Origin of the sequence: Flavobacterium sp. RSP46, from assembly GCF_003984825.1 — a bacterium.
Taxonomy (GTDB): domain Bacteria; phylum Bacteroidota; class Bacteroidia; order Flavobacteriales; family Flavobacteriaceae; genus Flavobacterium.
Genome location: NZ_RYDM01000003.1, coordinates 57,672 through 115,342 on the forward strand (window position 1 = coordinate 57,672; position 57,671 = coordinate 115,342).

58 protein-coding genes and 2 pseudogenes (1 of these 60 only partly in view) are annotated in these 57,671 nt (G+C 35.0%); 34 read left to right on the forward strand and 26 right to left on the reverse strand.

Annotated features, from left to right (window positions below; translation table 11 throughout):
- Both EKM01_RS06495 and EKM01_RS06500 read left to right on the forward strand, forming a co-directional pair.
- Positions 1-547, forward strand: partial view of an ABC transporter ATP-binding protein gene (locus tag EKM01_RS06495; protein ID WP_126454557.1) — the 3' portion only. 116 nt of this gene lie to the left of the window's left edge; the window shows 547 of its 663 coding nt (coding positions 117-663); the start codon falls outside the window, past its left edge; it ends in the stop codon at positions 545-547.
- A 77-nt stretch (positions 548-624) separates the two neighbouring features.
- Positions 625-1,389, forward strand: coding sequence for a TIGR02757 family protein (locus tag EKM01_RS06500; protein WP_126767493.1), 765 nt, complete (start codon positions 625-627; stop codon positions 1,387-1,389).
- Positions 1,390-1,557: 168 nt separating this feature from the next.
- Here the strand turns inward: EKM01_RS06500 and EKM01_RS06505 are convergent.
- Positions 1,558-2,732 (reverse strand): IS3 family transposase gene (locus tag EKM01_RS06505; RefSeq protein ID WP_233584118.1). Its coding sequence is split into 2 segments (ribosomal slippage): positions 1,558-2,465 and positions 2,465-2,732, totalling 1,176 coding nucleotides; the frame shifts between segments, so codons are not numbered across the junction.
- A gap of 340 nt (positions 2,733-3,072) precedes the next feature.
- Between EKM01_RS06505 and EKM01_RS06510 the strand changes: the two are divergent.
- The 31 genes and pseudogenes from EKM01_RS06510 to EKM01_RS06650 form a co-directional block, all read left to right on the forward strand.
- Positions 3,073-3,451 (forward strand): annotated as a pseudogene (locus EKM01_RS06510) (IS1595 family transposase); the annotation flags it as partial.
- 249 nt (positions 3,452-3,700) lie between these two features.
- Entirely contained in the window at positions 3,701-3,829 is a 129-nt protein-coding gene (locus EKM01_RS14915) for a hypothetical protein (RefSeq protein WP_255416239.1), read from the forward strand.
- The gene (locus tag EKM01_RS06515; RefSeq protein ID WP_126462291.1) at positions 3,822-4,190 is read left to right on the forward strand and encodes a response regulator transcription factor; all 369 of its coding nucleotides are present in this window, start codon (positions 3,822-3,824) and stop codon (positions 4,188-4,190) included. The genes EKM01_RS14915 and EKM01_RS06515 overlap by 8 nt, the downstream gene beginning before the upstream one ends.
- 32 nt (positions 4,191-4,222) lie before the next feature.
- Positions 4,223-5,326 (forward strand): hypothetical protein, encoded by a 1,104-nt coding sequence (locus EKM01_RS06520; protein WP_126568580.1) that lies wholly within the window; start codon positions 4,223-4,225, stop codon positions 5,324-5,326.
- Between the two features lie 2 nt (positions 5,327-5,328).
- The gene (locus EKM01_RS06525) at positions 5,329-6,765 is read left to right on the forward strand and encodes a glycosyltransferase family 2 protein (RefSeq protein WP_126462297.1); all 1,437 of its coding nucleotides are present in this window, start codon (positions 5,329-5,331) and stop codon (positions 6,763-6,765) included.
- Positions 6,766-6,771: 6 nt separating this feature from the next.
- A complete protein-coding gene (locus EKM01_RS06530) occupies positions 6,772-9,162 on the forward strand; it encodes an LTA synthase family protein (RefSeq protein ID WP_126767496.1) in 2,391 nt (796 codons plus the stop codon).
- Positions 9,159-10,424, forward strand: a complete 1,266-nt coding sequence (locus EKM01_RS06535; protein WP_126767499.1) for a YaiO family outer membrane beta-barrel protein — start codon at positions 9,159-9,161, stop codon at positions 10,422-10,424. The genes EKM01_RS06530 and EKM01_RS06535 overlap by 4 nt, the downstream gene beginning before the upstream one ends.
- An 810-nt stretch (positions 10,425-11,234) precedes the next feature.
- On the forward strand, positions 11,235-12,716 hold the full coding sequence (locus tag EKM01_RS06540) for a PAS domain S-box protein (RefSeq protein WP_158614852.1): 1,482 nt from the start codon (positions 11,235-11,237) through the stop codon (positions 12,714-12,716).
- A gap of 2 nt (positions 12,717-12,718) precedes the next feature.
- The gene (locus tag EKM01_RS06545; protein ID WP_126554235.1) at positions 12,719-14,110 is read left to right on the forward strand and encodes a sigma-54 dependent transcriptional regulator; all 1,392 of its coding nucleotides are present in this window, start codon (positions 12,719-12,721) and stop codon (positions 14,108-14,110) included.
- A 649-nt stretch (positions 14,111-14,759) separates the two neighbouring features.
- Positions 14,760-14,966, forward strand: a complete 207-nt coding sequence (gvpA, locus tag EKM01_RS06550) for a gas vesicle structural protein GvpA (RefSeq protein WP_126462316.1) — start codon at positions 14,760-14,762, stop codon at positions 14,964-14,966.
- Between the two features lie 130 nt (positions 14,967-15,096).
- Complete coding sequence (locus EKM01_RS06555; RefSeq protein ID WP_126462319.1) at positions 15,097-15,726, forward strand: hypothetical protein; 630 nt, start codon at positions 15,097-15,099, stop codon at positions 15,724-15,726.
- Positions 15,727-15,777: 51 nt separating this feature from the next.
- On the forward strand, positions 15,778-16,845 hold the full coding sequence (locus EKM01_RS06560) for a hypothetical protein (protein WP_126462322.1): 1,068 nt from the start codon (positions 15,778-15,780) through the stop codon (positions 16,843-16,845).
- A gap of 75 nt (positions 16,846-16,920) precedes the next feature.
- The gene (locus EKM01_RS14550; protein ID WP_158614853.1) at positions 16,921-17,238 is read left to right on the forward strand and encodes a hypothetical protein; all 318 of its coding nucleotides are present in this window, start codon (positions 16,921-16,923) and stop codon (positions 17,236-17,238) included.
- A gap of 56 nt (positions 17,239-17,294) precedes the next feature.
- Positions 17,295-17,420: a hypothetical protein gene (locus EKM01_RS14920; protein WP_255416378.1), complete on the forward strand. Its 126-nt coding sequence runs from the start codon at positions 17,295-17,297 to the stop codon at positions 17,418-17,420.
- A gap of 22 nt (positions 17,421-17,442) precedes the next feature.
- Positions 17,443-18,369 carry a gas vesicle protein GvpN gene (gvpN, locus tag EKM01_RS06570; protein WP_233579299.1) on the forward strand — a complete coding sequence of 309 codons (927 nt, stop codon included), beginning with the start codon at positions 17,443-17,445 and terminating at the stop codon, positions 18,367-18,369.
- A gap of 26 nt (positions 18,370-18,395) precedes the next feature.
- Positions 18,396-18,710, forward strand: coding sequence for a hypothetical protein (locus EKM01_RS06575; RefSeq protein WP_126554233.1), 315 nt, complete (start codon positions 18,396-18,398; stop codon positions 18,708-18,710).
- Positions 18,711-18,726: 16 nt separating this feature from the next.
- A complete protein-coding gene (locus tag EKM01_RS06580) occupies positions 18,727-19,032 on the forward strand; it encodes a gas vesicle protein (protein ID WP_126462327.1) in 306 nt (101 codons plus the stop codon).
- 29 nt (positions 19,033-19,061) lie between these two features.
- Positions 19,062-19,580, forward strand: a complete 519-nt coding sequence (locus EKM01_RS06585) for an Hsp20/alpha crystallin family protein (RefSeq protein ID WP_126462330.1) — start codon at positions 19,062-19,064, stop codon at positions 19,578-19,580.
- Between the two features lie 4 nt (positions 19,581-19,584).
- Positions 19,585-20,520 carry an ArsA family ATPase gene (locus EKM01_RS06590; RefSeq protein ID WP_126462333.1) on the forward strand — a complete coding sequence of 312 codons (936 nt, stop codon included), beginning with the start codon at positions 19,585-19,587 and terminating at the stop codon, positions 20,518-20,520.
- A 166-nt stretch (positions 20,521-20,686) separates the two neighbouring features.
- On the forward strand, positions 20,687-22,840 hold the full coding sequence (locus EKM01_RS06595) for a CDC48 family AAA ATPase (RefSeq protein ID WP_126561993.1): 2,154 nt from the start codon (positions 20,687-20,689) through the stop codon (positions 22,838-22,840).
- A gap of 121 nt (positions 22,841-22,961) precedes the next feature.
- Positions 22,962-24,002: a GvpL/GvpF family gas vesicle protein gene (locus EKM01_RS06600; protein WP_126568584.1), complete on the forward strand. Its 1,041-nt coding sequence runs from the start codon at positions 22,962-22,964 to the stop codon at positions 24,000-24,002.
- A gap of 1 nt (position 24,003) precedes the next feature.
- Complete coding sequence (locus tag EKM01_RS06605) at positions 24,004-24,777, forward strand: GvpL/GvpF family gas vesicle protein (RefSeq protein WP_126462343.1); 774 nt, start codon at positions 24,004-24,006, stop codon at positions 24,775-24,777.
- Between the two features lie 67 nt (positions 24,778-24,844).
- Positions 24,845-25,627: a GvpL/GvpF family gas vesicle protein gene (locus EKM01_RS06610; RefSeq protein ID WP_126554227.1), complete on the forward strand. Its 783-nt coding sequence runs from the start codon at positions 24,845-24,847 to the stop codon at positions 25,625-25,627.
- Between the two features lies 1 nt (position 25,628).
- A complete protein-coding gene (locus tag EKM01_RS06615; RefSeq protein ID WP_126462349.1) occupies positions 25,629-25,856 on the forward strand; it encodes a gas vesicle protein GvpG in 228 nt (75 codons plus the stop codon).
- Between the two features lie 12 nt (positions 25,857-25,868).
- The gene (locus tag EKM01_RS06620) at positions 25,869-26,150 is read left to right on the forward strand and encodes a gas vesicle protein GvpO (RefSeq protein WP_126462352.1); all 282 of its coding nucleotides are present in this window, start codon (positions 25,869-25,871) and stop codon (positions 26,148-26,150) included.
- 12 nt (positions 26,151-26,162) lie between these two features.
- Positions 26,163-26,957 (forward strand): GvpL/GvpF family gas vesicle protein, encoded by a 795-nt coding sequence (locus EKM01_RS06625; protein WP_126564007.1) that lies wholly within the window; start codon positions 26,163-26,165, stop codon positions 26,955-26,957.
- Positions 26,957-27,160, forward strand: coding sequence for a gas vesicle protein (locus tag EKM01_RS06630; protein WP_126462357.1), 204 nt, complete (start codon positions 26,957-26,959; stop codon positions 27,158-27,160). The genes EKM01_RS06625 and EKM01_RS06630 overlap by 1 nt, the downstream gene beginning before the upstream one ends.
- A gap of 2 nt (positions 27,161-27,162) precedes the next feature.
- Positions 27,163-27,921, forward strand: coding sequence for a GvpL/GvpF family gas vesicle protein (locus EKM01_RS06635; RefSeq protein WP_126462360.1), 759 nt, complete (start codon positions 27,163-27,165; stop codon positions 27,919-27,921).
- Between the two features lie 5 nt (positions 27,922-27,926).
- Complete coding sequence (locus EKM01_RS06640; RefSeq protein WP_231507434.1) at positions 27,927-28,274, forward strand: gas vesicle protein K; 348 nt, start codon at positions 27,927-27,929, stop codon at positions 28,272-28,274.
- A 4-nt stretch (positions 28,275-28,278) separates the two neighbouring features.
- Positions 28,279-30,084, forward strand: a complete 1,806-nt coding sequence (gene dnaK, locus EKM01_RS06645) for a molecular chaperone DnaK (protein WP_126767502.1) — start codon at positions 28,279-28,281, stop codon at positions 30,082-30,084.
- Between the two features lie 12 nt (positions 30,085-30,096).
- Positions 30,097-30,789: a hypothetical protein gene (locus EKM01_RS06650; RefSeq protein ID WP_233589305.1), complete on the forward strand. Its 693-nt coding sequence runs from the start codon at positions 30,097-30,099 to the stop codon at positions 30,787-30,789.
- Between the two features lie 366 nt (positions 30,790-31,155).
- Here EKM01_RS06650 and EKM01_RS06655 read toward each other — a convergent pair whose 3' ends face one another.
- The 16 genes and pseudogenes from EKM01_RS06655 to sufB all read right to left on the reverse strand — a co-directional run bounded on the left by EKM01_RS06655 (position 31,156) and on the right by sufB (position 43,693).
- Complete coding sequence (locus EKM01_RS06655; protein ID WP_126462366.1) at positions 31,156-31,578, reverse strand: SufE family protein; 423 nt, start codon at positions 31,576-31,578, stop codon at positions 31,156-31,158.
- A gap of 5 nt (positions 31,579-31,583) precedes the next feature.
- Complete coding sequence (locus EKM01_RS06660) at positions 31,584-32,840, reverse strand: aminotransferase class V-fold PLP-dependent enzyme (protein ID WP_126767505.1); 1,257 nt, start codon at positions 32,838-32,840, stop codon at positions 31,584-31,586.
- Entirely contained in the window at positions 32,837-34,015 is a 1,179-nt protein-coding gene (locus EKM01_RS06665) for a stage 0 sporulation family protein (protein WP_126767508.1), read from the reverse strand. The genes EKM01_RS06660 and EKM01_RS06665 overlap by 4 nt, the downstream gene beginning before the upstream one ends.
- A gap of 5 nt (positions 34,016-34,020) precedes the next feature.
- Positions 34,021-34,173 carry a hypothetical protein gene (locus tag EKM01_RS14660; RefSeq protein WP_197037242.1) on the reverse strand — a complete coding sequence of 51 codons (153 nt, stop codon included), beginning with the start codon at positions 34,171-34,173 and terminating at the stop codon, positions 34,021-34,023.
- Positions 34,174-34,194: 21 nt separating this feature from the next.
- Positions 34,195-34,764 (reverse strand): annotated as a pseudogene (locus tag EKM01_RS14925) (protein adenylyltransferase SelO family protein).
- A gap of 196 nt (positions 34,765-34,960) precedes the next feature.
- Entirely contained in the window at positions 34,961-35,182 is a 222-nt protein-coding gene (locus tag EKM01_RS06680) for a CDGSH iron-sulfur domain-containing protein (protein WP_126462374.1), read from the reverse strand.
- 41 nt (positions 35,183-35,223) lie between these two features.
- Positions 35,224-36,093, reverse strand: a complete 870-nt coding sequence (lipA, locus tag EKM01_RS06685; protein WP_126577028.1) for a lipoyl synthase — start codon at positions 36,091-36,093, stop codon at positions 35,224-35,226.
- A 36-nt stretch (positions 36,094-36,129) separates the two neighbouring features.
- Positions 36,130-37,071 (reverse strand): WD40 repeat domain-containing protein, encoded by a 942-nt coding sequence (locus tag EKM01_RS06690; RefSeq protein WP_126554209.1) that lies wholly within the window; start codon positions 37,069-37,071, stop codon positions 36,130-36,132.
- Positions 37,068-37,421 carry a 4Fe-4S dicluster domain-containing protein gene (locus EKM01_RS06695; RefSeq protein WP_126462383.1) on the reverse strand — a complete coding sequence of 118 codons (354 nt, stop codon included), beginning with the start codon at positions 37,419-37,421 and terminating at the stop codon, positions 37,068-37,070. The genes EKM01_RS06690 and EKM01_RS06695 overlap by 4 nt, the downstream gene beginning before the upstream one ends.
- 38 nt (positions 37,422-37,459) lie before the next feature.
- The gene (locus EKM01_RS06700; RefSeq protein WP_126554207.1) at positions 37,460-37,924 is read right to left on the reverse strand and encodes an Rrf2 family transcriptional regulator; all 465 of its coding nucleotides are present in this window, start codon (positions 37,922-37,924) and stop codon (positions 37,460-37,462) included.
- A 127-nt stretch (positions 37,925-38,051) separates the two neighbouring features.
- Positions 38,052-38,603 carry a BrxA/BrxB family bacilliredoxin gene (locus EKM01_RS06705; protein ID WP_126554205.1) on the reverse strand — a complete coding sequence of 184 codons (552 nt, stop codon included), beginning with the start codon at positions 38,601-38,603 and terminating at the stop codon, positions 38,052-38,054.
- A 32-nt stretch (positions 38,604-38,635) separates the two neighbouring features.
- Positions 38,636-38,956 (reverse strand): iron-sulfur cluster assembly protein, encoded by a 321-nt coding sequence (locus tag EKM01_RS06710; RefSeq protein ID WP_126462392.1) that lies wholly within the window; start codon positions 38,954-38,956, stop codon positions 38,636-38,638.
- A gap of 10 nt (positions 38,957-38,966) precedes the next feature.
- Positions 38,967-40,055, reverse strand: coding sequence for an Mrp/NBP35 family ATP-binding protein (locus tag EKM01_RS06715; RefSeq protein WP_126767511.1), 1,089 nt, complete (start codon positions 40,053-40,055; stop codon positions 38,967-38,969).
- A 20-nt stretch (positions 40,056-40,075) separates the two neighbouring features.
- Positions 40,076-41,440 (reverse strand): Fe-S cluster assembly protein SufD, encoded by a 1,365-nt coding sequence (gene sufD / locus EKM01_RS06720; protein WP_126462398.1) that lies wholly within the window; start codon positions 41,438-41,440, stop codon positions 40,076-40,078.
- Positions 41,441-41,450: 10 nt separating this feature from the next.
- On the reverse strand, positions 41,451-42,215 hold the full coding sequence (sufC, locus tag EKM01_RS06725) for a Fe-S cluster assembly ATPase SufC (protein WP_126554198.1): 765 nt from the start codon (positions 42,213-42,215) through the stop codon (positions 41,451-41,453).
- Positions 42,216-42,241: 26 nt separating this feature from the next.
- Positions 42,242-43,693 carry a Fe-S cluster assembly protein SufB gene (gene sufB, locus EKM01_RS06730; RefSeq protein ID WP_126561984.1) on the reverse strand — a complete coding sequence of 484 codons (1,452 nt, stop codon included), beginning with the start codon at positions 43,691-43,693 and terminating at the stop codon, positions 42,242-42,244.
- A 441-nt stretch (positions 43,694-44,134) separates the two neighbouring features.
- On the opposite strand from sufB, the gene EKM01_RS06735 reads away from it, so the two are divergent.
- A complete protein-coding gene (locus tag EKM01_RS06735) occupies positions 44,135-45,109 on the forward strand; it encodes a hypothetical protein (protein WP_126767514.1) in 975 nt (324 codons plus the stop codon).
- Positions 45,110-45,256: 147 nt separating this feature from the next.
- Here EKM01_RS06735 and EKM01_RS06740 read toward each other — a convergent pair whose 3' ends face one another.
- From EKM01_RS06740 to EKM01_RS06780, 9 genes are all read right to left on the reverse strand, one after another.
- Complete coding sequence (locus EKM01_RS06740; RefSeq protein WP_126564013.1) at positions 45,257-47,668, reverse strand: outer membrane beta-barrel protein; 2,412 nt, start codon at positions 47,666-47,668, stop codon at positions 45,257-45,259.
- A gap of 65 nt (positions 47,669-47,733) precedes the next feature.
- Complete coding sequence (locus EKM01_RS06745; protein WP_126767517.1) at positions 47,734-49,026, reverse strand: HAMP domain-containing sensor histidine kinase; 1,293 nt, start codon at positions 49,024-49,026, stop codon at positions 47,734-47,736.
- On the reverse strand, positions 48,995-49,672 hold the full coding sequence (locus EKM01_RS06750; protein WP_126456009.1) for a response regulator transcription factor: 678 nt from the start codon (positions 49,670-49,672) through the stop codon (positions 48,995-48,997). Before EKM01_RS06750 ends, EKM01_RS06745 begins: the two co-directional genes overlap by 32 nt.
- Before the next feature lie 173 nt (positions 49,673-49,845).
- On the reverse strand, positions 49,846-50,973 hold the full coding sequence (locus EKM01_RS06755) for an efflux RND transporter periplasmic adaptor subunit (protein ID WP_126767519.1): 1,128 nt from the start codon (positions 50,971-50,973) through the stop codon (positions 49,846-49,848).
- A 182-nt stretch (positions 50,974-51,155) separates the two neighbouring features.
- Positions 51,156-55,496 carry a CusA/CzcA family heavy metal efflux RND transporter gene (locus EKM01_RS06760; RefSeq protein WP_126767522.1) on the reverse strand — a complete coding sequence of 1,447 codons (4,341 nt, stop codon included), beginning with the start codon at positions 55,494-55,496 and terminating at the stop codon, positions 51,156-51,158.
- Between the two features lie 29 nt (positions 55,497-55,525).
- Positions 55,526-56,149, reverse strand: a complete 624-nt coding sequence (locus EKM01_RS06765) for a hypothetical protein (protein WP_126462425.1) — start codon at positions 56,147-56,149, stop codon at positions 55,526-55,528.
- Positions 56,150-56,159: 10 nt separating this feature from the next.
- A complete protein-coding gene (locus tag EKM01_RS06770) occupies positions 56,160-56,843 on the reverse strand; it encodes a HupE/UreJ family protein (protein ID WP_126462428.1) in 684 nt (227 codons plus the stop codon).
- Between the two features lie 71 nt (positions 56,844-56,914).
- Positions 56,915-57,130, reverse strand: a complete 216-nt coding sequence (locus EKM01_RS06775) for a hypothetical protein (RefSeq protein WP_126456019.1) — start codon at positions 57,128-57,130, stop codon at positions 56,915-56,917.
- Positions 57,131-57,168: 38 nt separating this feature from the next.
- Positions 57,169-57,597 (reverse strand): hypothetical protein, encoded by a 429-nt coding sequence (locus EKM01_RS06780; protein WP_126767525.1) that lies wholly within the window; start codon positions 57,595-57,597, stop codon positions 57,169-57,171.
- Positions 57,598-57,671 lie beyond the last annotated feature (74 nt).

Consider the following 57,671-nt stretch of genomic DNA (forward strand, 5'->3'; position numbering starts at 1 on the left):
AAAAACAACACTTTTACAAATCCTTGGTACTTTAGACAAGCCAAGCCTTGAAAACGGAATTGAATTGCGCATCAACAATGAGGACATTCTGACGATGAATGACAAAAACTTATCCAAATTCAGAAACTTAAATTTAGGTTTTATATTCCAATTTCACCAATTGTTACCAGAATTTAGCGCATTAGAAAATGTGTGCATACCTGCTTTCATTGCTAATAAGCCCAAAGTTGAAACGGAAATTGAAGCTAAAAAACTACTGACTTATCTTGGTCTTTCCCATAGAATGAATCACAAACCCAACGAGCTTTCCGGCGGCGAACAGCAACGTGTGGCGGTGGCCAGAGCGCTTATTAATAAACCTGCTATCATTTTTGCTGATGAGCCTTCCGGGAATCTAGACACGGCTTCTGCTGAAAACCTACATCAATTATTTTTCAAACTGCGTGATGAATTGGGACAAACGTTTGTAATTGTAACACACAACGAGGAATTAGCCAATATGGCCGACAGAAAACTAATAATGGTAGACGGTTTGATTAGTAATTAGGAGCTATTTCCAGCTATACCTTGAAAGAACTAGCTGTACTTCCTAAAACAAAGTAGTATCCAAAGTCATCCTCAATAATGAATCCATCAGAACTTAAAGATTTCCTCGACGAAAAAGTCCTACAATACAACACACTTGATTTCATAGAAAGTGATCCGGTACAAATCCCGCATTTGTTTTCACAAAAAGAAGACATTGAAATTTCCGGTTTTCTCAGCGCTACTATTGCTTGGGGAAACCGTAAGATGATTATCAAAAATTCACATCGCATGATGGATTTAATGGGAAATGCACCGTATGATTTTGTCATGTCACATACAGAAAATGATTTGGAACAATTGGAATTGTTTGTACACCGCACTTTCAACGGACAGGATTTTGCTAGTTTCATCAGAAGTTTACAGCACGTTTATGCCAATCATGGTGGTTTAGAAGCGGTTTTCAGCAAACATCAGGAAACCCATTCGATGCAAAAAAGCATCCATGAATTCAAGAAAATATTTTTTGAAATTCCGCACCCGCACAGGACCCAAAAGCACATCTCCGATCCGCTGAACAATTCAGCAGCAAAGAGAATTAACATGTACCTCAGGTGGATGATTCGTCAAGATAATAAGGGAGTCGATTTAGGAATCTGGAAAAGCATTTCTCCCGCTTCATTATCTTGTCCCTTGGATGTACATTCCGGTAATGTAGCCCGAAAATTAGGTCTCTTGACACGCAAACAAAATGATGGAAAAGCCTTGTCTGAATTAGATACAAACCTTCGTAAATTAGATGGTATAGATCCTGTTAAATATGATTTTGCTTTGTTTGGACTGGGGATTTTCGAGGGATTTTAGCAGGGGTAAAAGTTAATTTAATTTTAGGGGATTTTTTTTCTATGGTGTAAAATAGTTTACATTAAAATAACCCGAAAATTTCATCTGTCATAAATAGCCTTAGAAAAATCGAACTTAAACTTGATGAAAACCTACTTGTGGATATGCAAATAAAAACTGCACATTAAGTTAAGCTACATTTTTGTAATTAATTTGATTGTTAAATTCTTCAATAGTTGCATAATTTAAAGCAGAATGTCTCCTTTTTCTGTTGTACCAAATTTCAATGTATTCAAAGATTTCCAGTTTCATTTGTTCTTTTGAAATCAGTTTGTTTCCATAAATCAATTCCGTTTTCAAGGATTTAAAAAAGCTTTCCGCTACTGCATTATCCCAACAATTTCCTTTGCGACTCATACTGCGGGTTATTTTTTTATAGGAATCAAGAACATTTACAAACTTTTTGCTAGCATATTGAACACCTCTGTCGGAATGAAAAATCAAACCTTCCTCAATATTTCGGTTTTTAACGGCCATTTTCCAAGCTCCAAGCGTAGTTTCATCTGTACTCATTCCATCGCTCAAACTCCAACCTATAATTTTTCGGTCGTATAAATCCATAATAGTTGTCAGGTATACAAATCCCTCTTTAGTTTGAATATAGGTGATATCAGAAACCCAAACTTTTGAAGGCATTTTGACAACAAACTCCCTATTTAATATATTTTCGACGATTAAGTAATTATGATTTGAGTTGGTCGTCACTTTGAATTTCTTGCTTAATTTACTTCGCAAGCCTAACTGTTTCATATATTTTGCTACAGTAATTCTTGAAATTTTATAACCAATACTCAGAAGTTCTAATGTTATTCTAGGACTTCCATATCTTTGCTTGGCTGCAAAATAAATCAATGTTATCTGTTCTTTTATGGTAATTTTTAGTTGTTGTCTTGCTGTGATTGCTTGTTTTTTCCATCGGTAATAACTTCCGCTGCTCACTTGTAGAACTTTGCACATTTTTTCAATCGGGAATAGTTGTTCATTGCTTTTTATGAAACTATAAATCATCGACCGCTCTTGGAAAAAATGCCGATTGCTTTTTTTAATATATCACGTTCTAACTCGGCATCTTTGAGTCTTTTCTCCAGTTCGTGGATTTTTTCTTGCTCGGGAGTGAGTTTTAAATTTCCTTTCCCAGGAAAACTTCCTTCTCCAAATTCCTCAAACTCTTTACGCCATTTATACAACTGTGGTGCTGTGACTCCCAATTCTCTGGCGAGTTCTGATACATTTGTTCTATCATAACTCAATTGAACGGCTTTTTCTTTAAAAGCTTTATCATAAATTTTGCGGACTTGTTTCATAGGCTAAAATTAAGATTATTTCTTAACTTAATGTGATGGCTAAGTTAGCATGTCCACTTGCGTATCTTCGCTTAAAATATTTATCCTTTACAATTGTGTTTTTAAAATTCTATTTATTGGATCTTGAAAGCCACCTATTCTTTTGTCTTCTTTTCGATTAAAATGATGGCTCCAAACCAAAAATTTTGACTTTAAAAAAAACAAAAAATTTGTTTGGATAAAAAAGTATTGAGGTCAGTATTAAATTTCATATATTTAAAGTCTATAAAAGACCGATAAAATGGTAATTCCCAAAGGTCAAAACCTTATAGAGTTTGCTGAACGCTTTAATAGTGATTAAATTTGTAATAATACCTTTTAAAAATAAAATGCTCAGAGAAGTATGTTTGTAGAAACTGTAGTCATACTAAAAGTCAAATTCGCAAAGACTATACAAGAACCTAAAACATTTGTAATGATACTGAATAAACTATGGCTAATACGCTATTCCATAAAGTAAAATTTGGATTAAGAAAAGCATTTTTCATTTGCTTTGAAATGGCTACAACCACAAAAAGTCTTTCTGCATCTCAAATGGGTGTTCAATTTGGAGTTCAAAAAAAAATAGCAAGAATGTTTATGTAAAAAGTTCGAGAAGCAATGAAATCAAGTAAAAATTTTCCATGAAAGGGATTATAAATGTAGATGAATCCGTTGTTGGTGGTTTGGAGAAAGGCAGATAATATTTGTCATAAAGAAATAATATGCGGTTAGATACCGACCTCAAGAAACTAATTCATTAAAAATAAAAACTATTCAATATGCGATTGCGTATATAAGTAATAGGAACGATATATTGTTGCGTATTATAATGTCAAACCTATAATAAAGACTGAGGTTGAGTTAAAAACAAATACAACATTATTTTAATCTCATTACTTAATTAAATATTAATAATAATTTTAATTTAGATTTTCCAAATATAATCCATGAAACAAAAATTTATAACAGTACAAAAACTAAATAAAATGGACGAACTTATACTGTTTTTCCCCTTAAAAATAAAAGACAAAAACCGTACTTTATTCCCAAAATTAAAAGCAGTAGACAATGAGTGATTTGAAAAAAATCGTCTTGGCTGAAGATAATTCTATTTTTTTATTATTATTAAAGTTTCGATTGGAAAAAGAGGGCTATAAAATCCTGACAGCTGTAAATGGAAAAGAAGCACTTGAAATAATAGAAGAACACAATCCTGACTTAATTTTGACTGATATCATGATGCCTTTTATTAGTGGTTTAGAAGTTATCAGCTATGTAAGAAATAAATTGAACCTACAAATCCCAATCATCGTTTTTTCATCGGCGGGACAAGAGGAAATTGTTCTTAAAGCATTTGATTTAGGCGCTACTGATTTTATGAGTAAGCCTTTAAGTCCTAACGAACTAGTGATTAGAGTAAAAAGATTATTGCGCTAACAAGTCCCTATAAAGAACCCTGGGGTTGCTATATGAATACAAATTATTACTTACTTGACTATTTCAATGGGTCACCACTTATCATTCAAGTGGCATGGATGATAAGTGGTCTTTTTATTCTTATTCTTCTTCCTCTAATACTATACTTGAAATATTTGAGAAGCCATCTGAGAAAAAAAGAACGGATTACGGCTGAATATGAAAGCAAATATGAAACGCTTCTAATCCGATATCTATATTCTGGAGATGAAGAACAAGAGATCAGTCCGGAACAGCAAGTGATAATAGATGAATTAAAAGACTCTCTAACGGATCTATTCAAACGAAAAATTTTAATTGCTGTTTTGCTAAAGTTAAAAAATGAGGTTTCAGGAGAAATTGATGAATCTATTCAAAAACTCTATTTTCAAACTGGTCTTATCAACTACACTTTATCGCAATTAAAGCATAAAAAATGGTATATTATTGCCAAAGTAATCCGGGAATTAAAGCAATTTAAGGTAAAGGAAGCACATGATGAAGTGATTGTTCACATAAACCATCCCCGAAGAGAGGTTCGAAAAGAAATGCAATTGTATATGGTCAATTTATTTTATTTTGAAGGACTGAATTTTTTAGACATTTTAGAAACACAACTGTCTGAATGGGATCAGATTCAATTATTAGAAGTCCTACAAAGACTGGAAAATCAGAATATCTCTAATATTAAATCCTGGTTGGGTTCCCCTAATGATTCAGTAGTCATATTTTCTTTGAAACTAGCAAAAACGTACAATCAGTTTGAAGCAAAAGAGGAACTAATCCATTTGTTGTACCACATTAATAAAAAAATAAGACTAGAGTCCATTCAAGTATTGAGTTATTTAAATGCCTCAGAAGCCAAAGAAATTTTGAAAATCAATATAGAGCAACGCAGTCCGGAGGAACAAATTGCTTTTTTTAAAATGATGGAAAATTTATATGAAACCAGTGACGAATTGTTTCTGATGCAATACATACATTATACAATTTTTGAAATTAAGGTTTCCTCATTAAAAATTTTAAAAATCCTTAATACCGAAAAATTCAATCTGCTTAAATTAGAATCTTCTGATCCACAATTTTTGAAAATTGTTAATTTTATTGAAAACAATTAAGTATGGGAAACAGTACTGAACAAATTATATTTGAAACAATCCATTATTTGTTTTTTATTTATAGCATGACGGCTATAGTGTCTTATCTCATACTTGCCGCCATTTCTGCTGTAGAAACAATAGAATACAAACGAAAAAACAGTTTTGTGAATTACATAGAAATATTATCTTCAAATAGCTCCCCTTCCATTTCAATTATAGCTCCAGCCTATAATGAAAGTTTAAATATCGTTGAAAACGTACGCTCTTTATTGTCAAACCACTACGTAAATTATGATGTAATTATAGTAAATGACGGTAGCAAAGATGACAGTTTAGAAAAACTCATTCTGGTGTATGAACTAGTGCCCGTATCCTTGCTTATTAACGAACAAATCCCAACCAGACCGCTCAGAAAAGGAATTTACAAATCAACAAATCCTGCATTTGAAAAATTAATTGTTGTTGACAAAGAAAACGGAGGAAAAGCAGATGCTTTGAATATGGGCCTTAATATAAGCAACAGTAAGTATGTTGCCTGCATAGACGTCGATTGTTTATTGCTTGAAGATTCACTCCAAAAAATGATTAAACCCTTTCTTGAAACTACTGACAGAAGAGTTATTGCTGCTGGAGGAGTCATTAGAATTTCGAATTCATGCATTGTCAAAGAAGGCAAGTTGCAAGATATCAATTTTCCTAAAAAATTACTAGAGCAAGGCCAGATCCTAGAATACATTCGTGCTTTTTTATTAGGAAGAATGGCCTGGAGCAGACTTAATGGGTTGTTAGTGATTTCCGGCGCTTTTGGCTTGTTTGACAAAAAAATTGCGATCAGGGTAGGCGGTTATGACATCCGTACGGTAGGAGAAGACATGGAACTTGTAGTACGAATGAGAGGCTACATGGAAGAACAGAAAAAAAAATACAAAGTTGCCTATATTCCTGATCCGCTGTGTTGGACGGAAGCACCTGATAATTATAAAACATTTATTTCACAAAGAAACAGATGGACTCGCGGAACTATTGAAACTTTGAGAAGACATCGAAAAGTTGGATTTAATCCAAAATACAAGGCGCTGGGAATGCTGAGTTATCCCTATTGGTTTTTTTTCGAAAGAATGGCTCCTATCATAGAAGTGGCAGGTCTGCTCTATTTTGGAATTCTTATTGTGTTTAATCAAGTACGCTGGGATTATTCACTTGCCTTTTTACTTTTAGCCTATTTATTTACCGTTTTTTTTTCTTTAATATCCTTAATTACAGAAGAACTCACCTATCATCAGTATAAAAAGAAAGGAACAGGCGTTCACTTATTGCTAATTGCTTTTTTAGAACCATTTGTCAATCATCCCTTTATTTTATATGCAGCGATTCAAGGGAATAGCGATTACTATTTTAATAAAAAGAAAAAATGGGGAGAAATGACCCGAAAAGGAATGACTAAAGCATCTAATTAAACGCAAATGAAAACGAAATTTACTTATAAAAAAAGTTTAGAATATATTTACGCTACGGTTTCGTTGATCCTTATATTTTGTCTGTTGAGTTTCATTGATGTATTCAAAAATTTTGAATTACTGTCATTTATTTATAAAGTATTTAATGATTTTTTTACGGGAATACTCCTCGGAATATTATTTTTTCCACTGTATTTAGGATTAGAATATATAAAAAATACTATTGGAATACTGGTTATCAGAATACTATTCTCCAGTATCGTACTCATCCAAGTTGGATTAACGGGATACAGCCTTACCACTCATATCAATCTTGGAGCAGACCTTCTAGGTTATTCATTGAGTGATATGTACACCACTGTTTCTGCATCTTTATCCTTATCCTTGCTGACATTTTTACCTTTTGTAGTTATACCTGCAATGTATTGGGGACTGAACTGGTTGTTCCATTTATTTAGACATAAAATCAACACAAAAATTTTACTTCTAGTGGTATTCTTTTTTGGAAGTTTGAATTTATTAATTGCCAATAGCAATAAAACTGCTTCTCAAAACAAATTAAATTTTTTGTTGAGTGATATTCTAAGAGCTAAAAATGACATCGCTTTAGCGTCTCAAGGCGACTTCTCTTTTAAGAAAGAATACCCATTAGAACGAGCCTCTGAAGAAACTAAAGATGTCCTGGCTTCGTTTTTTAACATTCAAAAAGAGAAACCAAACGTGGTTTTTATAATTGTTGAAGGACTTGGTAGCGATTTTACTAACAATGGCGATTATAAAGGTTTCACGCCTTACCTTGACGCCTTGGTATCAAAATCGCTTTACTGGGAGAATTTCGTGAGCAATGCAGGTCGAACATTTGGCGCACTCCCTTCATTAATAGGTTCGTTGCCGTTTGGAAAAAATGGCTTTATGGAATTGAATCCCTTACCCAAGCACAATTCACTAATCAGTATTTTGAAATCAAATGGATACACTACCAATTATTTTTGTGGTGATGACTCCAGTTTTGACAAAAAAAGTAATTTCCTGGAATACAATGGTATCGATAAAATTGTAGATATCGATAAATTTGGCCCAGGATATACAAAAACAAAGAAAAATGCAGGCGGTTTTTCCTGGGGCTATCCTGATGCGGAGATTTTTCGTAAAACATTATCTGAATTAAAAGATACTAAACAACCTCGCCTGGATATCATCATGACGCTTACCAATCACGAACCCTTTAATTTTCCTTCTAAAAAAGCGTATTTAGAAAAAGTAGAACGCATTTTAGAAACCAAATCATATTTTGAAAAAGACAAATGGAACGATTACAAAGATATTTTTGCGTGTTTGTTGTACACAGACAATGCGATACAGAATTTCATGCAAGCCTATGCTAAAAGACCCGAGTATGCAAACACCATTTTTATTATTACGGGGGATCACAGGTTAATTCCAGTTCCTCAAAAAGATAATTTATCCCGTTTTCATGTTCCTTTTTACATTTACAGCCCCATGTTGAAGAAAACGGCAACATTCAAATCTATTTCTTCCCATAGCGATGTTACTCCAAGTTTAATTTCTTTTTTGACAAATAATTATGAATTTAATCCATTAGAAAAAACGACCTGGCTTGGTCAGGGACTCGACACCGTGCGAGAATTCAGAAATATCCATAGCATTCCGCTGATGCGATACAAAGGAAGCATCAATGATTATATTTATAAGGACTATTTCTATTCTGATGGGACTGTATTTAAGATTGATAAAAATTTAAATCTTAGTGAAGCAAATAACGACATGACTGAAACGATAAGCAATTTTTTTACTGATTTCAAAAAATTAAATGCTTATTTAACTACAAAGAATAAAATCACAAAGGCTGCTACAAGCTTTAAGAAACCTGCTTATACGTTTACTGCTGAAGAATTTTTGACCATTAAAAAATTAACAAAAGGATTGAATCGTGATCAGGTTTTCTTTTTAGCCAGAGAATTAGCATTTACAAAAGAGCGTGAAAAATCCCGATTATTATGTGATTACATCTTGAATGAACTTCCTAATTATGGCGAAGTAAGAACACTCAAAGGCCGAACGTTAGCTTGGGATGGCGATTATAAAAACGCCGAAAAAGAATTATTGGAAGTTATCAACAGAACCCCTTTTTATAGCGATGCCTATTTAGCACTGATGGATGTGTATTGGTGGTTAGGGCAAAACAATAAAGGGGTCGCAATTGGCAAGCTAGCATTGGGTAATCAAATAAATGATGCAGAATTGGGTTATAAACTGGCACAAGCATACTATAGAATTCACAATCTAAAAAATTCAAACACACTGATTGATAGCCTATTGATACTATATCCTAAAAATAAAGAATACTCTAATTTTAAAAAAAATCTGAAAAAATGATTTCAAAAATAATGCTAAAACTACTTTTTCTAGCCCTGTTTTTTTGCGGCTTTCAAATGTCCGCACAAGAAACTAAATTTGAGGGAGATCCTGATGCTTCTTTTGAAATTGCTCGCAATTTAGCTTTTAATCAACAACGCAAGCAGGCACAAGACACCTTGTTATTCATTTTGACAACATATCCTAATTACCATGATATCCGCTCTTTTTTAGCGACAACCTATTCTTGGGACGGCGACTATAAAAAAGCAAGAAAAGAATTTAATTATGTCCTCGAAAAAGACATTGAGAATAAAACTACCTGGATAGCTGCCATAAAAAATGAATTGTGGGGAGATTTGCCATTTGCCGCATTAGAAATGACAAATAATGCTTTAAAAATATTTCCAAAAGACACTGAACTATTGTATTTGAAGGCGAGCGCACAAGAAAACAGCAATAATACATTAGAAGCATTAAGCACGATTCAGCTCCTATTAGATACAAATCCGGAGGATCAGAAAGCCAAAGACTACAAGGCGAATTTAAACAATGGCTTGAGCCAAAATGCCATAGGAATAACTTCCTCCGTAGACCTTTATTCCGATGTTTTTGATCCAATGCAATACCATGCGCTAATGTACAGGCGGCAAACGAAATACGGAAGCATCATAGGAAGAGTAAATTTCAACAGGAGATTCAACGAAAATGGAGTGCAATATGAAGTAGATTTATACCCAAAAATTACAAAAGGACTATATGCCTATGTGAATTTTGGCATCGCCAGTACTTTTTTGTTTCCAGATATAAAATATGGTGCTGAATTATTTAAATCACTACCTAAAAGCTTTGAAATTTCCCTAGGATTCCGCACCTTGAAATACAATACTACCACCAATATTTATACTGGATCTCTGGGCTGGTATACCGGAAACAGTTATTTATCTTTCCGTCCTTACTTTACTCCCGGAGTAACAGGAACCAGTATATCCGGGACTTTTACCTATAGAAAATACCGAAGTGACGCTGATAATTATTTAGGAGTAGCCGTTAGTATGGGTTTCTCTCCGGAAATTAATCAGTTCGCTATTGATGAAAATGCAGCTAAATTTGTCGCCTTAGAAGCCCAAAGAATTAATCTTGGGTATTATTTTACCTCATCTAATAAGCAAAATGCCTGGGGAACACAATTAGCGGTTACACACCAAGAAATAATATTTGACCAAGGAAATTTCTTTTGGATTTATTCTCTAGTACTTTCATGGGAATTAAAATTCAAATAACCGATTCCCATTTCTAATTTAATTTTCCAAATCTTTTTTTGCTTCAAAAGAAGGATTCTTCATGTATAAAAAATCGAACTCACTGTTTCTAAAAACCAATAAAACAAATGCTGAAAAACTGCTTTTTGTTAAAAACGATTCTGCTTTTTTAAGATTATGTGTTTTGAAGCATTTTAATGCAATACATCAAAAATATTTTTTTTTGATGTATTTTATATGTTATATTATAGTGCAAAATATTAATAATCAAATACCTATTAAAAAAAATTCCACTTGACAAACATTAATTTAAGTAAATGATTGAAAATAGTATGATTCGCTTTAAACGCAGTTTAAAAGGAAAAACATCCGAGCAAATCAATATTTTTTATCAAGCACCATAACTTGATAAATATTCAGCTGGTTTAATTCTTCATTTCAGAAGCTTTTACAGATGCCAAAATTTTTATCTTTATCCAATTTGTTATTGAGTAAAGTCGAAATAAATAGTATAAACGATATTCAGGATTAATTTAAATGTATAGATTTGCAGTAGGATTTTTAATCAATAAGTGTATTTTTTTTTCAGGACGAGACACGGCTATGTAAGAAAAGAACTTTTAATACAATTAGTTCTCATGATTCATCCGCCCAAACGCTGTGATGAAATAGACGGAATTGCTTGTGAAATATTAAACGGAACGCCAGATTTTTGTTCTGTACCATTTATTGTAAAGTCCGGCATACAAATTTTTGTGGAAACTAAGGTATCACAGAGTGTTTGGCATGGTAAACGGATCATTTTCAGAGTCAGCTAAAGATATATCTCAAATGAAACTATCAGAAAAAAAATTTTTAAAAATATTTCATCACAATCCATCTGCTTGTAGTTTAAGTGATTTGGTTACAGGAGAATATATTGAAGTGAATGACGCATTTTGCAATTTGCTCGGATTTGATAAAAATGAAGTCATAGGTAAAGCATCTGTGGAATTTGGTGTTTTAACACTTGAAAGTCTAAATACCCTATACTTGAAGATAGATGCCAATGAAAAAGTATCTAACCTGGAAGCAAATCTGATAGCGAAGAATGGAGATGTGAAGCATGTGCTGTTATCGGCAGATAATGTATATATCCGGAATAAAAAATGCCGTTTTACTGTTGTCCATGACATTACCAATCACATACAGGCCAAGCAGGCGCTGGAAGTAAGCGAAGGAAAATACAAAACCTTGCTAAATGCATCTCCCGATGGTATTTTATTAATCAATATGAAAGGAGTCATTACTGAGGTTTCTGAAATCGGGCTTGAATTATTTGGCACCGATACCAAAGATGATTTGGTAGGCAAAAAAATTTTCCGATTCATTCCATTTGATGAAAAAAATACGATAAGAAAAATCATTGAAAAGACAATGAATGAAGGACTATCACAAAATATTGAATTAAAAATTAGAAAGCTAAATCAATCGTTATTTGCCGGTGAAACGAGTGTCACTTTAATACAGGACCCGGATGGGGTATCCTTATCATTCATGATCATCATCCGTGATATTTCACAACGTAAGAAGATAGAGGCAAAACAACTTCATGCCGACCGGATGGCCAACCTTGGAGAAATGGCCACAGGTATTGCACATGAGATCAACCAGCCATTAAATATCATTTCTATGGTAATGGATAAGATTTTATTTGAGTCTGCCAAAACCGAAACTATCAACATTGAATTCCTTGAAAATAAATCAAGCAAAATTTTTGAAAATATAATCCGGATCAGGAACATTATAGATCATATCAGGGCATTTTCAAGAAACGACAGCGATTACATATTGACAGCTTTCGATATTAATTCAAGCATCGAAAATGCCGTTACTATATCAATAGAACAGTTGAAACACCTTGGAATCAACCTGAACCTCCAACTTGATAAACAAATTCCTCATATAGTTGGCAATACCTACAAATTTGAGCAGGTTATTATTAATCTGCTGGCCAATGCCAAAGATGCAATAGAAGAAAAGCAAAGCATACAGGAAGATTATTTTGAAACACTCATTGGGATCAGAACGTATCAGCAGAATCAATTTCTAATCGTAGAAGTTACAGATAATGGTATTGGCATTGGAAATAACGATATCAATAATATTTTACTTCCTTTTTATACTACAAAAGATGAAGGAAAGGGAACCGGAGTTGGATTATCAATCTGTTATCAGATAATCAAGGAAATGAACGGAACCATAGACATAACGAGCGATCATTTTTATGGAACGAAAATAAAACTAGTTTTGGATACTCAAAAGAAAAAGTAAAAATGGAAAAAAAAGAGAAAATAAAAATCTTGATCATTGATGATGAGAAGCAATTCACAGAAGAATTGATTGGTTTTTTTCTGGATTCAGACTTTGAATTTTATGAGGCCAACACAGCCGCAGAAGGGAAAAAAGTATTAAAAAATAATAAAATTGATCTTTTAATCCTTGACGTGCGGTTGCCTGGTGTGAATGGCCTTGATATTCTGAAAGAGGTAAAAATCCAATACGCTGAGATGGAAGTCATCGTCATTTCGGCTCATGGCGATATGGATACGGTGATCAAAGCCATGCGATTTGGGGCATTCGATTATTTGCGCAAACCTTTCCGGTTTATTGACATTCAGATTGCGATTGAGCGTACCCGAAAATATCTTCAGATGCAACGAAGGCTGAAGCAGATGGAAGAAAAGAACTCATTAATATCCAAAACCCTCGAAGATAAAATCAACCGACAGTTTATCGGAGTCAGCCCACAGATTTTGAATGTATTTGAACAAGCCATCATCGCCGCAAATTATCCCGATGCTAATGTGCTGATAACCGGCGAAAGTGGAACCGGAAAAGAAAATATTGCCAGAATCATACATTATTCGAGCGAAAAGAAGGATCCTGTTTTTTGTGCCGTTAATAGTAGTGCCATTACAGAATCACTTTTGGAAAGCGAATTTTTTGGCCATAAAAAGGGATCGTTTACCGGTGCCATCTCCGATAAAATGGGTTACTTTGAAGTGTGTAACGGCGGTACCCTATTTCTTGACGAAATCGCAGATATGCCATTAAACCTACAGGCGAAAATTCTGCGTGCCACGGAAGAAAAGGTAATCACCCGGGTGGGGGATACAAACCCGATACATACTGACTTCCGGATTATTTCTGCCACCAATCATGATATTTATAAAAAAGTGGAGCAAAAAAAATTCAGGCTCGATCTGCTTCACCGGCTCAATACACTGCATATACATATTCCGCCCCTTAGGGAAAGGCCAGAAGATATCAAACCTCTGTTGATCCATTATGTTGATGACTATGCAACGAAATTTAAAAAACCAAACATTCATATCTCCAAAGAGGTTTTTGATGCGCTCCTAAAATATGATTTTCCTGGAAATGTCAGAGAATTGAGAAATATGACCGAAAGGGCCCTCATTCTTTGCAAAGGCAACCTGCTCGGGATAAATGACTTCCCTGTAAAATCGCAAAAAACATCCTCATCGGAAGCTCATTCTGATTCAGTCAATCTGAGAACCCACGAAATTAAAATGGTACGTAAAGCTCTACAAAATTGCAAATGCAATCAGACGGCTGCAGCTGATATGCTGGGAATTACCCGCGATGCTCTCTTGCGAAAAATGAAAAAGTACAATATATCTGTTAATAAAAACGAAGAGTAAAAAACGATAACCAACAATTCTTCTGATATAAAAAGTATCATTCAATTCAGGAGATCTCAGATCAGGTCTGGGAAGGGTCAATGTTATTATCAGATTCGGGAAGGACGGTCAGGTTAGGAATGCTCCTTGACTCAGGAAGTCTCGGACTTACAAATTTACCTATCCGTTTTGTAAGTTGAATTCGTTAACCTTTTTGTGGATAATGTAACTGACGAAGTTAATTGCACTTAACCATTTGTTGAGAGCCTGCCTACCAGATGAAGTTCTCCCATTTCCGCACATGTGTGCGATAATTTCAATTATTATCCATTTTTACTAATCTTTTCGTAAAAAATATATTAATATAATTTATTTTTTTTATAAAAAATCACAATTAATTAATGATATTGAAATAATGTCTTGTTTGTTTTTAACTCAACCCCAGTCTTTACTGAAGGTTTGACATTATAATATGCAACAATATATCGTTCCTATCACTTATATAAACACCTATATACCTTAATTACAGCATACTGTACTGTATAATACAATGCAATATTCCTGTTTACTTACTTTTCGGCACACTACTTGTAATACGCTCAGAACAAGAGGTAAGCCGTCTCTCTAATTTGTAAAGCACGGTTTTATTAATAACTTAATTTAATAAAAAATGGCAGTAGAAAAAACAATTGGATCATCTAGCCTCGTAGAGGTTATTGATCGTATCTTGGACAAGGGTGTTGTAGTTGATGCCTGGGTAAGAGTTTCGTTGGTAGGTATTGAGTTACTTGCTATTGAAGCAAGAATCGTTGTTGCCTCAGTTGAAACATACTTAAAGTATGCAGAAGCAATTGGATTAACTGCTAAAGCCGCTTAGGCATTTGTAGTTAAAAAATAGGTGTTCTTGCTAAATCATCCTTACGGATTAATGCTCGGAAGCATGATTTACCAAGAATTTCTATTTCAAACTCATCAATCCCTATTTTTCATCAACCTATTCAACCACAATGAATACTCAACCTGAATTAAATATAGATGGTTTTTTTGACAATATTATAACATCTTATGAAAGCCGGATTCAAAAAATTCAAACTGTCTTTCAATCATCCGAAAATATTACAGAATCATCTTATTCCTTGTTCGGGAATGTCAATAATTCTCTAAACGAACTTACAAAGGAAATAGAGATATTAAATTCCAGACTTAGCGAAACTCTGGCAAAAAATGGCTCCCTGCGAAAAAAAGATTACAATACAATAATGTCGTGTATTTTTGATATAATCGATGAAAAGAGAAGCGAAGCCGAAAGCCAGTTTTTGAATTTTGTTGAAACCCAGAAAGAAACTGCCCAATCGCTTAAGAATGGTCTGTTAGGTCTTAAAGACATTACCTCACCAGATGCGCTGGAAAGAATAAGCATCATCAAAGAGCAGCTTTCTCAAATCCCCAAACTACAGGAAATGAGAAAGGAAAAGGTAATGAAAACATTCTTGAATTTTCAGAAAATACATAACAGTATGATAGAATGCCTTGAAAACTTACTTAAAAAAGGCGATAATATTCTGGTAAAGGATATAAAAAAAGTTAAAGATCAAATAATTAAAGAGAATCAAGGCCTTATGTCAAGTATCCAATAGGGTAAATAACCATAGGGAATTAAATATTCATTAATAATTAAAAAATAAAAAATGAGACTATCATCAGAAATGAAAAATTTAAGCGAAGACATACTTGCTTCATTCAAAAAAAGAAACAAGGAAAATGAAGAGCTTGTAATTGAAGTACAAAAAACCCTTGATGGATTTCAAAAGGATCATCAAGAGATGTCAGTGGCTTTAAATGCCAATGCTGTAGCTTTAAGAGTAAAACTTGAAAAGGACGAACAAAAACGGTTAAAAGATTCAGATATTTCCTTGAAAAAAATTAGTAAAGAAAATAAGAATATGGCAACAGCTCTAAGAGCAGGGTTAAATGAGGGTGAAAAAAATAGAATGAAAGAATTTGTTGCTCTTATGAAAAGTATCAACAATAAGATTTCAGAGATTTTTACTTACACGGATAATTTGCTTGAAACTAACGAAACAGAAAGGCTCAAGGAATTTGCTAGCCTTATGAAAAACATAAATACAGAAGTTTCAGATATTTTTACATATACCCATAGTTTGCTTGAGAAAAGCGAAACGGACAGGCTTGAAGAATTTTCCATCCTTATGAAAGGTATAAATGGAGAGATTTTAAGGATTTTCACATATACTCATAATTTGCTTTCTAACGGCGAAATAGCAAGGCTTAAGGAATTTGATGTAGTAATGAAAGGGATCCAAAATGATGTGAAAAACCTTAAAAAAGCAATTAAAGCGCTACTTGGTGATTATGCGAAAGACAGAGGTGATGCATCAGCATCATGGAAAAAAATGTCGGAAATTCTTACTCAATTACGAAATAAAGTTGTTGCTCAGCCTAAGGAAGTAGCTAAAAAAATTGAAAAAAAAGAAGTTAAAATAGAAACTCCAGTTAAAGAAGTAAAGGTAATTCAGGTTGAAGTACAGCAAAAAGTGGAAACCAAAGCAGTAATCCCAATAACTTTGGAAGAGAAAGTAACGGATTATATCAACAACCATCCACAAGGTGTAAGAATTTCAGAAATGGAAGAGCCACTGGGAGAAACACGCATGAAGCTTGGGTTTGTAGCTAAAAATTTATTAGATGAGGGGAAAGTTCAAAAAGTTGAAAATATTTACTTCCCGATAAAATAATATCCTGTACTGAGCAAGAGTTGTGGGGCATTTTCTTCAACTCAGCATTTTTAATTTATAATTGATATAAAAACCATGTCAAAAACAATCAGTTGCACATTTTGTAATGGTCTTGGAAAGGATCCTTATGATTTACTCTCACCAATGTCGGGTTGTCAGGTTTGTAAAGGAACTGGGCAGGTTGAAGTGGAGAATCCTGCAATAGCCTGTGTTTTTTGTTCGGGTACAGGTAAAAATCCGCTGGGAGCCAGAGTCCCTTGTATTGTATGTGGTGGAAAGGGAAGTAATTATTGCCAAAGCAATACAAAATGTTCGCAATGTAAGGGTACAGGAAAATCAAATGACGGCTTGCCTTGTACACGTTGTAAAGGCAAAGGATATGAAGGTAATTAACAATGAACAATACCAGCAACACAATAAGGAAAGGTCTTACGAAAAGATTAGAGGCCATGGCTAAGCATTATGCCCGCAAGGAAGAATTTGTAAAAACAAGGGCAAGAATGATACAAGACATTGAAGAGGCGAGGAACATTTGGAAATTGACTCTGGAACAATTACCTAAACAGGAGTTTTAATCAAATAATAAAGGTGAAAATTATGGAGAATAAAATAATGAACAATGAAACTAACACGGTCCTTGAACCTAAGCCCATGTCGGATTTTGTTGAGACAGCGTACATTAAAGATATTACAGAGCGTAGTCTTACCTACATAAAAGCAGGATTTCCAGTACATTTCAGAGGCCCATCTGGAACTGGAAAAACAACTGTGGCTATGCATTTAGCAAGTAAAATTGGAAGACCAGTAGTCATTATTCATGGCGATGCGGAGTATAAAACATCCGATCTGGTTGGTAGCGAGTCTGGATATAGATTTAAAAAATTAGACGATAGATTTATACATAGTGTTCACAAAGTTGAGGAAGACATGGAAAAAAAATGGGTGAATAATCGTTTAACAATAGCAGTTAAAAATGGTTTCACACTTATTTATGATGAATTTACTCGCTCACGTGCCGAAGCTAATAATATATTACTGCCCATCCTTCAGGAAAAAATGATGAGCACCTCGGCAGGAAAAGAAGAGGATTATTATATGAAAGTACATCCAGAATTTCGTGCCATCTTTACTTCAAATCCTGAAGAATATGCGGGTGTTAACCGGACTCAGGACGCATTGCGCGACAGGATGGTAACCATGGATCTCGATCATTTTGATTACGAAACTGAGTTACAGATTACCAGGGCTAAATCAAACCTTACATTGGACGATGCTGAAAAAATCATAAAGATTGTGAGAGGCTTACGCGAATCTGGGAAAACAGAATTTGACCCAACCGTTCGTGGCTCTATTATGATTGCAAAAACTTTGGCAACCATAAATGCAACTCCTTCTAAAAACAACGAAATGTTTAGATTAATATGTCAGGATATACTTACTTCTGAAACCAGCAGGGTTGGCTCAAAAACCAATCAGGAAAAGGTTAGATTAATTGTTAATGAACTGATCGAAAAAAATTGCTAATTACCCATCAACTAATATAATATATTATGCCAACTTCAAGTGCAGTAAAAGGGATTGGAAGTATCAAAACAATGTACAATACAAAAAAATCAGCCATTTCAAATAATGAAGGTTCTGATTTTTTAAAAATGTATATGCTTGAAAAGGAAAGAACTCGTTTGCGAAGCGAAGAAATATTGATTTCGCGAAGACTTAATATCATTCAAATTAGGCTAAACGAAATTCAAGAGTTTTATAATGGACAATCTATACTGCTCCAAAATCCAGATAGGACAGAAAGCTATCAAACAAACAAAGATGAGGAGAAACCGAATTTTAAAACCATGTCGATAGACTATTAAAAACAATACGCTTATTATGTCACAAACACAACCCACCCATTCAATTAATGCGACTGGCCTTGCTGATATTCTTGAAAGAGTACTCGATAAAGGGATTGTAATAGCAGGTGATATTAAGATACAAATAGCTGATATTGATTTACTTACTATAAAAATTAGACTGCTGGTTTGTTCAGTTGACAAGGCCATGGAGATGGGTATCAACTGGTGGCAGGAAGATACTTACCTGTCCACTAAAGCTAGAGAAAAAGAGCTGATGCAACAGCATGAAACTTTAGAGGCTCGTCTGGAAAAGCTTGAAGCTATTAGTAAACCATTATAATTTACAGAACCTAATAAATTATCAATAAAATGGAAAACGATAAAAATAAAGGAAAAAGAGACGAAGCTGATTTTGAAATTTTCGGGCTTGGCGGTTTGTTCAAAGGCATCGAAAAATTGGTTGACCTTGCGGGAAAGCTCGAAGAAAAGGCCGGAATAAGTAAGGAAGGGGAGATCAATTTTGATCATATCAAAAAAGGCATGAAAGGCGTTTATGGCTTTACCATCAACACGGCAGGTGGTGGTACCCCAAAAGTGGAAACTTTCGGGAACATAAAAAAAACACCCGAAGGGCCTAAAGTAGATGAAGAGCGGGAACCGATAACAGACATCTTTGATGAAGAGAATGAAATTGTTGTCATTGCCGAAATGCCTGGAATAGAGGAAAATGACCTTATAATCGACTTGAAGGAAGACATTCTTGAAATTTCTGCGATCAGCAAAAGCCGAACATACCGAAAAGAATTACTGCTTCCGGTAAAAGTCATTAAAGAAAATTTAAGTCACAAATTCATCAACGGTATCCTTGAAATCAATATTAAAAAATAAAATCATGGCACTTGAGTGCTTAGAAAACAAGGACTTAAAACTCATTATTTTCGGAGGAAAAGGTGGTGTTGGAAAAAGTGTTTGTGCCATAGCTACTGCCCTGGCATTATCTAAAAATTTTAAAACGCTACTTATATCTACCGATCCGGCTCATTCCGTATCAGATTGTCTCGAACAAGAAATTGGTTTTAAAGTAGTAAATGTTGACGGTACAGCTAACATGTCGGCCCTTGAAGTAGATGCCGACAAAGCACTTTCCAATTTTAAAACAGAACACCGGAATGAGCTGAAAAAACTTTTTGATACCTCTACAAATCTTGACAGCGAGGACATCGATGAAATGCTGGACTTATCAATACCCGGCATTGATGAGATGATGAGTTTTAAAACCATCATTGATTTTATTGAAGAAGGTGGATACGATAAATATGTGGTGGATACAGCACCCACCGGGCATGCATTGCGATTGATTTCATCTCCAAAGTTATTGGATGATTGGATAAAAGTTGCAGCCAGAATGAGATGGAAATACCGCTATATGGTTACCAGTTTTTCGGGGTCCTATCAACAGGATGAGGTGGACGCATTGTTATTCAGCCTGAAAAAAATAGTAAAAAGAATCCAAAACCTGTTGCGGGATAAAACCAAATGTGAATTTATTCCTGTATGTATCCCCGAAGCGATGGCTACCATGGAAACAGACAGACTGCTTGCTGATCTTAGCGCATCCGGAATAATTGCGAGGCAGATTATCGTGAACAATGTAATGGTTTCGGATGATGGTGATTTTTGCAAAAGAGTAAAGGCTAATCAATTACCTTATTTACAAGAGATTAAAAAAACGTTTAGCAATTTAAATATAGTTCAAGTGCCAAAATTTGCTGAAGAAATTAAAGGACTGGAAGCGTTGGATAAATTGAGACAAGTATTGACAAGTTAATAAAGCGGTTGAAGAGTTTATGAAATGTCCCTTTGAAAATTTTGAAGTTTGGAAAACGCCAATGAAACTGGTAAATATCGAGCAAATAAACTTATAAATCAATAAACCTATCAACAAATAAATAACCCAACATATTAACTTTTTCACCAACCTTTTATCAACGAAAATGAAAGACGAAATAATATTACGTGTAAAAGAAGCCCCGGTAAAGGATGTTGGAAGGGCAATTGCTAGGATTGACCCAAAAGACATGAAGTTGATGGGTTTGGAAAGTGGCGATGTGATTGTTATAGAAGGCAAACGTGCCACGCCTGTTAAGATTATGCCTTGTTTTCCAGAAGACAGGGACAAACGTATTATTCAGATTGATGGCATTACCAGAGAAAATGCTCAGGCTGGGATTGATGAAAAAGTGAAGATCATTAAAACTACCTGCCGCCAGGCTTCAAAAATAAAACTCAAACCTGATACAAACTCTGGTTCTTTATTTAAGGCCGATGACGCAAAATATATTGGTTCGCTCATCAATGGTCTTTCGGTAACAAAAGGAGATAAAGTGAGAGCCACCCTTTTTGGTTCCCGGGCGGTTAATTATACCGTAACCGGCACCAACCCTGATGGGGTGGTACTGATACACCCAAATACCACGTTTCAGCTTGAATTGACCAAGCAAGAAGGAGAAAATAAAAGTAAGGTTTCGTACGAAGACATCGGCGGACTTGGAAATCAGGTACAGCGCATTCGGGAGATGATAGAACTGCCCTTGAAGTATCCTGAAATTTTTGAACGTCTTGGTGTTCAGGCTCCCAAAGGTGTATTTCTGTATGGCCCTCCTGGAACAGGGAAAACGCTCATCGTTAGAGCGGTGGCTCATGAAACAGATGCTTATTTTATCAACATCTCCGGTCCGGAGATCATGGGGAAATTTTATGGGGAAAGTGAAGGCCGGATAAGGAAAATTTTTGAAGAGGCTCAGGCACATGCACCATCCATCATTTTTATTGATGAAATTGATGCTATTGCGCCCAAGCGGGAAGATATGGGTGGCGAAAAACAGGTTGAAAAGCGTGTTGTCGCCCAACTATTATCACTTATGGACGGATTGGAATCAAGGGGGAAGGTCATTGTAATTGGCGCAACCAACATTCCTAATTCCATTGATCCGGCATTGAGAAGGCCGGGACGTTTTGATCGCGAAATTTCTATCTCTATTCCCGATAAAATAGGCAGGCTGGAAATTCTTCACATCCATACTAGGGGAATTCCTTTGTCGCTGGATGTAGATATGGAAAAACTAGCAGAAATTACCCATGGTTTTGTGGGTGCTGATTTGGAAGCTTTAGCCAGGGAAGCCGCTATGACTGCTTTGCGGAAAATACTCCCACAAATCGATTTCGAGATGGCCGAAATCCCTTACGAACTTTTGATGTCGCTCGAAGTAACCATGGATAACTTTTTTGACGCGATGAAAGAAGTAGAGCCTTCGGCCATAAGGGAGGTTTTTGTGGAGGTACCCAATGTGAAATGGGATGATGTTGGCGGCCTCGATGAAATAAAAGAGGCTTTAAAGGAAACCGTAGAGTGGCCACTGATATATGACGACCTGTTTAAAAAAGCCGATACCAAACCTCCCAAGGGAATTATCCTTCACGGGAAACCTGGCACAGGTAAAACCTACCTGGCAAAAGCGCTGGCAAGCGAGAGCGGAGTTAATTTTATCTCTGTAAAAGGGCCACAAATTTTAAGCCGCTACATCGGTGAATCGGAAAAAGGGGTAAGAGAATTATTCAGGATGGCAAAACAGGCATCGCCTTGTATCTTGTTTCTGGATGAAATAGATAGCCTAACCCCCAGACGCAGTAGTGACGGTTCAGGTTCCGGGGTAATCGAAAGAGTGATTGGCCAGTTCCTTACCGAAATGGATGGTATTGAAGACCTGAAAGGAGTGATTGTGCTGGCCGCTACCAACAGAATCGATTTAATTGATCCAGCTTTGCTAAGAAGTGGCCGGTTCGATCTGATATTTGAATTGCCGTTCCCAGATGTAAAAACAAGGGAAAAAATATTCGGTATTCATACCCGGAATAAACCACTTGGAAAAAAAGTAAGCCTAAATAAACTGGCCCTGAAAACAGAAAGCCTCACCGGATCAGATATCGAATTTATTTGTCGTAAAGCGGCCATGCTTGCTATTCGAGAATTGATTGATAAAAGCAAAGGAAAATCGAAGGAAGTTACCGGAGAAATCATCATCATGGAGAATCATTTCGAAGAAGCGATCGGGCTGGTATTACAACAAAATTCAACGAAAAAAGGTTGATAGAAAGGTTGATAAGTTAAGGCGTTTATGAAATATTCATTTGAAAATATGGAAGTTTGGCAAACGTCAAGGAAACTAGTTAATATCAACCAATAAACCGATCAACCAATAAACTAATAAAATGACAACAAAAGGAATATACATCTATGGAATAGTGCCGAATTTTTACAGTACGGATATATTTAAATCATTTGAAAATTCAGGGATTTATGCCATCCCCTTCCAAAATATATCTGCCATTGTTTCCGACAGGGAGAGTGCACACATTGATTATTTAGACAGGGAAAGTTTGGGATACTTGCTGGTTCATCATCAAAAAACCATAGAAGAACTCATGGAGAAAGGATTCAACATGCTTATCCCTATGCGGCTCGGTACGATTGTAAACTCAAAGGAAGAGGTTATTAAAATACTTGCAAATGGCCATGATTTAGTTATTGATACCCTAAATAAAATTGAAACCCTGACAGAAATTGACTTAGTGGTTACTTGGGCTGATTTTTCTAATACCCTCATAGAGATTGGAAACCACCCCGAGATCATCGCAATAAGAGATGATATTCTAAAAAAGACAGATACGCTTTCACAAATCGACCAGATAAAAATAGGGATGCTAGTTCAGGAAAAAGTAAAAGAAAAAAACACAAAGGTTGAAACGAATATTTTGGATTCGCTGTCATCAATCAGTCTCGATATAAAATCACATGAGGTGATGAATGACGAAATGGTGGCCAACTCTGCTTTTCTCATTAACAGGAATAAAAAAGAAAAATTTGAACAGATAATTGACCAACTTGATGAAGAATACAAAGGCTTGTTGAACTTCAAATTGGTTGGACCCTTGCCCTGCTATAGTTTTTATACTATTGAAGTTAAAGAATTAGATCAGGAGAATGTGGCACAGGCAAAAATAGAACTTGGCTTAACAATAGAAACTTCTGACTCTGAAATAAAAAGGGCATATCAGGAAAAAGCAAAAGAATTTCATCCCGATGCAAATCAGAATAATCATAATAAGGAAAATTTCAATAGGATTAATAAAGCCTATCATACATTGCTCGAATATTCAGAAGCGGAAAGGCAATCTTCAAAAGAGAGTTTAACCTTTAAGGGAAAACAAAAAGTGAATGAAAATTTGATTTTGATAAAAATAAAGGAATAATATGCAACGTGACGGGAAATATATTTATTGCATCATTGCAACGGATTACGACATCAATCTGGGTCCAATAGGAATAGGCGGACGCGGCGACCTAGTCTCCACTATCAGTTTCGATGGCTTGTGTATGGTGGTGAGTGATCATCCCCTTAACACGGTAGTGGCTAATCCAGAAAACATGCTTGCACACCAAAAGGTTATAGAAGTGGTGATGCAGGAATTTAAGAGCATACTTCCCATTAGGTTTGGCACCATTGCGGCAACTCCTAACGAAATACGAAATCTACTTAACCGGAGATACAACGAATTTATGGAATTGCTCAAACAGTTTGAAAATAAAGTGGAGCTTAATGTGAGAGGAACATGGAAAAACATGCGAATGATATACAAAGAGATCGACAAGGAACACGTTGAGCTACAAAAAATAATGACCGAAATTGAAAAACTACATGATCAGGAAAGGAAGAACATGGAAATTGCAGATGCCGGAAATCTAGTAGCAGATGCACTGATTGAAAAGAAAGTAGAGGAAACTGAAACGATTATCGATGCTTTGCGCAGATCAGCATTCGAGTATAAACATAACAAAACAAATGGTGATGCCATGTTTATGAATACTGCATTCTTGGTGAATAGTGGCAGGGAGATCGAATTTGACCACATAATGGCCGACCTTGGTGCCAGATACGAGGACCGAAGTGATTTTGTATATACAGCTGCCTTACCTATTTATAATTTTATTGACCTGAAAATATTTCCAGAGAAATGGGAATTGTAATAGAAAAACAAAACGCTGATGACGCAGATTAATTAATAAAATAGTAACAACATATCTGAAGGATTTTATGGAAAAAGAAGTTGATATACCGAAAGAAGGAAAATATATTTATGGGATTATCAGGCATTCAGATCCATTAGACTATGGTCCGATTGGTATGGGTAAACGGACGGACCTGGTTTATGGGATAAATTTTAAAGATATTAGTGCTATCGTCAGTAATTCGCCGATCATCGAATACGAAGTCCGAAGAATAAACATGATCACTCACGAAAGAGTACTTGAAGAGGTTATGAAACAATTTACGGTTCTTCCTGTTCGGTTTTCAACTATTTCCGAACATAACGATGACTCTGGTATCCTGAGAATTCTTGAGAAAGATTACAAAAAATTTGATGACTTACTTACTAAAATGGAAGGCAAGAAAGAACTGGGTCTCAAAGTACTGACAAAGGAAGCTGTGATATATGAAAGTATCATTGAAAAATATGACGAAATTAGGTTACTCAGGGGAAAATTGATGAGTCTTCCGGCCGATAAAAGCCATTACCAGCGCATGAAAATAGGCGAAATGGTAGCAGAAGCACTCAAAAAGGAGACGGAAAATTACAAAAATAGCATTCTCGATATTTTAAATCCACTTTCTGTTGATGTAAAAATAAACGATAGCTACGGAGAAATGATGATTATCAATGTTGCCTTTCTTGTTAAAAACTTAGCTGAATCTGCATTTGATAAAGCTGTGAATGATTTAGAGGAGAAATTTGGCCGCTTTATGACCTTCAAATATGTAGGAACATTACCTCTCTATAATTTTGTCACCCTTGTAATAAACACTAAAGGAATATAATATGTTTTTAATCGATAGCATACTGTTAGCACCCCTAAAAGGAGTAGTTTTTATCGCTAATAAAATCAATGAGATTGTTGAGAAGGAAACGTCGGATGAAGGCTCCGTCAAAGAAAAACTGATGCGACTACAGTTGAAATTTGAATTGGATGAAATTGATGAAGAAGAATATGACAGAAGAGAAGATGAATTGTTGAAATTACTGGAAAATATAAGGAAAGATAAATAAGGAGTAAAAAATATGAGCAACATTATTGAAGTTAAAAAAGTAGTGATTAAGTTCCTGAGAGAGAACATCAAAAGTTATGATGTAACGGTCATAAAAATTGAAAAAGTGAAAGAAATCTGGAATGCTGTGGCAGAGGTATATGAAGACGATTCATTTCTAAAATCAATGGATCTTCCGTCAAAAAAAGTGCGGCTTTTCTATGCGGTCAAACTGGATGAAAATCTTGAAATTACATCCTTCGAACGGCATGGTTCCTTGGAAGGAATAGATAGCACTGACGAATATATTAATTAACAAATTTCTGTCATGATAAATGATCTGATATATGTTTATTGCATATCACGTACTCCTCCCCGGCTTATAACGGGCATGGGGTATAGTACAGTGGAATCACTTATGTTCGATGATTTTCACGTGATCGTTAAATATGTTTCCAAAAGTGAATTCTCTGAAGAAAATTTCAAAAAGAATTTATCAGATATTCAGTGGGCGGAATTAAACGCACGGAATCATATCAGGGTAATCAGCATGATTATGGAACAGAGTACTGTGATTCCTTTTAAATTTGGCACCATCTATCATACTAAAGCCAGTTTGAAAACCTTCATTATTGATTATGCTGACTCATTGATTGAAAGCTTCAATCATATCGAGGGAAAGGAAGAATGGTCGATTAAAATTTATTGCGATCGTAAAACACTGTGCGAGCAAATTGACGAATTAAGCGAGGAAGCTGCTGCGCTTGAAAAGCAGATTATGGAAAGTTCGCCTGGGAAAGCCTTTTTGCTGGGAAGAAAAAAAACTGACCTAATCGAAAATGAGATGGACAGGATTTGTAAGAACTACGGACAGAAATATTATGATGAATTTAAAAAACTGAGCGAATCAACCAGCCTCAACAATCTACTCCCGAAAGCGTTTACCGGAAGAGAAGAGACCATGATCCTCAATACCACCTTTCTTGTAAGTAAAAACAAAGTTGCTGATTTTATAAGTACAGTTGAAACATTGAAAAAAAAAGAAGGGGATTCCGGCTTTATTATTGAAGCAACCGGTCCCTGGCCACCATTTAGTTTTATTTCCATTAAAGAAAAACAATAATGCACAATAATGTAATCGACCGGTCTAAAGACATTACCATGCTTGAATTGCTTGACAGAGTATTGAACAAAGGGGTTATCCTCAGTGGGGATATTATAATTTCAGTAGCAGATATCGACCTGGTATATGTAGGAGTGAAATTGCTTCTAAGCTCTGTTGAAACCATGGAGCAGTTAAAGTCTGGAAAGCCAATAATTTTGTAGAAATGAAAAAAATGATTTATTCCATATTATCCGTAAAAAGAAATCCAGAGAAGTTAAATGCTCTGCTGGTTGGGATGAAGGGCATTTCTGGTTCTGACTTATGTGCTGTTTCTTTTGGTGAAATTACTGCTGTAGTAAGCGATGTAAAAAGAGCTGAATTAATTGCAGATAGATCCAATGCTATTGAATATGCAGGTGTGATCGAAAACCTTGCGCAACAATTTACAGTTCTTCCCATGCGATATGGCTCAATAATGGAATCAGCCGAATTAATTAATAAAATGCTCGAAAGAAACTACCATGAATTTCAACAAAATCTCCAGGAAGTTGAAAATAAGTATGAATTTGGGCTAAAGATTTTTTGTGATTCCGAAAAATTAAAATCAGAACTGAAGATAAAATCAGAGGCAGATACCCAAACAACCGAGAATTCTGCGACGGAAATCAAAAATTCAGTTTACAAGGATTATCTGGATAAAAAACTTAAAGAGCACAGGCTTGAGGAATTGATGCTAACTTATGTTAATTCGGTCATTGAAATGATCACTGGATACCTTTTCCGGTTAAACACCGTCAATAAATTCAAAAAAAGGGCAATAACAACAACAGCTATTATTGATGCCGTTTTCTTACTTGATATGGAGCGGAAAGATGGACTAATTCATGTAATTGGGGATTTGCAAAACCAATATCCAAGGCTTAACTTTGTCCTGACTGGACCTTGGCCTCCGTATAATTTTGTTGAAATCGCCATAAAATAATCGGTATGATAAGTGAAAATAAAATACTGTTTAATACCGGATCGCTTGATGAGCTTTCGGAGGAGATCGGGAAACTAACAAACAATGAAGAATCCAGGCTAAAGCTAGGCCCAGACAATGCTGATTCCGGCTTGGCAAAACTGGTACTAACCCTGGTTGAACTCATTCGTAAACTGGTTGAAAAGCAAGCTATGCGCAGAGTTGACGGGGGATCATTGACTGAAGATGAGATTGAACGGCTTGGTGAAACCCTTATGAAACTTGAACTAAAAATGGAAGAGCTGAAAAAGCACTTTAATCTTACCGACAGGGATTTAAACATCAATCTTGGCCCATTAGGCAATTTAATGTAATATAATGAGTAAAATTTTAGGTATAGATTTAGGAACCACAAATTCCTGTATAGCTGTTATGGAAGGTAATGAACCGGTCGTAATCCTTAACAGTGAAGGTAACAGAACAACGCCTTCTGTAGTAGGATTTACTGACAGTGGTGAGCGTAAAGTTGGTGACCCGGCAAAACGTCAGGCCATTAGCAATCCAGTAAACACGATTTTTTCCATTAAACGGTTTATTGGTGAATCATACGATCAGGTTGAGAAAGAGATTAGCAGATTGCCATATCAGGTTTCAAAAGGCGAAAATAATACACCCCGTGTAAACATTTCCGGGGAACTGTATTCGGCTCAGGAGATTTCGGCTATGATTCTTCAGAAAATGAAAAAAACAGCTGAAGACTACCTTGGACAAGAGATCAAGGAGGCGGTGATTACCGTTCCTGCCTATTTCAGCGATTCACAGCGGCAGGCAACCAAAGAGGCTGGTGAGATTGCAGGGTTTACAGTCAGACGTATTATTAACGAACCTACGGCGGCAGCTCTTGCCTATGGATTGGATAAAAGGCATACAGATATTAAGGTTGCAGTATATGACCTTGGTGGCGGAACTTTCGATATTTCGATACTCGAACTCGGAAATGGTATTTTTGAAGTGAAATCTACCAACGGGAACACTCACCTTGGTGGCGATGATTTTAATCAGCTGATCATTGACTGGTTGGTTGATGAATTCAGAAAAGACGAAGGTATAGATCTCCTTAGAGATTCTATGGTACTTCTGCGGTTGAAAGAGGCGGCCGAAAACGCAAAGATCGAATTGTCTGGATTGATGGAAACTGAAATTAACCTACCCTATATTATGCTGGTTCAAGGCATACCCAAGCACTTGGTAAAGAAGCTTACCCGTGCCAAATTTGAACAGTTGGTTGATAACCTGTTGCAGTCAACTATTCTATCTTGTCAGCAGGCACTTAAGAATGCCCGATTGAAGGTCTCCGATTTAGATGAAATCATCCTCGTTGGCGGATCAACCAGAATACCTGCTGTTCAAAAAATTGTGCGTGACTTTTTCGAGAAAGAACCTTCCAAAGGTGTTAACCCAGATGAAGTTGTCGCTATTGGCGCTGCCATCCAGGGTGGAGTTCTTGCTGGCGAAGTAAAAGATGTATTGCTACTTGATGTTACACCGCTTTCATTAGGTATCGAAACCCGGGGTGGTGTGATGACACGGCTGATCGAAGCCAATACAACCATTCCTACTCAGCAATCAGAAGTCTTTTCTACGGCTGCTGATAACCAACCCTCTGTAGAAATACACATATTACAAGGAGAACGGCCAATGGCTAACGATAACAAGAGCATCGGGAGGTTTCATTTTGATGGAATTCCGCCATTCCATAGGGGTATTCCTAAAATCGAAGTTACCTTTGATATTGATGCTAATGGCATTCTTCATGTGACTGCCAAAGATCAGTTAACTGACAAATCGCAGCAGATTCGCATTGAGGCCTCTACCGGACTTTCGCATGAGGATATTCACCGGATGAAGGAGGAAGCCAGGCAACACGCTGTTTCGGATAGAGAGACAAAAGAAAAGGTGGTTCAAAGCAATCAAGCCGACACTCAGATCTTCCAAACGGAAAAACAGTTAAAGGAATTTGGGGATACAATTCCAGGTAACAAAAAAGCTGCTATTGAAAATGCACTTGAAGAGTTGAAATCAGCGATTAAAAACCGAAGTTTTACCGATATTGAACAGGCTATGGAAACTCTGAGTACCGTATGCCAATTGGCTAGTGAAGAGTTGAGTATAGATCAAAGCTAAAAACCTTTCACAATGAAGACACTAATATATGTTCCCATCATTCATACAAGTGCCGACATGGGATCCATGGCAGCCGAGCTAACCCAGAAGGGTATTGATGAATTTGGGAGAGAATTTTGGGAAACACATGTTGATACCGTTAACAAATACTGGGAGATAATAAGCCAATATTGTGATACTATTGGGCTTGGCGGAAAAGTTGTAAAAATATACCAGGATGGAATGGTTGCGGATGGAGAGATCGCAATAAAAATCATGGAAGATAGCGTAAAGGCAGGAAGTAAGAACTATGAAATTATTTCAAGACTGGTCAAACGGGGAGCTATTATCGTGCGAACCGAGGATATTTCGATGGTTAAAAAAGAATTGGAAATGCTAAAATTGATACCCTCTTCCGGCCCATTAATCATGAAACTGATCAGGATTATTAGGTTTAAAATTAGCCGATCCAAACTGTTGAATCAACGGGATGAGTATATTGCTGGCAGGATTGCGGCAACACTCGGCCCAAATGAAACGGGTATAATCTTTCTTGGGGCTTATCATAATATTTTAGATAAACTGCCGAAAGATATAAGAATAAATGAACAAAAAGAAATCCATAAAGTAAGGGAATACCAAAAACTCCTTCCGTTCTATGCTATAAAAAAACAACGTTTTGAAGAACTCTCTCAGTACCTCATAAAACCTATAGTGAGCAAGTGACAGCAGGGTATTAACAAAGCCCTTATTTAGTATCTGATGATGGAGAGAACAAATCAAAATTCTGGGTTTGGCTCTCCACTTTTTTATCAATAGTTATTACATTTATTTGTTATGTTGTATAAATAATCTTTATTTACCCAAGGTTGTTGCACTAAATTGTATGTTGTTCCTGATGTTGGGTTTGAAGCTCCTACCCCATCTTGTCATTCCGTCCACATATTCCAAGTATCTAAAGCTACTCCAACAAAAGGTTATCCTTTTCCCTAAGATGAAAAATATTATACTACACCAATACTTCCTACAAAACTTTTTGTTTCCAATAATTTCAGGATTTAATTCAATTCTTTATTAGGTTAAGAAAGTAGCTCAATCCTTGGCTTTGTAAACCACCGCATCAAGTTTCATTTGCTTTATCATGCTCTCCAATCCTCCGGCACGTTTCATCGAAAGCATGCTTTTAAATCCTATCCTTTCAATAAAATTAAGCGGGGCTTTAATAATTTCATCAGGTGTATGCCCCGAAAGTACATGAATCAACATGGCAACAAGCCCTTTAGCATAATCGGCATTTGCATCTGCATAAAAAATAATTTTACCATCTTTTAATTCACTATATAACCACACATGTGCCTGGCATCCTTTTATCATACAGTTATCCGTTTTCAATGAAACGTCTAATGGTTTTAGATTTTTACCTAAATCAATCAGGTATCCGAATTTATCAAACAGGTCCTCAAACTCCGAGAATTCTTCCACGAGTTCCTGCTCTATATTTTCTATTGTTTTCATCTCTATCATTTTTGGTTTATTCGTTTAATTGATTTCACAATTGCGTTTGCAAAAACATCTATTTCCTCCTTTGTATTATAAAATGAAAAACTTGCACGCACAGTCCCCGGAATTTGATAATGTGCCATTAGTGGTTGCGTACAGTGGTGCCCTGTTCGTACTGCTATTCCCTGCGCATCCAGGAGCATGCCTAAGTCAAGCGGATGGATCCCATCCACAACAAACGAAATTACACTTGCTTTTTCTTTTGCCGTGCCGATAATTCGCAAATTATCAATCGCTGAAAGTTTTTCTGTAGCATACCCAAGCAGTTCGTGTTCATAAGTAGCAATATTTTCAAGACCGAGTACGTTGATGTAGTCCAGTGCCACTGCAAGACCAATTCCTCCTTCGATATTCGGAGTTCCTGCCTCAAATCGAAGAGGGGATTCTGCGTATTCTGATTTATCGAATGAAACTGTTTTAATGGTTCCGCCACCTACTTGATAATTCGGGAGTTTATTAAGCCATTCTTCTTTTCCGTAAAGTATTCCTACTCCTGTGGGAGCATAAACTTTGTGCCCGCTAAAACAATAAAAATCAGCATCTAAATCTTGCACATCCACTTTTATATGAGGGATTGATTGGGCTCCATCCACAAGCACAGGAATATTTTTCGAGTGAGCGATAGCAATCATCTCTTTTACGGGATTTACCGTACCAAGTGTGTTTGATACGTGTGTAATGGCGATCAGTTTTGTTTTTGCAGAAAGTAGTTTTTTATATTCGTCCATACACAATTCTCCGCTATCAGTGATTGGGATAACTTTAAGTACTGCATTTTTTTCTTCGCATAACTGTTGCCAAGGAAGAATATTACTGTGATGCTCCATCTCACTAACAACAATCTCGTCTCCGGAATTCACATACTTTTTCCCAAACACAGTGGCTATAAAGTTGATGCTATCAGTAGTTCCGCTTGTAAAAATTATTTCGTGTTCCTGTTTAGCACCTATATGTTTTTGAACAGTAATTCGGGCATTCTCATATTCATCAGTTACATCCTGACTCATTCGATGAACTCCACGGTGAATGTTAGCGTTCTGCACCGTGTAATATTTTATGAGGGCATCAATCACTTGTTGCGGTTTCTGTGTAGTAGCACCGTTATCAAAATAAATCAATGGCTTATTATTCACCATCCTTGAAAGGATAGGGAAATCTTTTCGGATTTTATGAACATCAAAAAGAATTACTTTTTCTAAGTTTTTTGGCAGTTTCATTTATTCCTTTTTATATGTTTATTTGTTCTTTTTTTTTCGAATCTTGTTAGACTATCTTGACCTACAACATTTACATAACCCAAGAAGTTATCAATAGCCGGTTCCTCAATTATGATTTCTATCTCTTCCTTTAAATCTTTCAGAATCATGCCTTCTTTAATTAGTGTTTGAATTTCTTTAACCCTTGAGATTTTTATAGGTATTAAATCATCTTCATTCGGGTAACTAAACCACATTATATTTTTTTCAATATCTGTTTTTTGACGGCTGGCGATACCTTTAAGCGTTTTAATTCTATTGAGATCATTGTCCTTCAAAGAAGATTTGTTGTTTTCTCGATCTTCTATTAAGCAACATTTGAATTCAGTCCATTGTTTATCTTTATTCCTGCCGTATAATGTAGCCCTAGTATTAAAATCTGTTAACCAGGCAGAATGACAAAACTCTCTTCCACAAGTACCGATACCACCTAAACGGGCGGCTTCCTCGAACAGGCTAATCTGACGCATTACTATTTTGATATGAAACGCTGTAGCCATTACCAGAATTAGTTCCCGGAAATCTACCCGTCCTTCAGCGGTATAATAGAAGGTGGCACTTGACTTATCCCCTTGATAATCAACATCACATATTTTCATCTTCAAGTCCAAATCTTTAGCTAAAATTCGGGCTTTATACATCGTTTCAGATTCCAAACCCTTCGCTGTTTTCCATTTTTCAATATCAGCTGATGTTGCCTTTCTATAGATTTTTTTAATGACTTCTTCCGTCTGGATATTGTGTTTTTTTAATTGCAACCTAACCAGTTCTCCTGTTAATGAAACATGACCTGTATCGTGTCCTCCAATGGTTTCAACAACTACTATATCTGTTTGTTTAAGAGATATATTTTCATGCTTCAAATAAAAATCTTTACGTCCTCCTTTAAATTTTACTTCAACAATGTTGAATGTTTGTTGATTGGGTGGCAATGGTATATCGGCAAGCCAATCATATATATTTAATTGACTATAACCACTGATTAGGGATGGTACATCATTTTTGTGTTTTGTAGTAGTATCCATAGCTATTGTATAAATTCCTTTTTCATGTTTGTCAATATATACTGTTTTGTTCCTTTTGCTGAGCATATTAAATTTTAATTTTTTATCTAAAATTAATTCACCTTTGCTCAATTACTTTAATAAACCGGTTCAACAATTATCTCTGTTAAAACCGAATTGGCTATAAAACATTCCCGGTGAGCACGGTGGTGCATTGCATTAATTATTGTTTTATCGGGTATATTATCTCCTTTGTTTTTCCAGTTTAAATAAACTTTATGTTCTGACATGTTTTTATGTTTTAAATTATTTTACACTATTTTATTTTTTTGCAAGAACTTAAGATGAACAGGAAACACTATAATTTTCTTTTCTGTAGGCGTTGGTTTTGAATACGATTCATATTCTGGATGTTCGGCAAATGGCGAATACAAAATTTCTAACCATTTTTTTAATTTTTCATTCCCTCCTTTTTCTACCTCCTCAATTATTTCCTGAGCAATATAATTTCTTAATACATACTTTGGATTTACGCGTTTCATTTCCATCTGGCGTTTCATTTCGTCAGATAATTCTCTTTTCAATCTTTGGTCATAAAGTGAAAGCCATAGTATCACTCTTGAGGTAGGAATTCCTAAACCGTACATAGTTTCTGAGCAAAGATATTCTCTGACTGATGAACGAATTACGGCTTTGCCATCTCCCATTCTGGAAAAAGAAGTTTTGCCTGATCCTTTAGTTTGTATTTCCCATCGCTTTCCATCAGAAGTTAAAATTTCGCACTAGGAAATTGCCCTGCCATCGCCTAACTGTCCGGCAAAGCTCCCAAATTGATGACCGGCATAACGGGTAGCAATTCTCTGCTCATTACTAATCTTGATTTAGCCATTTAACCATTTTTGTAAAATGGAATCACTAAGTGAATCCAGACCAAGTTCTTTTTTTAACACCGTTACATGAATAAGAGTAGGATCTTTTAATGGGGTAAGCGCAACATGTTCATGCAAAAATGCAGGAAGTTTTTGGAAAGAATTATCAAATTAATAGCAACGTCGAACATGATGTTTGTTTAATATATTATTTTTTTGGAGGCAATCCAAATGCAACAGCCTCATGTTCAAAGTGCCCGTTATGAGCACCATCACAAAAAGGTTTATTTTTAGAAAGACCACAACGGCAAAGTGAAAGCATCTCTCGTCCTGCTAAATCATATACATTCCCATTTTTATCTACAATCTCAAAGTCATTTTCTATTCTCAGGGAACCATTATTGTTTACTGTAATTTTTGTTTTAGCCATAATTATTTTTGTGAGCGTAAATATTAAATCTATTTTATTTATTAAAACAAATGTCTTTCTGCATGATAAGATGATCTTATTAATGGTCCGCTTTCAACAAAACGAAAACCCTTGTTCATGCCTATTTCTTTATACTTTGCAAATATTTCTGGCTTAATAAATTCTATAACGAGTAAATGGTTTTTAGTAGGCTGCATATACTGGCCAATAGTTAATATATCAACACCAACGCTTCTCAAGTCGTCCATAGTTTCATATATTTCTTCTTCTGTTTCACCTAAACCCAACATGATACCTGATTTAGTTTTCATCCCAGCTTCCTTTAATCTTTTGAGAACCTCAAGGCTTCTGTCATACTTTGCCTGTACCCTAACTTCTTTCGTTAATCTGCGTACGGTTTCAAGATTATGTGAAACTATTTCGGGATGTACATTAATAACTCGCTGCAGGTTTTCCCATTTACCCTGAAAATCCCCAATAAGCGTTTCCATGGTAATTCCCGGGCATGCTTTTCTTACTTCATTTACGGTTTCTTCCCATATCATAGAACCACCATCTTTCAAGTCATCTCTATCAACCGAAGTTATTACGGCATGTTTCAACTTCATTAGGCGAATAGATTCGGCCACCATCTTAGGTTCCTCCGGATCAGCAGGCAGAGGTTTACCAGTATGTACATTACAAAATCCGCAGGATCTTGTACAGGTATTCCCCAATATCATAAAGGTAGCCGTTCCATTTCCCCAACATTCACCCATGTTAGGACAACTGCCGCTTTCACATATCGTATGTAGTTTATGTTCGGATACTATTTGTCTTACTTCGGCATATTCTTTTCCTGTGGGTAATTTTACACGAAGCCAATCTGGCTTTTTAGTATATTTACTTTCTTCTTCAATTATTTCTGACATAATCTAAATTTTAACCAATATTAATTTTTTATTTTATTACATTGGTATTATAATTCCCCATAGCATGATAGTTTTATCATCACCGGTTGAAATCAAATAATTATTAAAATCACTCCATAAAAGTTTATTTACCGAATGGGTATGGCCTCCGTGTTGAGACTTATCTATTCGATAGGGTAGTTCAAAGTTTTCTGCATCCCATATTTTAATTGTTTTATCTCTGCTACCCGTAGCAAAAAACTTTTTATCAGGACTGAAAACGATGCTGTAAATAGCGTAATTATGGGCAGGAATATGATGGATCAACGCATAATCGTTTTCAATATCCCATACATTCAAATAGGCATCTCTAGAACCAGACAAAAGGTATTTCCCGTTTGGATGATAGCGTACTGTATTTACCGAAAAATCATCAAGATGCCCCTTAAGGATTTTCTTTTCTTCATAGGTTTCAAAATCAAAAATTCGAATAGAACCATCACCGCATCCAATAGCTGCTTCTTTCAAAATAATATTAAAATCGATGCTACGGATATTTTTATCACAAAGTTTTAGAGCTGTTATCAATGAGAAATCATTGATTGACCAAACTGAAAGTGTACCGTCACCAGCTAAAACCCAAAAGCATTCTGTTTCTGGTAAATATTGGATATCAAAAATGTATTCCTTATGAAGCTGTAATAGTTTTATTTCCTTATTTTCTTTTAAGTCAATAACATGAATACCTCCTAATGACTGACCGATAAGTAATATATTTCTATCGGGAACATATTTCAATGCCATGGCTTTGGCAGGTAATTTCGCAACAACTTTGTTTTGTTGCTGGTCTTTCATATTCCATTCTACTACAAGGTTATCACTGCTGCCAGAGTAAAAAAGATGAGCTTCATGAGCAAATTCTAATGTGTAAATAGCACCTCCGTGTCCATTAAATTGACCTGTTTTTTCTATTTGTATTTTTGTAAGTGCAGTTATCATATAAGATGCATAAATTCTTTTTTGTGTAGTAATTCTTCTATTGTTTCTCTGTAATCCGGATCATCTACGCAGCAATCTACCGGACAAACTGCGGCACATTGTGGTTCATCATGAAAACCGACACACTCGGTACATTTATCAGTTACGATATAATAAAAATCCATAGAAACAGGCGTATTGGGAGTATCAACATCAACGGTATTACCTGAATTTTGTCCTGTGTAAAAGCCTTTGAGTGCGGTGCCGTCTGCATATCTCCATTCATCACCACCTTCATAAATTGCATTATTGGGGCATTCAGGCTCGCATGCTCCACAATTTATACACTCCTCTGTTATCATTATTGCCATAGTAATGAATTTTAGTAATCAAGATTTAATTTAATAATTTATTTAGCGCTTCCTTCTATAATATTTTGTAACACTCCGGAAACATCTTTTTCATTTTTCATCATGTCTGCCATAGTTACCTTATCTAGTAATTTATCCAGTGTAGCCTGCATCATTGACCATAATGATCGGATGGAGCAGTCTACAGAATTAGTGCATAAGGTCATTATTCCTGAATGACTATCACAGAATTTTTTATCGAACAACTTTCCGCTCAAAGCTTTTAATGTGTCATTTACTGTTATAGCGGCAGCAGGTTTTGCGAGTACATACCCACCCATGTGGCCTCTTGTACTGTTAATTAATCCCTTTATGCGAAGTAGTCGGGTTAATTTAGCAACATAGTTAATAGATAATCCTTCTGCTTCACTTAGCTGACGAATGCTTAGTCCTTTCTCATCTGTGCAACGGGTTATCCTTACCATTATTCTTAATCCATATTCTACCTGAGCTGTTATTTTCATAATTGTATTATTTAATTAGTTTGTGTATTTAATTTACTATTACAGACAAAGTTCGCAAATAAAAAAGTAGCTTACTATTGCAAATTTATTATAAACCATAAACACAAACTAAATAGACACAAACTATTTAGTTTTTATCCTTACCTAAATCAGTATAACAACCGTATTTGCCTTGAGTAATATTTTCAAAATCTTTTGCAGAAATTGACGGCCCTGTATTACTGCATTCGTTGTTAAAAATAGTCACCAATTGGCTGGCAATACTTTCTGCTGTATGTCCGTCAATATCGGAACGTTTAAAAATTGCAACTGGCTCACCATTTCTAAAAAGGGCAATGTGGGGTGAAGAGGTGTGATGATTTGCAAGATATTTATTCCTGTACCAGTCAATTGCATCTTTTTCCATTCCGCCAAACAGCGTGTAAAGCTCATCAGGGATACTACTGTTTTGCAACGCCATCATTACTCCTGGTCGTCCACTACCTGCCGAACAACCGCATACAGAGTTGATTACAACAAGTATCGTTTTGTCATCATTTCTGTCTAATGCCTTATCTACATCTTCAGGGGTTAATAATTCTTTGCAACCTACAGCTGTTAGTTCCTCTCTCATGGGCTGAACATAAACGGCATCATAGCTGGGTTGTTGCGTGATTTTGGTTAAATTAGATTGTTCCATTTTTTTAATGATTAATTTTGTTATTGTTTAATTTACATCATTCCAGTTTCAAATTTAGCCGTCTCGCTCATCATGTCTTTTGACCAAGCGGGATCCCAAGTTACTTCTACATTAGAGCTGCTAACTCCAGGAATATTCCTAATCTTTTCTTCCACTTCTGGAGGAAGTGTTCCCGCTACCGGACATGAAGGGGAGGTTAGTGTCATTATGGTATGCACATTGGCTTCATCATCAATGTTGATTCCATATACCAATCCTAAATCATAAATATTGGTAGGTATTTCTGGGTCGAAACAGGTTGTTAGAACCTCTATGACTTTTATTTCCAATGCTATTTTAGCTGCTATTTCCATTTTTTAATTGTTAGTTGTTAGTCTTTACAGCTTTAATGTCTTTTACGCATTCCATTACTTTTAGGGCTAAGTCTTTAAATATTTTGCTTTCAATCGTATTTTCATTTAATGCTGCTGGCGCTCCAACATCTCCTGCTTCCCGTATTCTTGTTATTAAAGGAATTTGACCCAATAGTGGAACATTCATTTCTTCTGATAATTTTTTTGCACCATCCTTTCCAAATATGTACTCTTTTTTATCAGGATTACCTTCCGGTATATAGTATGCCATATTTTCAACCAATCCAAGCACCGGAACATTAACCATTGGCATCCTGAACATATCGATACCTTTTCTGGCATCAGCCAAAGCTACTTCTTGTGGTGTACTAACTACAATAGTACCTGTAAGCGGAATTTTATCTACCAGCGTAAGATGAATATCACCTGTGCCTGGCGGAAGATCCACAAGCAGATAATCTAAATTACCCCAATCTGCATCCTGAAATAATTGAATAAGGGCTTTGGAAACCATAGGTCCACGCCATGGAAGTGCCTGCGATGCTTCCGTAAAAAAACCAATAGATAAAACTCCTACTCCATGAGATACAATTGGTTCTATTAGATTTCGACCAGAATCATTGGAAACTTCAGGCTTTCTATTCACTAAGTCAAACATGAGTGGCATTGATGGCCCATAAATATCGGCATCTAATAAGCCCACTTTTGCACCTAATTGGCTTAATCCCACTGCAAGATTGGCGGAAACGGTAGATTTACCTACACCACCTTTCCCGGAGGCAATAGCAATAATATGTTTAACACCAGGCAATATTGTTCTAAGTTCAGGAGCTCTATCCTTAAAACCAGGTAGGGCTTGCATATCTATATCCACCTTAATATCCGTACCTAATGCTTGCAAAAGGCTATCCATACAAGCCTCTTTTACTATCTTTTTACTATTCATAGTAGGGCTGCTAATCTTAACGACAAAGCTGATGATGTTCCCTTCAACATGAATATCATTCACTAATCCTAATTCAACAATACTTCTCTTGAGGTCAGGCTCAACGACGTTAGTCAGTATTTTTAGAATATCCTCTTTAGTTATTTCAGGCATGTCATTTATCAATTTAATAGTTAATTGTTTGTTTCCGTAAATTGCTTAAATTTATCAACAAGAAGCTGTTCTACTTTTCCCCTTACAGGTTCAATTTTAATTAACTCCGTTATTTCTGTTAAAAAAGCTTGTTTTAAAACTGATATAGCTTCTTTTTCAGATAAGCCTCTGGAACGCATATAATATAATGCCTCTTTATTTAATTGTCCAATGGTTGCCCCGTGACTGCATTTAACATCATCCGCAAAAATTTCCAACTGGGGTTTGCTATTCATCGAGGCGGTTTTTGATAATACAAGGCTATGGTTTTTCTGAAAAGCATTTGTTTTTTGAGCATCGGGTCGTACTATTATTTTACCATTAAATACTCCTTTAGCTTTATCTGCAAGAATTCCTTTGTACAATTCGTTGCTGTTACAATTCGGATACGCATGGTCTATAAAAGTTTGGTTGTCTATATGCTGCTTATTTATACCAACATAAAGTCCATAAAAATTAGTCATTGTTCCACTATCCTTTAAAATGGAGCTTAGGTTGTTCCTTACTAATTTTCCGCCCAAATCAACTACATAAGAGCTGTAGGTACTATCACGCATCTGCTCAACTTCTGTATTATTGATAAAAAATGCATTCTCACCTTCATCTTGAATTCTATAATGATCAACAATCGCATTTCTTTTTAGAACCAACTGTGTAACCGTATTCGTGAAATACGTTTGTTGGGAATTAGTGAGATGATGATACGTTTCAATAACCGTTAATTTACTATTTTCTCCGGCTACGATTATTTTTTGCGGACTGATAACTGTTGGCTCTTCTTCTGTATGTGCTATATTTAGTATATGAACAGGGCGATCCAGCACTAATCCATCAGGCACATAAATATAAATTCCATTGTGAGCGAAGGCAGTATTTAATACAACGAAGGAATTCATTTCTTTAATTGCCCATTTCGACAGGTATTCAGAAACCGTTTCTTTTGTAAGCCTATCTTCTCTCAAACTAGAAGGAATATCCTGCACTATGATTTTTTGCGATAATTCATCTTTTGATGAAAGTAATTTATTGTATTTACCGTTCACAAAAACTAGCAGGTATGCATCCAACCCTTCAAAAAGAAAAGGCTTAATATCTTCTGTTGTAATGTCAACCAGTTTTGGCTGCTGGTATGTTGGCTGAAGTAACTCGGCAACATTGGTATATTTCCAATCCTCATTTCTTCTGGTTGGAAAATCTACGTTATTGCCAAATCGTTGAATAGCAACTTTCTGGAGACTATGCATTACATTATTTTTCTGTCCATTTAATGAATTTTCATAAAGACGGAATAGTTCAATAAACTTTCCCCTGTTATCATTTTTATCTGGTGTATTTTGAATTTTCATGCTTATCTTTTTAAGATATTGTTAATGTTGCTACTTCTTCTTTAATCCAGTCGTATCCCTTTTCTTCCAGCTGTAATGCTAAATTTTTGTCGCCCGATTTAACGATTTGTCCATTGTATAACACATGCACAAAATCAGGGATAATGTAATCGAGTAAACGTTGGTAGTGTGTAATTACTATAAAAGCATTGTCCTTTGTTTTTAGTTGATTAACACCATTGGCAACTATTTTAAGCGCATCAATATCAAGCCCTGAATCAGTTTCATCCAACACGGCAAGTCTTGGTTCTAAAACAGCCATTTGTAAAATTTCATTGCGCTTTTTTTCTCCGCCCGAAAATCCCTGATTTAGAGAACGGCTTAAAAAACCATCTTCCATCTCCACCATTTTTGCCTTCTCTTTAATATATTTTAGCATTTCGGTTGCACTCAAATCCGTCTTTTCTTGATGTTTTCTAACAGCATTAATGGTATGTTTAAGAAAGTTTGCAGTGCTTACACCCGGTATTTCTATCGGGTATTGAAATGCCTGAAATATACCTTCCTTGGCACGTTCATCTACTGATAATTCGAGGAGGTCTTTCCCCATATAGGTAATACTACCCTCAGTGATTTCATACCCTTCTCGACCTGCTAAAACGTGTGCCAGCGTACTTTTACCACCACCGTTTGGTCCCATTATAGCGTGTACTTCGCCAGCATTTATTTGAAGGTTAATACCATTCAATATTTTTTTTCCTTCAATTTCTGCGTGTAAATTTTTTATTATTAACATGAGTTCTGTTTTTTTATTTAATTATTTTATCCAACACTACCTTCTAAACTTACAGCAAGCAATTTTTGTGCTTCCACTGCAAATTCCATTGGTAATTCTTTAAACACATCCTTGCAATACCCATTAACAATAAGATTAATGGCATCCTCCATTTTTAATCCTCTTTGCATACAGTAATAAAGTTGATCTTCACCTACTTTAGAAGTTGTGGCTTCGTGTTCAATTTGAGCTGTATCATTGTCAATTTCGAGATAAGGGAAAGTATGCGCACCACATTTATCTCCCATTAATAAGGAATCACATTGTGAAAAATTCTTGGCATTTTCCGCATTTTTTCCTACTTTAACCAAACCTCTGTACGAGTTATTGCTTTGACCTGCTGAGATACCTTTGGAAATAATAGTACTGCTGGTGTTTTTACCAATATGCCACATCTTAGTTCCTGTATCCGCTTGTTGTAAATTATTTGTAACTGCAACAGAATAAAACTCACCCGTTGAATAGTCACCTTTTAAAATGCAACTTGGATATTTCCAAGTAATGGAAGAACCTGCTTCTACTTGTGTCCAACTGATTTTTGATCTTACACCTGCGCACAATCCTCTTTTAGTTACGAAGTTATAAATGCCTCCTTTTCCGTCTTTATCTCCCGGATACCAGTTTTGGATAGTGGAATATTTGATTTGAGCATCGTCAAACGCTATGAGTTCAACCACTGCAGCATGCAATTGATTTTCATCTCTTGTAGGAGCAGTGCATCCTTCCAAATAGCTAACATAACTGCCTGCTTCGGCCACAATTAATGTTCTTTCAAATTGGCCTGATCCCTCGGCATTGATACGGAAGTAAGTTGAAAGTTCCATCGGACACCTAACCCCTTTTGGAATGTAACAAAACGAACCATCTGTGAACACGGCGGAATTAAGTGCAGCATAAAAATTATCAGTAGAAGGAACAACCATTCCTAAATATTTTTTTATTAGCTCAGGATGTTCTTTTACGGCATCACCAAACGAGCAAAAGATAATTCCTAATTTGGATAATTCTTCTTTGAAGGTAGTTATCACTGATACACTGTCAATTACGATATCAACGGCAACACCTGTTAATCGTTTTTGTTCTCCTATTGAAATACCTAATTTCTCAAACGTTTTCAATAATTCAGGATCTGCCTCATCCAAGCTGTTGAGTATTTTTTTTTGTTTTGGAGCAGCATAATAAATGATGTCCTGATAATTTACTGGTGGATATTTCACATTCGGCCATTTGGGTTCTGTCAGGGTCTCCCAATGCCTAAATGCTTCTAAACGCCAGTCAAGTAGCCATTGCGGCTCCTCTTTTTTAAAAGATATTAATCGAATAGTATCTTCATTTAAACCTTTTGGAATAAGTTCAGTATCAATATTACTGGTAAATCCATATTTGTAATCACTCTTGGTGTAATCTTCAAGAGTTGCTGTGGACGCTTCTTTGCTCATGATTTTAGCTATTAAATTTAAATCTTCTCTGCAAAGATAAACGAAGTTATTTATTATGTACTAAAAAGTATAAATTAATTTATACTAAAAAGTATAATAATATTACGTGACTATAAATATGAGTTTATTTAGATATATAGGCAACATAAGAATAGCTACTTTATTTGAATATTCATCCATTTTTTGGTATAAACAATATATATAGAGGAGTGGGATTTGGATTTCAAAATGGATATATTGCAGCCTTACCTATTTTAGGAAAAGCTGGACTGAAAACTCTGGGTCGTAATAATCAACATTGTTAAAACCTGCATTTAAACGAAGGTTTTACGGTACTGTCCAAAATTTGAGATTTTTCATTCTATAATAAATTAGGCAAAGAAAATAATAATTTATGGCTACATTTGGAAAAAAATTAAAACTTAATATTTCTGAATATTGATGACACATACGCTTTTTAATCCTTTTAAGGATTTAAATTTTGACGAACATTTTTGCTTCCTTTCAGGAGCTTTGACAAATGAAAACATGAACGTTTTTCCAGTATGGCTGATGGATCATTTTAAATTAGGTAATGAAAGAATTGAGATGATGGATAAAACCAAATCTTATAATTATTCAGATCTTAAATTACCGTGTTCTTCCGAAGTGAAAACAGCTTTTGAGGAGCTGGATGTAAAAGTTGAGGCTGCGTATAAAAAAGGTTTTGAAGGCATGGCGTCACTCGATCAAGAGTTGCTTTTTCAATGGACAGGCAGAATGGTCTATGGTATGCTATACTACGAAATGCTTTATGAAAGAGACAGGCTGCTAAGGCAAGGTGAAGATTTTGAGCTTTCCGTCACTCTCAGGAAACGCTTTGGTTACTTCCATTTAATGCTACAATCCTTAATAGAACCGATTTCCTTCGTTGGAAAAAAACCATGGAGCATCGCCGTATTTCCACTTAAATATTCTGCCGACATTTTTAGCTATCGCAACGATGCAGTTAATTTAATGTTCTCATTTGGAGTCAATGAATTTGGTTTTATTGCATGTTTACAAGATAACGGCGTAATTGGGGAGAAGCAAAAAGAGATTCTCGATAAAATGGAAGGTCATGTTTTACATCCCATCCAGTTTGAAGAGTTGTACGCTAGGTTTCATTATTCAGATTATATATTACAGTACAAACCTGAATACAAAATTGAAAACCAAGACAATGGGATTGCTATAGAAGTTGAAACGGCTGGTAAGCAACCTCATTTCGGATTTTGGGATGAGGATATATATGCCCAATTGCTATCCAATTATTGGCAGGTTTACGGTATTGAAAAAGAGGATATTCTTAAATTTCAAATGCCGCCACTTAGCTTTCTTGAAAATCCGTATACCAAAGATTTTATTAATCCAGAATCTATTGACTTACCATTTTAACGGCTTAATAGCAAAAATTAGTTAGCCAACGCATAACCAATATTTAATGCCATTAAAAGTAAGTTTTTAGCTGTTTCTCTAAAGTAGTTGCACAAATTCTCATTATCTAAAATACAATCGGGATTTCCGGTAATTTTTTTATTTGAGTTAAAATTTATAATTGTAACCTAATCGAACTACCTGTGTTTCATTATAGTCAGTGCTGTTATAATTAAAATTCAGACCTTGAATTTGTTTCCTGATTACTAATGTATTTAAAATGTCGGTTGCATTTAGAAAGAATTCTCCTTTGCCATTTTGGACTGATTTTTTAATCCCTAAATCAATTGAAAATCGAGAAGCAATTTTTCCTTGCGGAATAATATCTGGCGCCAAATATATAGCGGTTACTTGAGCATCCACTTTTTTGGATAAGTGCAAGATATTGTTCCATTTAATATTTCCAGAAAAAATGTCTTGCTTCTCTGCCGAAAAAGTATTGGGAATTGGATATTTATTTTCAACAGCAAAAGCATTAATTTGATTGTGATACGCAATTAAGTTGAAGTTAAACGAGTACCATTTTGCAATCTCTTGTGAAAAGATCATTTCAATCCCAGTATTGAAACTTTTATTTGCATTTTGGAAAATAGCATAGATTAAATTGCTGTCTGGAACTGTCGATGCTATTCGAGTAATGGTAGCATTTGCAAAACGGTGGTACACTGCCGAATAGAAATATCCTTTTTTTAAGTTCGTTTTATAACCCAGTTCTAACAAATTGGTGAACTGCGGACGAAGTGCAGGATTCCCAACCTTTATTATTTCTGCATCATCGTATTTTGGAAATATTCTAATATCGACTTCATTTGGCCTGTCTACTCTACGATTGTAAAATAATGATATTTTATTGCTGTCATCAATTTTGTATGCCAATCGCACATTTGGAAAAGGTTGGGTATAGTTGTACCCGTCACTTTTATAGGTATTATGATCTGGATTGATATTGTATTGCAAATCGACATATTCTACTCGCAAACCCAGTTCTGCCTCAATTTTATTGTTTTCAAAAATATAATTTCCGTACACGGCCGGAATAATTTCTTTGTAAGTTGCTTGACCGCCAGCACCGCTATCTATGGGAGAATTTGCGCCGGGAAAGAACTGCATATTAGTTGGAATATCCCTTTTTCTGAATTTAAAACCGGTTTCAAATCTTCCATATTTTAAGGGTTTGATATAATCAATATTAAAGTCGGCTACTTTCTCCTCTGATAACAATTTGAAAGCATCTTTTCCGGTGTAGGTTGGCAGAATATTGTCAAAAAAATATTTTTCATCCTCTCTGTGAAAAGTATAATTTAAACCAATATTTAATAACCGTCCTGCTTCTTTAAACTTGTGCTGGTATGCCGCAGTAGCCATAGCGGTGGTTTTTAATTCATCTTCCAAAAATTGCCAAAGTCGCAATCGTTCCGAATAATTTTCATTGAAAAAGGGCTGATCTCCATTGTCAATGATTTTTTCGGTTCCAAACAGACCAGAAACGGTTAATGAATTTCGGTCATTAATATTCCAGTCAATTCCAGTTTTTAAAGTAGTAAAGTGCGTATTCCGATTTCTTTTGGTTTGTTGATTAATAATAGTTCCATCAGTGTAGGTTCGCGTTACAAACTCATTTTTATTGAGCGTTTCTGTATAAAGATAATCACCCTGAAAAAAAGCATTGATTTTGTTTTTACGATAATTAAGTGATAACGTCGGATTAATTTTTGGTGTTAATGAGTATTGCGGACGAATAGTTGGTAAATTTTCTTTTCTTTCCCACAGCGCACCTAGTCCAGAGGTAAAACCCACTTTTCCGTTGAATCCCTCTTTTTTATTTTTCTTGTAAATAATATTGATAATTCCAGCGTTTCCGTTGGCATCGTATTTTGCAGAAGGATTGTTAATGATTTCAATTTTTTCTATCGCAGATGCGGGTATATTATCTAAGCCCGATTGGTTTCCAAACCCTGTTAATGCGGTTTGTTTTCCGTCAATTAAAACGGTGACTTTATCATTGCCTCTAATTTGTACTTTCCCGTCTTGCACAGAAACACCAGGCAAATTTTGCATTGTTTGTAAAACAGAACCACCACTCTGACTGATATTATCTGCCACAGAGAAGGTTTTTTTGTCCATTTTCTGATTAATAAGTTCTTCCTTTGAAACGACCACAACTTCATTTAAAATAGTAGCATTATCTTCCAATTCAATGCTTCCCTCATCTAGAAATTCAGAAAGTGAACCTACATAAATAGGTTGGTTTTTTGTTTTGTATCCATCAAGTGTAAACTCTAGAAAGTAATTTCCAGGAACTACATTCGAAAATGAAAACCTACCCTCTTCATTGGTAACAGTTCCCGTAATCAAAACGTTATCCTTTGTGTTTTTCAAGAGTACATTTACATAAAGCAAAGTCTCTTTTGATGTTTTATCTTTTGTAATTCCGGATAGTGTGACCGCTTTGTTTTGTCCTAATAAATCTGAAATTGATAGTATTAGAAATGATACTAATAATATTGTTTTTATTGGCATATCTTAATTTTTATTCTTTATTTAAACGACAAAATTGCAATTGGAGTTTGAAGAAATATTGAATTTTAGAATTGAATTTCGAAAATGTGTAACTTATCTTTGTAACTATAAATAACTTCCCAATTGTTGTTCTCTACAATTTTATTAATTATTGATAAACCCAAACCGTTCCCTTTCGAGGATGGATTTACTTTAGAAAAACGTTCAAATAATTTATCTGTTTCGAGCGATTTTAATATACCCGTATTGGAAAAAACTAAAGCATTCTTATGCAATACAACATTGATGCTTCCATTAGCAACATTATGATTAATTGCATTCAGAAACAAATTACTGATCAAAACTTCAGATAAAAACAGATTCGTTTTAACAAATGTATTCGATTCTAAAGCAGTATTTATCTTAATATTTTTTGCTAATGCCTGTTCTATAAAAAAATCTAATTGATTTGTGATAACCTCATTCAAAAGAACCTCTTCAGGGATGTTATATTGTTTGTTTTCTATTTTTGATAAAAGCAACAGGTTTTTATTTAATCGGTTTAGCCTTGTTGTTGTATCATTTAATTTATCCAGTATTTCAAATTGTTCTTCCGATACATCGTCTCTTTGCAATAATGTTTCCAATTTTCCTTTAAAAATAGCAATTGGTGTTTGCAATTCGTGTGCCGCGTTCTCAATAAATTCTTTTTGGCTTTTATAAATGCGTGTGTTTTTTTCAATCAATTTATTTATTGCCTGATTGAGTCGATTGAATTCCTCAATAGTATTTACAACTAATTTTGGATGGGAACTTTTATCGATTTCAAATTTCTCAATTTGCTCGAGAGTGTCATAAAATGGTTTCCAAAGCCTAAGAGATAGCCTTTTAGTAATGATAAATAATCCAAATAAAAGAATTAAAATAATGATGGTAAACACCATTAAAATACTGACAATAAAATCCTTATTGTCAACTAGGTTTATTCTGGCAGAAAAAAGGTAGTGTTTATTATTAATTATAACTGGAGCATTTAGCACCCGATAGGGTTCGTTTTCTTTATCCAAATTATTATAATAACTATTGCTGAATAGTGTGTCTCTAGAAATTATTTTCTGAACTTTCTCTATTTTTATATCCCTATTCCATTTATTCCAAACTGCAACATCCTTGTCTTGTAATTGCGGCGCATACAATAACTCGAATTCCTCTTTTTGAAGTAGCAAGGCTTCATCTGTTTCATGTAGATACAGTAATTGAGTTATATAAAAGAATAATGGCGCTGCTGAAAGCATCACTATTAAAGAAAATAAAACATAATATTTTAGAGTAGTATGTAATAATTTTTTATTCATTGTTCCATTTGTAACCAATTCCATAAACTGATTTTATGTAATCATTGCTTCCGGCATCGTTTAGCTTTTTTTTCAAATTCTTGATGTGGGCATAAACAAAATCATGATTGTCCAGCATGTCCGCCATATCACCTGAAAGGTGTTCAGCTATGGCACTTTTAGACAAAACCTTGTTTTTATTTCCAATTAAAAACAATAATAAATCAATTTCTTTCTTGGTGCATTCTATTTTCTTCTCTCCAATTTTTACCGATTTTGCTAAAGTATCAATTTCTATTTCATTGAATTCAATTTTATTGTTTCCGTCGTATTTTTTTCTTCTAACCAAGGCCTGAATTCTGACCAACAACTCTGAAAGATGAAAGGGTTTCGTCAAATAATCATCTGCTCCAAGATTGAATCCCTCGATTTTGGTCTCTAACGTTTCTTTAGCCGAAATTATAATAATCCCCTCTGATTTGTTTAGTATTTTCAATTTCTTCAAAATGCTAAATCCATCACCACCCGGAAGCATTAGATCTACTAAAATACAATCATAATCATACATAATAATTTTGTCTAAAGCCGTTTGATACGTGCTTGCGGTTTCGCAATGAATATCATTTGTTTTTAGATAACTTTTTATGCTGTTCGCAATATCGATTTCGTCTTCGATGATTAGAATTTTCATGTTGCAAATTAACAATTCAATTTTGAATGAAATTTGAATTTAGGTATTAAATTGTTTTTTCTAAATTTAACTGAGTTATTCACTTATAAAATTCTGACAACTAATGCAGCTACATCAGACAGCGTGGTTGATTTTAAAAATTATTTTCTGTCATTACTGTAAATTTATGTTTTTTATTCTTCTACATTTTTCATTTTCATTAAAAGTGCATAAGCTCCTTTGATAACAATTCTTTCGTCTTTTAAATCGTCTGAAAGAATTTCAGTGAATTCATTTTCTGTCGCTCCTATTGTGACTTCTTTCATTTCAAATTGTTTATTTTGTTTGGCAATAAAGATATAATTCTTATTTTCATAATTTACAATAGCATCAGATGGCAGTACATTTGATTGCTGACTTTTTAATTCTATTTCGGCATTCATATACATGCCCGGTAAAAGTGTTTTATCATAATTTATAAAATGGCAGTGTATTTCAGTGCTGCGGTTTTCTGAAAAATCTTTACCTATCAAAATAATTTGGCAAGGATATTTTTTCTCGGGATTGGTATTAGTATAAGCCAATACCGATTGACCAATAGCCAATTTATTGATGTCTTTTTCAAATACGGTTAAGGCCAAATGAATATCCGATGGATTTACAATCTCGAATAAAACATCGCTCGGGTTTACATACTTGCCAATATTTACATTTACCTTAGCTACATAACCACTTATTGGCGAGTATACATTGATGCTTTTTGAAATGTTTTTTGTTGAAACATTATTCGGATTTATCCCTGCAAATTTTAATTTCTCGCCATACGATTGCACCATTACAAATAGTGAGTTGTATTCTGATTGTGCTTGTTGATACACTTTATCGCTGCTGGCTTTGCTTTGGTTGAGTTCTTTTTGTCTTTCAAATTCGGCTTTTGCATACCCAATTTTTGCTTTCGCCAAAAGGTAATCTTCCTGCAGTTGAATGTATTGTTGGTCTTCTACAACGCACAAAACCTGCCCTTTGGTAACATGCATTCCTTCTAACAATTTGGTGTATTTTAAATAACCGCCCATTGGAACACTAATGGAAACTAAGCTTTGAGGCGGCACATCTATTTTACCATTTAATTTTAAGGTAGATGAAATTTGTTTTTGTGTGATTTTTCCAGTTTCAATACCTGCATTTTTTATTTGTGCATCGGTAAGAGTTGTCGTGTTTTCGATAGTTGGATTAGCTTCGGTTTCGCTTTCCGTTTTCTTGTTTCCACAAGAAGAAAGGAATACTATTGCCAATATTGTAATAATTGTATTTTTAATCATGATAGTATTTTTATTTTGGTATTTGTGAATTTTCGATTCTTTTTCATAATTTAAAATTAAGGTTTTTATTCTTAACTTTTTATGCGGGTAAAGTTAGCAAGTCCAGTCATATGTAATTCGCATATCATCATTGGCGCTTGCGACTCCAATTACGATCATGCTCCTTTCATAATTAAACTATTTTAATTAGTTAAAGCATTGATTTCAATAACAGCGGTGTTTAATTTTTTAACTGCTTCGATGTATCTGCTTTGAATTTCGGTACCTTGATTAATAAGCATTACCCATTCCATATAATTAATGTCACCATTGATAAATTTATCATTAGCAGCTTTAGTTACTAAATCAACATTTTTTAAAGCTTGACTCTCGTAATAGGCGATAGTTTCTTTGTGTTTTTTATATTCCTGGACTAATTCCTGGTTCTTGCTTTCCAGTTTTAGTTTTTCATTATTTAAATTATTTTCGGCTATTTGCGTATTTATCTCTAAAGCCTTTTTCCTGTTATTTATTGCTGTATTAAATAATGGAAGCGCCACTCCTAATTGTCCGTAAACACCATTATTACTGTCTTGAAATACAGTATTTGTTTTGAAAGTCTGGTAATAAACACCACCAATTAATTCCGGTAATTTTTTAGATTTTTCAAGTGAAACTTCTGCTTTACTGCTATTCACTTCTTGCTCAAATAATTTCACACTGGGTTGATTGCTAATAGCATTTGTATCTGAATTTTTAATGAAATCCATTTTAAATTTATTTGAAACTGGGACAAAGTCTTTATCCGTATTAAGTAAATACTTGAATTGTGATTGAATTATTTTGTAATCACTTTGTAATTCCAAAAGTTGAATTTTTATTTGTCCAGATTGGTTTTCAGCGGTTGCTTTTTCTAATATATTGCTTTCGCCTTTATCAAACCGAAGCGTTGAGATCCTTAAAAAATCAGAATATATACTATCGCTTTTTAGCAACAGCTTTTCCTTTTCTTTTAGATACATCATTTCGTAAAACACGATTGTTACCTGTCTGGTCAATTGCTTTCTTTGCAAAGCTTCGTTCCATTGTCCTTTTTTGGCTTCTTCTATTAAAAGTTGTTTCTGTCTTTTATAAACGGTTGGGAATTTTATGCTTTGCGAAACACCAATTTTCACATCATTTACAGTGCTGTTAAACTGACCATATTCGCTTATAATTCCCGTGTTGGAAATATCATAACCTGTGTTTTCCATTATTTGCAAGTACTCTGAATTCAGTTTTTCATTTTTAATTTTGATATTGTTTAAAAGAGCTGTTTCAATCGCGCGCTCTATTGAAATTTTTTCCTGAGCATTGGTACTTTGAAAAGAAAAGAACAATCCCAATACCAGGATAGTCGTAATTGATTTTATCTTTTTGGGTTGTAATTTAATTCCTTTTTCAAACATGATATATAAAATTGGTAAAACAAATAGAGTTAAGAATGTTGCAACCAACAGACCTCCGATGACAACAGTTGCCAATGGTTTTTGTACCTCTGCACCAGAACCATTGCTTAATGCCATGGGTAAAAACCCTAATGATGCTACAAATGCAGTCATTAAAACGGGGCGTAATCGTATTCTAGTTCCTTGCAAAACAATCGCTTTTAAATCGGTTTCCCCCGATTTTCGAATGCTGTTGAATTCTGCAATTAACACCAATCCATTCAGAACCGCTACACCAAATAAAGCAATAAAACCAACTCCGGCACTGATGCTAAACGGCATTCCTCGCAATGCTAAAAAGAAAATACCTCCAATTGCCGATAGTGGAATTGCCGAATAAATCAACAGTCCTTGTCTTACGGAATTGAACGCAAAATAGAGCAAAATAAATATTAATAGTAATGAAACTGGAACCGCAATCATCAAACGATTTTTGGCTTCGTTTAAGTTTTCAAAAGCACCGCCATACGTAGGATAGTATCCCGCAGGAAATTTTATTTGAGCTTCGACTTTACCTTGTAGTTCTTTTACAATACTTTGTACATCACGGCCTCGTACATTAAAACCAACTACAATTCTACGTTTGGCATCTTCCCTTTGTATTTGATTCGGTCCTTCGATAATTTCAACTTTAGCTAATTGAGATAAAGGAATTTGCAAACCAGTTGCCGTTGGAATTAATAAATTTTGAACATCTGCCAAATCCTGACGTTTTTCGCCTTCTAAGCGAACTACTAAATCAAATCGTTTTTCACCTTCATAAACAACCCCTGTGCTTTGTCCTGCAAATGCGGTATTTACAATTCGATTGATATCCTGAATGTTTAAGCCATATTGTGCAATGGAAGCTCTGTTGTAGTCAATTACTACTTGTGGCATTCCGGTAACGGTTTCTACATAAAGATCGGAAGTTCCCTCTACGGTACTTACAATTTTACCTAACTTATTGGCGTATAACGCTAACGTATCTAAGTTTTCTCCAAATATTTTACAGACCACATCTTGCCTAGCACCAGTCATCAATTCATTAAAACGCATTTGAACCGGATATTGAAAACCAAAGGAAACTCCAGGAACAGCTTCCAATTCCTTGGCCATTTTTGCTGATAATTCGTCAAAAGTTGTGGCAGAAGTCCATTCGCTTTTGTTCTTTAAAATGATCATCATGTCGCTTGCATCAATTGGCATTGGATCGGTAGGCACTTCGCTACTTCCTGTTTTGCCTACAATTTTCTCCACTTCGGGAAATTTTTCTATTAATATTTTTGCACCTTGTGAAATAGCTGTCATTGAAGTTTGCAAATTACTTCCCGGCAAAACCCTAGTTTCTACTGCAAAATCTCCTTCTTCTAACGAGGGCATAAATTCACCACCCATAAACGAAAGTGTAATCAGCGCTAAAACAAACAATCCTAATGTTACAGCAATAATTGTTCTTGGAATTCCCAATGCTTTGTTCAAAATGGGTTGATAAAAATTTTCTAATTTTTCCATCATTCGATCTGAAAAAGTTTTTTTGTGGGATATTTTTTTATTTAAAAATAGAGCGGTCATCATCGGAACATAAGTCAATGACAATATAAAAGCGCCAAACAGAGCAAATGCAATGGTTTGTGCCATTGGTAAAAACATTTTCCCTTCGATACCGCGCAACGTAAAAATGGGAATGTATACGATCAATATAATCAATTCCCCAAAAACGGAAACATTACGCATTTTTATTGACGTTTTTAGTACGGTGTTATCCATTTCTTGTTGTGAAATTTGAGCAGTTTTCCTGCTGTGCAAACTAAACAAACACGCTTCAACAATAATAACAGCACCATCTACAATCAATCCGAAATCTAATGCCCCTAAACTCATTAAATTACCGCTCACCCCAAATATGTTCATCAATATGACCGCTATCAACATAGCCAAAGGAATAACTGACGCCACAATTAATCCTGCTCGTATGTTTCCTAAAAAGAAAATAAGAACAAAGAGAACGATTAATGCACCTTCTAATAAATTTTTTTCGACCGTCGAAATAGAATTATTTACCATTTTGGTGCGGTCTAGAAAAGGTTCCAGAATAACACCTTCGGGTAATGTTTTTTCAATTTGTGCAATACGATCCTTAATTTTTTTAATAACCACATTACTGTTGGCTCCTTTTAACATCATTACTACTGCACCCGAAACTTCACCAGATTGAACCTCTTTTTTGTGAAATGTCATTGCTCCGTAACGGATAGCACTACCAATGCGAACTTCAGCTACATCACGAATAAACAAAGGACTACCGTTATTAGTGTTTTTAATAGCAATATCTTTTATGTTTTCGATAGTATTAATTAATCCCTCACTGCGGATGTATAAAACTTTAGGCCCTTTTTCAATGTAAGCACCACCCGTATTTTGATTGTTTTTTTCTAATGCAGTAAAAACATCTGTAATAGTGATATTATAGGATTGCAATTTATTTGGGTCAACGGCTATTTCAAATTGTTTCAATTTTCCACCAAAACTGCTCACTTCCGCCACACCTTCAACGCTCAATAACTGCCGGCGAACAATCCAATCTTGAATGGTTCTTAACTCCGTGATATCGTATTTTTTTTCATAACCGGGTTTGGTTCGTACAACATATTGATAAATTTCGCCTAGTCCTGTTGTCACTGGTGCAAGAACTGGATCTCCAATACCGGTGGGAATTTGGTCTTTTACAGCACTTAATCGTTCTGTTACTTGCTGTCTTGCCCAGTACACATCGGTTGCATCGTTAAAAACAATGGTAACCACTGATAAACCAAAACGAGAAAAACTACGAATTTCTTTCAGTCCAGGAATATTACTGTTGGCTTGTTCAATCGGAAAAGTAATCAGTCTTTCAATATCGGTCGCACCCAGTGATGGTGCAGAGGTAATTACCTGGACTTGATTATCTGTAATATCAGGAACGGCATCAATTGGTAATTTGGTAAATTGATAACTCCCATATCCGATGAGAGCCACAATGAAAAGACCAATAATGAGTTTGTTTTTGATTGAAAACTCAATAATTTTATTTAGCATAATTTGTTATATTAAGGAATGTTCACTACTTATATTGAATACTGACCTTTTAATTTTATTGTAACTGTAATGGCTGTCTTTTCATTATTTCTGAAAAACCAACCGTGTTTTCCTTCATACGGAGCATAAAAAGTCCCAACCATATTATTGGAATAGGCAAGCGTGTAACTTTCAAAATAAACGTCATTCGTTTCTTTAGCTTGTTTTACTTCCCCGTGAAAATCAAAATAAACGATTCCTTTATTAGTCGTCCATTCGTATTTCATTTTGCCATATTTCAGCATATAAATTTTATATTCAATTCCTTTTCCTGCCGGTACGATTACTTCAACCGTGTCTTCTCTTTCTGCATATTGTTTTTCAGGTGCAGGATTATTTGCTTCGATAGGTCTTTTTACTTCAGGTCCAGAACCTGCTTTTTCCATTTTAATTAATGGGAATGTTTTTCCTGTTATTGTAGCTAATCCATCATCAGCATTCGCTGGTACATAAAGCTTACTGAACCCGAACAGTTTGCCTGTTCCTATTGGATCCATTCCATATTCGGCAGGTAAAACTGCGCTTACTAAAATTAGTACAGAAAGTAGTAACGCGAAGATAACTGCTTTGATAATTTGTTTTTTATTTACTATTTGATGATTTATTTCTGACATTTTTTAATTTTTAAGATGTAAAATAACCCGTTAATTGATATCCTATTAATACAAATCCAGCAGCCATAAGCAGCGTATTTGTTATTGTTGAAAATTTCATAAAGCTGGAATGTCTGCGCCATAAAGTAATCAAGATTAGCACAAAAGTCAATGCTATGAACTGACCTATTTCGACACCAATATTGAATCCAAGCAGATTGGTAAACAATCCTTCTTTTTCAAATTTGAAATCTTGCAATTTGCTGGCAAGCCCGAAACCATGAAATAATCCAAAAATCAAAACAGCTGCTTTTGTATTGGGTTGCCTTCCGAAAAATTTCTTGAAACCACCTAAATTATCAAAACCTTTATACACTATTGACAGTGCGATAATGGCATCAATTAAATACGAATTAATTGATATAGTACTCATAACTCCAAACAATAATGTTGCGCTATGACCAATTGTAAAGAAACTTACATAAAGTAGCACTTCTTTCGGACGATAAAGGAAAAAGATAACGCCAACTAAAAAAAGCAGATGATCGTAACCCGTAAGCATGTGTTTTGCACCAATATAGAGAAATGGGCCAAAAGCAACGCCATCATTTCCTGACAAAAAAGTTTGCGTATTTTCATCTACACCATGAGCAAAAACGCCTGTGATGCCGACAAAAAAAAGTATAACAAGAAATATTATTTTTTTTGAATTCATAATTTTATTTTTCTTTAAAAAACTACTTCTCTCCTGAAATTTTCGCAAGAGAAGCAGCCTGTTAAATTATACTAATGCGTGTGACCATGAGCCGCGTCAACTTTATCTTGCTCCACTTGATTAATACTGTCCGTACCTACTTGATCCGTAGAATCTGTGATCACTTGAACTTGTTCTACTGTTTCAGTAGATTGACTTTCAGTGTTTTCAGTTTCGTTATTTGCTTTGTTGTTGCAAGAAGTTAACATTCCGATTGCGATAGTCGCTACGATTAAAAAATTTTTCATAATTGTAATTTTAATTGGGTTTATAAAGAATAATAAAATTAATGTTGGTGCCCATGATTAATATCTTGTTCAGAAACTTGGCTATTTTTAAATTTGGAAGAGATTGTTTTTCCATTGACAAGTAATGTGATGGTACAATAAGCATATATGCTTGCTTTAGGAACTTGTACAAATAAAGCATTGTTGGTGTCTAAAAAAACTGGATTCGTTGCTTTTGTTTTATTAAAAAATTCAAAAACAGCCAAGCCAGTAATTTTTTTATTTGAAACCGTTTTTCCTTTCGCATTCAGTACGTAAAAACTAATATTGTTTTCTCTTTCGACCCTTTCAATTTTGTAGTCGCCTGAATCTTGTATTATTCCACCGTGCGGCGTTTTGGATTGATTTTCGTTTACTTGTGCATTTGAAATTGTTGTGCCTACCACTAACAAGAATATGCCTATTACGTTTGATTTAATTGCTTTCATTATAGATGTTTTTCGAATTAAATAATATTGATTGCCTTACAGATTGACACTAAAAAAGCTAGGAGAGTTTTGTG

What these genes read in the sequence shown, in the direction of transcription:
- EKM01_RS06500 (WP_126767493.1), top strand. Translation starts at nt 625, where the DNA reads ATGAATCCATCAGAACTTAAAGATTTCCTCGACGAAAAAGTCCTACAA.
- EKM01_RS14915 (WP_255416239.1), top strand. Translation starts at nt 3,701, where the DNA reads ATGAAACAAAAATTTATAACAGTACAAAAACTAAATAAAATGGACGAA.
- EKM01_RS06515 (WP_126462291.1), top strand. Translation starts at nt 3,822, where the DNA reads ATGAGTGATTTGAAAAAAATCGTCTTGGCTGAAGATAATTCTATTTTT.
- EKM01_RS06520 (WP_126568580.1), top strand. Translation starts at nt 4,223, where the DNA reads ATGAATACAAATTATTACTTACTTGACTATTTCAATGGGTCACCACTT.
- EKM01_RS06525 (WP_126462297.1), top strand. Translation starts at nt 5,329, where the DNA reads ATGGGAAACAGTACTGAACAAATTATATTTGAAACAATCCATTATTTG.
- EKM01_RS06530 (WP_126767496.1), top strand. Translation starts at nt 6,772, where the DNA reads ATGAAAACGAAATTTACTTATAAAAAAAGTTTAGAATATATTTACGCT.
- EKM01_RS06535 (WP_126767499.1), top strand. Translation starts at nt 9,159, where the DNA reads ATGATTTCAAAAATAATGCTAAAACTACTTTTTCTAGCCCTGTTTTTT.
- EKM01_RS06540 (WP_158614852.1), top strand. Translation starts at nt 11,235, where the DNA reads ATGAAACTATCAGAAAAAAAATTTTTAAAAATATTTCATCACAATCCA.
- EKM01_RS06545 (WP_126554235.1), top strand. Translation starts at nt 12,719, where the DNA reads ATGGAAAAAAAAGAGAAAATAAAAATCTTGATCATTGATGATGAGAAG.
- gvpA (WP_126462316.1), top strand. Translation starts at nt 14,760, where the DNA reads ATGGCAGTAGAAAAAACAATTGGATCATCTAGCCTCGTAGAGGTTATT.
- EKM01_RS06555 (WP_126462319.1), top strand. Translation starts at nt 15,097, where the DNA reads ATGAATACTCAACCTGAATTAAATATAGATGGTTTTTTTGACAATATT.
- EKM01_RS06560 (WP_126462322.1), top strand. Translation starts at nt 15,778, where the DNA reads ATGAGACTATCATCAGAAATGAAAAATTTAAGCGAAGACATACTTGCT.
- EKM01_RS14550 (WP_158614853.1), top strand. Translation starts at nt 16,921, where the DNA reads ATGTCAAAAACAATCAGTTGCACATTTTGTAATGGTCTTGGAAAGGAT.
- EKM01_RS14920 (WP_255416378.1), top strand. Translation starts at nt 17,295, where the DNA reads ATGGCTAAGCATTATGCCCGCAAGGAAGAATTTGTAAAAACAAGGGCA.
- gvpN (WP_233579299.1), top strand. Translation starts at nt 17,443, where the DNA reads ATGGAGAATAAAATAATGAACAATGAAACTAACACGGTCCTTGAACCT.
- EKM01_RS06575 (WP_126554233.1), top strand. Translation starts at nt 18,396, where the DNA reads ATGCCAACTTCAAGTGCAGTAAAAGGGATTGGAAGTATCAAAACAATG.
- EKM01_RS06580 (WP_126462327.1), top strand. Translation starts at nt 18,727, where the DNA reads ATGTCACAAACACAACCCACCCATTCAATTAATGCGACTGGCCTTGCT.
- EKM01_RS06585 (WP_126462330.1), top strand. Translation starts at nt 19,062, where the DNA reads ATGGAAAACGATAAAAATAAAGGAAAAAGAGACGAAGCTGATTTTGAA.
- EKM01_RS06590 (WP_126462333.1), top strand. Translation starts at nt 19,585, where the DNA reads ATGGCACTTGAGTGCTTAGAAAACAAGGACTTAAAACTCATTATTTTC.
- EKM01_RS06595 (WP_126561993.1), top strand. Translation starts at nt 20,687, where the DNA reads ATGAAAGACGAAATAATATTACGTGTAAAAGAAGCCCCGGTAAAGGAT.
- EKM01_RS06600 (WP_126568584.1), top strand. Translation starts at nt 22,962, where the DNA reads ATGACAACAAAAGGAATATACATCTATGGAATAGTGCCGAATTTTTAC.
- EKM01_RS06605 (WP_126462343.1), top strand. Translation starts at nt 24,004, where the DNA reads ATGCAACGTGACGGGAAATATATTTATTGCATCATTGCAACGGATTAC.
- EKM01_RS06610 (WP_126554227.1), top strand. Translation starts at nt 24,845, where the DNA reads ATGGAAAAAGAAGTTGATATACCGAAAGAAGGAAAATATATTTATGGG.
- EKM01_RS06615 (WP_126462349.1), top strand. Translation starts at nt 25,629, where the DNA reads ATGTTTTTAATCGATAGCATACTGTTAGCACCCCTAAAAGGAGTAGTT.
- EKM01_RS06620 (WP_126462352.1), top strand. Translation starts at nt 25,869, where the DNA reads ATGAGCAACATTATTGAAGTTAAAAAAGTAGTGATTAAGTTCCTGAGA.
- EKM01_RS06625 (WP_126564007.1), top strand. Translation starts at nt 26,163, where the DNA reads ATGATAAATGATCTGATATATGTTTATTGCATATCACGTACTCCTCCC.
- EKM01_RS06630 (WP_126462357.1), top strand. Translation starts at nt 26,957, where the DNA reads ATGCACAATAATGTAATCGACCGGTCTAAAGACATTACCATGCTTGAA.
- EKM01_RS06635 (WP_126462360.1), top strand. Translation starts at nt 27,163, where the DNA reads ATGAAAAAAATGATTTATTCCATATTATCCGTAAAAAGAAATCCAGAG.
- EKM01_RS06640 (WP_231507434.1), top strand. Translation starts at nt 27,927, where the DNA reads ATGATAAGTGAAAATAAAATACTGTTTAATACCGGATCGCTTGATGAG.
- dnaK (WP_126767502.1), top strand. Translation starts at nt 28,279, where the DNA reads ATGAGTAAAATTTTAGGTATAGATTTAGGAACCACAAATTCCTGTATA.
- EKM01_RS06650 (WP_233589305.1), top strand. Translation starts at nt 30,097, where the DNA reads ATGAAGACACTAATATATGTTCCCATCATTCATACAAGTGCCGACATG.
- EKM01_RS06655 (WP_126462366.1), bottom strand. Translation starts at nt 31,578, where the DNA reads ATGAAAACAATAGAAAATATAGAGCAGGAACTCGTGGAAGAATTCTCG.
- EKM01_RS06660 (WP_126767505.1), bottom strand. Translation starts at nt 32,840, where the DNA reads ATGAAACTGCCAAAAAACTTAGAAAAAGTAATTCTTTTTGATGTTCAT.
- EKM01_RS14660 (WP_197037242.1), bottom strand. Translation starts at nt 34,173, where the DNA reads ATGTCAGAACATAAAGTTTATTTAAACTGGAAAAACAAAGGAGATAAT.
- EKM01_RS06680 (WP_126462374.1), bottom strand. Translation starts at nt 35,182, where the DNA reads ATGGCTAAAACAAAAATTACAGTAAACAATAATGGTTCCCTGAGAATA.
- lipA (WP_126577028.1), bottom strand. Translation starts at nt 36,093, where the DNA reads ATGTCAGAAATAATTGAAGAAGAAAGTAAATATACTAAAAAGCCAGAT.
- EKM01_RS06690 (WP_126554209.1), bottom strand. Translation starts at nt 37,071, where the DNA reads ATGATAACTGCACTTACAAAAATACAAATAGAAAAAACAGGTCAATTT.
- EKM01_RS06695 (WP_126462383.1), bottom strand. Translation starts at nt 37,421, where the DNA reads ATGGCAATAATGATAACAGAGGAGTGTATAAATTGTGGAGCATGCGAG.
- EKM01_RS06700 (WP_126554207.1), bottom strand. Translation starts at nt 37,924, where the DNA reads ATGAAAATAACAGCTCAGGTAGAATATGGATTAAGAATAATGGTAAGG.
- EKM01_RS06705 (WP_126554205.1), bottom strand. Translation starts at nt 38,603, where the DNA reads ATGGAACAATCTAATTTAACCAAAATCACGCAACAACCCAGCTATGAT.
- EKM01_RS06710 (WP_126462392.1), bottom strand. Translation starts at nt 38,956, where the DNA reads ATGGAAATAGCAGCTAAAATAGCATTGGAAATAAAAGTCATAGAGGTT.
- EKM01_RS06715 (WP_126767511.1), bottom strand. Translation starts at nt 40,055, where the DNA reads ATGCCTGAAATAACTAAAGAGGATATTCTAAAAATACTGACTAACGTC.
- sufD (WP_126462398.1), bottom strand. Translation starts at nt 41,440, where the DNA reads ATGAAAATTCAAAATACACCAGATAAAAATGATAACAGGGGAAAGTTT.
- sufC (WP_126554198.1), bottom strand. Translation starts at nt 42,215, where the DNA reads ATGTTAATAATAAAAAATTTACACGCAGAAATTGAAGGAAAAAAAATA.
- sufB (WP_126561984.1), bottom strand. Translation starts at nt 43,693, where the DNA reads ATGAGCAAAGAAGCGTCCACAGCAACTCTTGAAGATTACACCAAGAGT.
- EKM01_RS06735 (WP_126767514.1), top strand. Translation starts at nt 44,135, where the DNA reads ATGACACATACGCTTTTTAATCCTTTTAAGGATTTAAATTTTGACGAA.
- EKM01_RS06740 (WP_126564013.1), bottom strand. Translation starts at nt 47,668, where the DNA reads ATGCCAATAAAAACAATATTATTAGTATCATTTCTAATACTATCAATT.
- EKM01_RS06745 (WP_126767517.1), bottom strand. Translation starts at nt 49,026, where the DNA reads ATGGAATTGGTTACAAATGGAACAATGAATAAAAAATTATTACATACT.
- EKM01_RS06750 (WP_126456009.1), bottom strand. Translation starts at nt 49,672, where the DNA reads ATGAAAATTCTAATCATCGAAGACGAAATCGATATTGCGAACAGCATA.
- EKM01_RS06755 (WP_126767519.1), bottom strand. Translation starts at nt 50,973, where the DNA reads ATGATTAAAAATACAATTATTACAATATTGGCAATAGTATTCCTTTCT.
- EKM01_RS06760 (WP_126767522.1), bottom strand. Translation starts at nt 55,496, where the DNA reads ATGCTAAATAAAATTATTGAGTTTTCAATCAAAAACAAACTCATTATT.
- EKM01_RS06765 (WP_126462425.1), bottom strand. Translation starts at nt 56,149, where the DNA reads ATGTCAGAAATAAATCATCAAATAGTAAATAAAAAACAAATTATCAAA.
- EKM01_RS06770 (WP_126462428.1), bottom strand. Translation starts at nt 56,843, where the DNA reads ATGAATTCAAAAAAAATAATATTTCTTGTTATACTTTTTTTTGTCGGC.
- EKM01_RS06775 (WP_126456019.1), bottom strand. Translation starts at nt 57,130, where the DNA reads ATGAAAAATTTTTTAATCGTAGCGACTATCGCAATCGGAATGTTAACT.
- EKM01_RS06780 (WP_126767525.1), bottom strand. Translation starts at nt 57,597, where the DNA reads ATGAAAGCAATTAAATCAAACGTAATAGGCATATTCTTGTTAGTGGTA.